This window comes from Shewanella sp. BJSY2023SW001 (assembly GCF_047314685.1).
Classification (GTDB): Bacteria; Pseudomonadota; Gammaproteobacteria; order Enterobacterales; family Shewanellaceae; genus Shewanella; species Shewanella indica.
In genome coordinates, this window is the sequence record NZ_JBKORF010000068.1 from 1 (window position 1) to 56,187 (window position 56,187).

Annotated in this window: 55 protein-coding genes; 30 read left to right on the top strand and 25 right to left on the bottom strand. The window is 55.0% G+C overall.

The genetic code is table 11. The features are described from left to right. Nucleotides 1-413: 413 nt before the first annotated feature. A complete protein-coding gene (locus tag ACMHXH_RS15630; RefSeq protein WP_412514063.1) occupies nt 414-1,046 on the bottom strand; it encodes a DUF2913 family protein in 633 nt (210 codons plus the stop codon). 295 nt (nt 1,047-1,341) lie between these two features. Here ACMHXH_RS15630 and ACMHXH_RS15635 point away from each other — a divergent pair, with 295 nt between their 5' ends. Beyond that, entirely contained in the window at nt 1,342-1,899 is a 558-nt protein-coding gene (locus ACMHXH_RS15635; protein WP_025889577.1) for a DJ-1/PfpI family protein, read from the top strand. A 170-nt stretch (nt 1,900-2,069) separates the two neighbouring features. On the opposite strand, the gene ACMHXH_RS15640 is transcribed toward ACMHXH_RS15635, so the two are convergent. The 12 genes from ACMHXH_RS15640 to leuS form a co-directional block, all read right to left on the bottom strand. Continuing rightward, nucleotides 2,070-3,371, bottom strand: coding sequence for a DEAD/DEAH box helicase (locus ACMHXH_RS15640; protein ID WP_413738260.1), 1,302 nt, complete (start codon nt 3,369-3,371; stop codon nt 2,070-2,072). Nucleotides 3,372-3,643: 272 nt separating this feature from the next. Then, a complete protein-coding gene (locus tag ACMHXH_RS15645; RefSeq protein WP_101095963.1) occupies nt 3,644-4,825 on the bottom strand; it encodes a serine hydrolase in 1,182 nt (393 codons plus the stop codon). Between the two features lie 128 nt (nt 4,826-4,953). Next, nucleotides 4,954-5,745 carry a septal ring lytic transglycosylase RlpA family protein gene (locus ACMHXH_RS15650; RefSeq protein ID WP_039034328.1) on the bottom strand — a complete coding sequence of 264 codons (792 nt, stop codon included), beginning with the start codon at nt 5,743-5,745 and terminating at the stop codon, nt 4,954-4,956. Further along, nucleotides 5,732-6,727: a lytic murein transglycosylase B gene (gene mltB / locus ACMHXH_RS15655; protein ID WP_413738262.1), complete on the bottom strand. Its 996-nt coding sequence runs from the start codon at nt 6,725-6,727 to the stop codon at nt 5,732-5,734. Before mltB ends, ACMHXH_RS15650 begins: the two co-directional genes overlap by 14 nt. An 11-nt stretch (nt 6,728-6,738) precedes the next feature. Beyond that, on the bottom strand, nt 6,739-7,842 hold the full coding sequence (rodA, locus tag ACMHXH_RS15660) for a rod shape-determining protein RodA (RefSeq protein ID WP_039034326.1): 1,104 nt from the start codon (nt 7,840-7,842) through the stop codon (nt 6,739-6,741). Then, the gene (mrdA, locus tag ACMHXH_RS15665; RefSeq protein WP_039034325.1) at nt 7,826-9,670 is read right to left on the bottom strand and encodes a penicillin-binding protein 2; all 1,845 of its coding nucleotides are present in this window, start codon (nt 9,668-9,670) and stop codon (nt 7,826-7,828) included. The genes rodA and mrdA overlap by 17 nt, the downstream gene beginning before the upstream one ends. A gap of 87 nt (nt 9,671-9,757) precedes the next feature. Continuing rightward, the gene (gene rlmH, locus ACMHXH_RS15670) at nt 9,758-10,228 is read right to left on the bottom strand and encodes a 23S rRNA (pseudouridine(1915)-N(3))-methyltransferase RlmH (protein ID WP_039034324.1); all 471 of its coding nucleotides are present in this window, start codon (nt 10,226-10,228) and stop codon (nt 9,758-9,760) included. Next, the gene (rsfS, locus tag ACMHXH_RS15675; RefSeq protein WP_025011675.1) at nt 10,228-10,557 is read right to left on the bottom strand and encodes a ribosome silencing factor; all 330 of its coding nucleotides are present in this window, start codon (nt 10,555-10,557) and stop codon (nt 10,228-10,230) included. The genes rlmH and rsfS overlap by 1 nt, the downstream gene beginning before the upstream one ends. A gap of 91 nt (nt 10,558-10,648) precedes the next feature. Further along, nucleotides 10,649-11,305, bottom strand: a complete 657-nt coding sequence (gene nadD / locus ACMHXH_RS15680) for a nicotinate-nucleotide adenylyltransferase (protein ID WP_335912586.1) — start codon at nt 11,303-11,305, stop codon at nt 10,649-10,651. A 9-nt stretch (nt 11,306-11,314) separates the two neighbouring features. Continuing rightward, entirely contained in the window at nt 11,315-12,346 is a 1,032-nt protein-coding gene (gene holA, locus ACMHXH_RS15685; RefSeq protein WP_233962703.1) for a DNA polymerase III subunit delta, read from the bottom strand. Continuing rightward, a complete protein-coding gene (gene lptE / locus ACMHXH_RS15690) occupies nt 12,346-12,855 on the bottom strand; it encodes an LPS assembly lipoprotein LptE (RefSeq protein WP_025011678.1) in 510 nt (169 codons plus the stop codon). The genes holA and lptE overlap by 1 nt, the downstream gene beginning before the upstream one ends. Before the next feature lie 17 nt (nt 12,856-12,872). Continuing rightward, the gene (gene leuS / locus ACMHXH_RS15695) at nt 12,873-15,452 is read right to left on the bottom strand and encodes a leucine--tRNA ligase (RefSeq protein WP_071477042.1); all 2,580 of its coding nucleotides are present in this window, start codon (nt 15,450-15,452) and stop codon (nt 12,873-12,875) included. 122 nt (nt 15,453-15,574) lie between these two features. Between leuS and ACMHXH_RS15700 the strand changes: the two genes are divergently transcribed. After that, nucleotides 15,575-16,075, top strand: a complete 501-nt coding sequence (locus tag ACMHXH_RS15700) for a zinc ribbon-containing protein (RefSeq protein WP_071477041.1) — start codon at nt 15,575-15,577, stop codon at nt 16,073-16,075. A 141-nt stretch (nt 16,076-16,216) separates the two neighbouring features. Here ACMHXH_RS15700 and ACMHXH_RS15705 read toward each other — a convergent pair whose 3' ends face one another. Further along, the gene (locus tag ACMHXH_RS15705) at nt 16,217-16,687 is read right to left on the bottom strand and encodes an FKBP-type peptidyl-prolyl cis-trans isomerase (protein ID WP_039034318.1); all 471 of its coding nucleotides are present in this window, start codon (nt 16,685-16,687) and stop codon (nt 16,217-16,219) included. Nucleotides 16,688-17,156: 469 nt separating this feature from the next. On the opposite strand from ACMHXH_RS15705, the gene ACMHXH_RS15710 reads away from it, so the two are divergent. Beyond that, nucleotides 17,157-18,467: a short-chain fatty acid transporter gene (locus tag ACMHXH_RS15710; RefSeq protein WP_413738264.1), complete on the top strand. Its 1,311-nt coding sequence runs from the start codon at nt 17,157-17,159 to the stop codon at nt 18,465-18,467. Here ACMHXH_RS15710 and ACMHXH_RS15715 read toward each other — a convergent pair. After that, nucleotides 18,454-19,002: an HPP family protein gene (locus ACMHXH_RS15715; protein WP_081737197.1), complete on the bottom strand. Its 549-nt coding sequence runs from the start codon at nt 19,000-19,002 to the stop codon at nt 18,454-18,456. The two genes, ACMHXH_RS15710 and ACMHXH_RS15715, sit on opposite strands and share 14 nt — an antisense overlap. Before the next feature lie 117 nt (nt 19,003-19,119). Between ACMHXH_RS15715 and ACMHXH_RS15720 the strand changes: the two genes are divergently transcribed. After that, on the top strand, nt 19,120-19,680 hold the full coding sequence (locus tag ACMHXH_RS15720) for a TetR/AcrR family transcriptional regulator (RefSeq protein WP_039034316.1): 561 nt from the start codon (nt 19,120-19,122) through the stop codon (nt 19,678-19,680). A gap of 58 nt (nt 19,681-19,738) precedes the next feature. Here the strand turns inward: ACMHXH_RS15720 and ACMHXH_RS15725 are convergent, their stop codons facing one another. The 3 genes from ACMHXH_RS15725 to ACMHXH_RS15735 all read right to left on the bottom strand — a co-directional run bounded on the left by ACMHXH_RS15725 (nt 19,739) and on the right by ACMHXH_RS15735 (nt 22,130). Beyond that, nucleotides 19,739-20,368 (bottom strand): cold shock and DUF1294 domain-containing protein, encoded by a 630-nt coding sequence (locus ACMHXH_RS15725; RefSeq protein ID WP_335912584.1) that lies wholly within the window; start codon nt 20,366-20,368, stop codon nt 19,739-19,741. Further along, nucleotides 20,365-21,531 (bottom strand): DUF418 domain-containing protein, encoded by a 1,167-nt coding sequence (locus ACMHXH_RS15730; RefSeq protein WP_234501374.1) that lies wholly within the window; start codon nt 21,529-21,531, stop codon nt 20,365-20,367. The genes ACMHXH_RS15725 and ACMHXH_RS15730 overlap by 4 nt, the downstream gene beginning before the upstream one ends. A 98-nt stretch (nt 21,532-21,629) precedes the next feature. Next, on the bottom strand, nt 21,630-22,130 hold the full coding sequence (locus ACMHXH_RS15735; protein WP_413738267.1) for a hotdog fold domain-containing protein: 501 nt from the start codon (nt 22,128-22,130) through the stop codon (nt 21,630-21,632). Nucleotides 22,131-22,565: 435 nt separating this feature from the next. Between ACMHXH_RS15735 and ACMHXH_RS15740 the strand changes: the two genes are divergently transcribed. The 13 genes from ACMHXH_RS15740 to ACMHXH_RS15800 all read left to right on the top strand — a co-directional run bounded on the left by ACMHXH_RS15740 (nt 22,566) and on the right by ACMHXH_RS15800 (nt 34,510). Next, a complete protein-coding gene (locus ACMHXH_RS15740; protein ID WP_039034313.1) occupies nt 22,566-23,486 on the top strand; it encodes a DUF368 domain-containing protein in 921 nt (306 codons plus the stop codon). 297 nt (nt 23,487-23,783) lie between these two features. Further along, nucleotides 23,784-24,740, top strand: coding sequence for a YbgA family protein (locus ACMHXH_RS15745; protein ID WP_186265387.1), 957 nt, complete (start codon nt 23,784-23,786; stop codon nt 24,738-24,740). Further along, on the top strand, nt 24,730-25,701 hold the full coding sequence (locus tag ACMHXH_RS15750; RefSeq protein ID WP_071477036.1) for a MerR family transcriptional regulator: 972 nt from the start codon (nt 24,730-24,732) through the stop codon (nt 25,699-25,701). Before ACMHXH_RS15745 ends, ACMHXH_RS15750 begins: the two co-directional genes overlap by 11 nt. Before the next feature lies 1 nt (nt 25,702). Then, nucleotides 25,703-27,202, top strand: coding sequence for a deoxyribodipyrimidine photo-lyase (phrB, locus tag ACMHXH_RS15755; protein ID WP_335912583.1), 1,500 nt, complete (start codon nt 25,703-25,705; stop codon nt 27,200-27,202). Nucleotides 27,203-27,229: 27 nt separating this feature from the next. Then, nucleotides 27,230-27,724 carry a nuclear transport factor 2 family protein gene (locus tag ACMHXH_RS15760; protein WP_335908261.1) on the top strand — a complete coding sequence of 165 codons (495 nt, stop codon included), beginning with the start codon at nt 27,230-27,232 and terminating at the stop codon, nt 27,722-27,724. Continuing rightward, nucleotides 27,721-28,470 carry an SDR family NAD(P)-dependent oxidoreductase gene (locus tag ACMHXH_RS15765; RefSeq protein WP_335912582.1) on the top strand — a complete coding sequence of 250 codons (750 nt, stop codon included), beginning with the start codon at nt 27,721-27,723 and terminating at the stop codon, nt 28,468-28,470. The genes ACMHXH_RS15760 and ACMHXH_RS15765 overlap by 4 nt, the downstream gene beginning before the upstream one ends. Beyond that, nucleotides 28,467-29,738 (top strand): NAD(P)/FAD-dependent oxidoreductase, encoded by a 1,272-nt coding sequence (locus tag ACMHXH_RS15770; protein ID WP_039034310.1) that lies wholly within the window; start codon nt 28,467-28,469, stop codon nt 29,736-29,738. The genes ACMHXH_RS15765 and ACMHXH_RS15770 overlap by 4 nt, the downstream gene beginning before the upstream one ends. Next, nucleotides 29,735-30,526 (top strand): DUF1365 domain-containing protein, encoded by a 792-nt coding sequence (locus ACMHXH_RS15775; RefSeq protein ID WP_039034309.1) that lies wholly within the window; start codon nt 29,735-29,737, stop codon nt 30,524-30,526. Before ACMHXH_RS15770 ends, ACMHXH_RS15775 begins: the two co-directional genes overlap by 4 nt. 160 nt (nt 30,527-30,686) lie before the next feature. Further along, complete coding sequence (locus ACMHXH_RS15780) at nt 30,687-31,946, top strand: SAM-dependent methyltransferase (RefSeq protein ID WP_101056848.1); 1,260 nt, start codon at nt 30,687-30,689, stop codon at nt 31,944-31,946. Between the two features lie 3 nt (nt 31,947-31,949). Beyond that, entirely contained in the window at nt 31,950-32,573 is a 624-nt protein-coding gene (locus ACMHXH_RS15785) for a DUF2878 domain-containing protein (RefSeq protein WP_335912581.1), read from the top strand. A gap of 12 nt (nt 32,574-32,585) precedes the next feature. Then, nucleotides 32,586-33,278: a hypothetical protein gene (locus tag ACMHXH_RS15790; protein ID WP_335912580.1), complete on the top strand. Its 693-nt coding sequence runs from the start codon at nt 32,586-32,588 to the stop codon at nt 33,276-33,278. After that, nucleotides 33,272-33,865 carry a DUF3833 domain-containing protein gene (locus tag ACMHXH_RS15795; protein ID WP_335912591.1) on the top strand — a complete coding sequence of 198 codons (594 nt, stop codon included), beginning with the start codon at nt 33,272-33,274 and terminating at the stop codon, nt 33,863-33,865. Before ACMHXH_RS15790 ends, ACMHXH_RS15795 begins: the two co-directional genes overlap by 7 nt. 414 nt (nt 33,866-34,279) lie before the next feature. Next, nucleotides 34,280-34,510, top strand: coding sequence for a hypothetical protein (locus ACMHXH_RS15800; RefSeq protein WP_335912579.1), 231 nt, complete (start codon nt 34,280-34,282; stop codon nt 34,508-34,510). Here ACMHXH_RS15800 and ACMHXH_RS15805 read toward each other — a convergent pair whose 3' ends face one another. Beyond that, the gene (locus ACMHXH_RS15805) at nt 34,511-34,852 is read right to left on the bottom strand and encodes a DUF3634 family protein (RefSeq protein ID WP_039034306.1); all 342 of its coding nucleotides are present in this window, start codon (nt 34,850-34,852) and stop codon (nt 34,511-34,513) included. Between the two features lie 138 nt (nt 34,853-34,990). On the opposite strand from ACMHXH_RS15805, the gene ACMHXH_RS15810 reads away from it, so the two are divergent. After that, nucleotides 34,991-35,242: a hypothetical protein gene (locus tag ACMHXH_RS15810; RefSeq protein WP_313954998.1), complete on the top strand. Its 252-nt coding sequence runs from the start codon at nt 34,991-34,993 to the stop codon at nt 35,240-35,242. Between the two features lie 129 nt (nt 35,243-35,371). On the opposite strand, the gene ACMHXH_RS15815 is transcribed toward ACMHXH_RS15810, so the two are convergent. The 4 genes from ACMHXH_RS15815 to ACMHXH_RS15830 form a co-directional block, all read right to left on the bottom strand. Beyond that, complete coding sequence (locus tag ACMHXH_RS15815) at nt 35,372-36,094, bottom strand: TorF family putative porin (RefSeq protein WP_373296848.1); 723 nt, start codon at nt 36,092-36,094, stop codon at nt 35,372-35,374. Nucleotides 36,095-36,213: 119 nt separating this feature from the next. Next, nucleotides 36,214-36,576 carry a cupin domain-containing protein gene (locus tag ACMHXH_RS15820; protein WP_335912578.1) on the bottom strand — a complete coding sequence of 121 codons (363 nt, stop codon included), beginning with the start codon at nt 36,574-36,576 and terminating at the stop codon, nt 36,214-36,216. Between the two features lie 18 nt (nt 36,577-36,594). Then, complete coding sequence (locus ACMHXH_RS15825; RefSeq protein ID WP_335912577.1) at nt 36,595-38,079, bottom strand: CoA-acylating methylmalonate-semialdehyde dehydrogenase; 1,485 nt, start codon at nt 38,077-38,079, stop codon at nt 36,595-36,597. Nucleotides 38,080-38,095: 16 nt separating this feature from the next. Further along, nucleotides 38,096-39,433: an aspartate aminotransferase family protein gene (locus ACMHXH_RS15830; protein ID WP_143078447.1), complete on the bottom strand. Its 1,338-nt coding sequence runs from the start codon at nt 39,431-39,433 to the stop codon at nt 38,096-38,098. 255 nt (nt 39,434-39,688) lie between these two features. Between ACMHXH_RS15830 and ACMHXH_RS15835 the strand changes: the two genes are divergently transcribed. Continuing rightward, on the top strand, nt 39,689-41,185 hold the full coding sequence (locus ACMHXH_RS15835; protein ID WP_335912576.1) for an aldehyde dehydrogenase: 1,497 nt from the start codon (nt 39,689-39,691) through the stop codon (nt 41,183-41,185). 54 nt (nt 41,186-41,239) lie between these two features. Here the strand turns inward: ACMHXH_RS15835 and ACMHXH_RS15840 are convergent, their stop codons facing one another. Both ACMHXH_RS15840 and ACMHXH_RS15845 read right to left on the bottom strand, forming a co-directional pair. Beyond that, nucleotides 41,240-41,452, bottom strand: a complete 213-nt coding sequence (locus ACMHXH_RS15840; protein ID WP_319618916.1) for a hypothetical protein — start codon at nt 41,450-41,452, stop codon at nt 41,240-41,242. A gap of 96 nt (nt 41,453-41,548) precedes the next feature. Further along, a complete protein-coding gene (locus tag ACMHXH_RS15845; protein ID WP_335912590.1) occupies nt 41,549-42,856 on the bottom strand; it encodes an FAD-binding oxidoreductase in 1,308 nt (435 codons plus the stop codon). A 209-nt stretch (nt 42,857-43,065) separates the two neighbouring features. On the opposite strand from ACMHXH_RS15845, the gene ACMHXH_RS15850 reads away from it, so the two are divergent. The 11 genes from ACMHXH_RS15850 to gabT all read left to right on the top strand — a co-directional run bounded on the left by ACMHXH_RS15850 (nt 43,066) and on the right by gabT (nt 55,957). Then, a complete protein-coding gene (locus ACMHXH_RS15850; RefSeq protein ID WP_039034340.1) occupies nt 43,066-43,614 on the top strand; it encodes a cupin domain-containing protein in 549 nt (182 codons plus the stop codon). Nucleotides 43,615-43,983: 369 nt separating this feature from the next. Continuing rightward, a complete protein-coding gene (locus ACMHXH_RS15855) occupies nt 43,984-44,748 on the top strand; it encodes a gamma-glutamyl-gamma-aminobutyrate hydrolase family protein (RefSeq protein WP_039034301.1) in 765 nt (254 codons plus the stop codon). A gap of 1 nt (nt 44,749) precedes the next feature. Then, on the top strand, nt 44,750-46,099 hold the full coding sequence (locus ACMHXH_RS15860; protein ID WP_028780689.1) for a glutamine synthetase family protein: 1,350 nt from the start codon (nt 44,750-44,752) through the stop codon (nt 46,097-46,099). Between the two features lie 10 nt (nt 46,100-46,109). Beyond that, nucleotides 46,110-47,483 (top strand): aspartate aminotransferase family protein, encoded by a 1,374-nt coding sequence (locus ACMHXH_RS15865; protein ID WP_335912574.1) that lies wholly within the window; start codon nt 46,110-46,112, stop codon nt 47,481-47,483. Nucleotides 47,484-47,638: 155 nt separating this feature from the next. Continuing rightward, entirely contained in the window at nt 47,639-48,736 is a 1,098-nt protein-coding gene (locus tag ACMHXH_RS15870) for a polyamine ABC transporter substrate-binding protein (RefSeq protein WP_071477024.1), read from the top strand. Nucleotides 48,737-48,854: 118 nt separating this feature from the next. Beyond that, a complete protein-coding gene (gene potA / locus ACMHXH_RS15875) occupies nt 48,855-49,991 on the top strand; it encodes a polyamine ABC transporter ATP-binding protein (RefSeq protein WP_025009894.1) in 1,137 nt (378 codons plus the stop codon). Then, the gene (locus ACMHXH_RS15880; protein WP_037436682.1) at nt 49,988-50,887 is read left to right on the top strand and encodes an ABC transporter permease subunit; all 900 of its coding nucleotides are present in this window, start codon (nt 49,988-49,990) and stop codon (nt 50,885-50,887) included. Before potA ends, ACMHXH_RS15880 begins: the two co-directional genes overlap by 4 nt. Next, the gene (locus ACMHXH_RS15885; RefSeq protein WP_025009896.1) at nt 50,884-51,699 is read left to right on the top strand and encodes an ABC transporter permease subunit; all 816 of its coding nucleotides are present in this window, start codon (nt 50,884-50,886) and stop codon (nt 51,697-51,699) included. Before ACMHXH_RS15880 ends, ACMHXH_RS15885 begins: the two co-directional genes overlap by 4 nt. 163 nt (nt 51,700-51,862) lie before the next feature. Then, complete coding sequence (locus ACMHXH_RS15890) at nt 51,863-53,149, top strand: NAD(P)/FAD-dependent oxidoreductase (protein ID WP_039034297.1); 1,287 nt, start codon at nt 51,863-51,865, stop codon at nt 53,147-53,149. Between the two features lie 46 nt (nt 53,150-53,195). Beyond that, a complete protein-coding gene (gene gabD / locus ACMHXH_RS15895) occupies nt 53,196-54,638 on the top strand; it encodes an NADP-dependent succinate-semialdehyde dehydrogenase (RefSeq protein ID WP_039034296.1) in 1,443 nt (480 codons plus the stop codon). A 47-nt stretch (nt 54,639-54,685) separates the two neighbouring features. After that, on the top strand, nt 54,686-55,957 hold the full coding sequence (gene gabT, locus ACMHXH_RS15900; RefSeq protein ID WP_039034295.1) for a 4-aminobutyrate--2-oxoglutarate transaminase: 1,272 nt from the start codon (nt 54,686-54,688) through the stop codon (nt 55,955-55,957). Nucleotides 55,958-56,187 lie beyond the last annotated feature (230 nt).

Below are 56,187 nucleotides of genomic sequence, written 5' to 3' on the forward strand. Positions count from 1 at the left end.
TTGGCTACACTCAGGACTCGCCAAATGCATCCATGCATAACGGCCAGCTCGCCTTCCTTGGCTCGCGCTCATAAGCTTGTTGCTTCGCAACATTCGCCATGCTCGACCTTCGAGCCTCGACGTCCCTGTCTCGGCTACGCCAATTTGCAACAACACCAGCGGCGGCTCCGAAGGGGGAATGGGTGCAAGTTTTCCCACACAGAGTCGTATTCAGCTACAGACATACGCCTATTTTCCAGGCATAGGCGGAACTGTGACCTTCCGATCCAGGGAAGTACTCGCAGCGAGTCATAGGGGCACCTGTGCATAAGCCTGCGGCAGGCAATGGGCTGGAAGCCCAATCAATGTTATTTGGCTCTTGTGGTGAGAGTGTTCACCAGTGCCATTCCCAAGGTCATTTCCGATGCTGAAAGTTAAGCTTTGAGCAATGCCAATGCGGGCTGTTGGTTATCAGGATAGAGTCGATAAGCTTTATGGTGCTTGATGCAACTGGCTTTCTTATCCCCCTGGCTGAGCAGAAGCGCATGTTTGACTGCAAACTGGGCAATCAACTGCTCGTCGGCGCGGATGTAAAGGGTGATGGGTTTAATCAAGTTGCCATCGAGCAGATGCTGTTGATACTGCTCTGTGGAGATCACCAAGCTGTTTTGCCCCTGGCTGTCTAATTTGAGTTTACCGCTTACTTCACAGTCGAGGATGACGAGCCAGCCTTCGGCCTGGAGCTCGGCAATCAGGTTCTGGAGCGATTGCCCCACTGCGGCATTATTGATGGCTGGCAGATACTGCGCCTGGATACGTTGAAGCACCTCGGGTAACTTGGCACCGGCACCCAGGCTTCGGCCCTCTCTTATCCAGCGAGTGAGATCTTCTGCCACTAACTTTGAGAAACGTTTCTCTTTTAGTGACTGCACCATCCAGTTGCAGAGGAAATGACTTTCCGTTGCCGGGGTCTTGATGCTGCCGGCAGCATGGTTACGTTCCGCCAAAGCAGCGAGGCCGGCTTGGGTTAATGCCAGCAAGGCCTGATTGTAGCTTTGTTCTGTCATTGTATTTCCGCGTATAAGAGATATGGATGGGGCGCTGAGTATACCCTATGCTGCAGTTATCAATATCAGGTAGACAAAGAAAAACCACCACAATGGTTATCAGTAAGACAGTTATCCGATCTGTCTTCGCCGCTATCTTACTGTAAATTTTTCAATCTCAAGGATATCTCTTGTCTGCCGGGCAACTGGGTTGTTTAATGAACAAGGTGAGGTAGTAGTCGGATGTTACCTCTGCCTCTATGGGCTTGGTTAAGATGAGTCTGATGGTGAGTCGATGGAATAACAGGAGAAGACAATGGCTAACGTATTGATCCTTGCCGGTGATTATGTGGAAGACTATGAAATCATGGTGCCGTTTCAGGCGCTGCAGATGGTGGGCCATAAGGTGACTGCCGTGTGCCCTGACAAAGAGGCCGGTGATACTGTCAGGACGGCTATTCATGATTTTGAAGGCGATCAAACCTACAGTGAAAAACCTGGGCACAATTTCGTTCTCAACGGTGACTTTGAACAGATAAGTGCCGATGACTTTGATGCGCTGCTGATCCCCGGCGGCCGAGCACCCGAGTATCTGCGTCTCTATGATGAAGTGCTTGAGCTGGTTCGAGCCTTTGCCAAGGCGGATAAGCCGATTGCCGCCGTCTGTCATGGGGCGCAGCTGCTGACCGCCGCTGGAGTGGTGCAGGGCAAGAAGGTGTCGGCTTATCCCGCCTGTGCCCCAGAAGTGCGCCAAGCCGGTGGTGAATATGCCGATATCGAGGTGACAGAAGCGATTACTGACGGCAAGTTGGTTACAGCGCCGGCTTGGCCTGCTCATCCTCAGTGGTTGGCGCAGTTCCACGCCTTGCTTTGAATTCGGTAAACAAAAGCGCTTATCCCTTAGGGGAGCAAGCTTTGCCGCCGAGAATGCAAGTGTTTCCAGCCGGTAGAAAGTCCAGCTAAAACCCAATTAGCCAAAAGCCGCGCAGTGCGCGGCTTTTTAGTGGTTCAACATAGGAGCAAAAGCCCGTCAAGCGGGGCGGCTCACTTGAGCTTCTTTGGCTTGATGCCGCTGGAGCCGACTTTAACCTTAACTCTGCGGCCGGACATGCTCTTTTCCGCTGCGACCTGCTCCGAGGCGCTGCTGGCACCCGGCTTTTTCTTGGCGAAGCTGCGGCGCTTTTGCAGTTGCTTGAGCAGGAGATCGCGATTACTCACTTCATAGCCTGGCATCATGATGCGCTTGAGTTTTTGGCCGATCAGTTTTTCAATGTCGGCCAGGGTGCGCTCTTCTTCGCGGCTGACAAAAGAGATGGCGACACCCGTCTTGCCGGCGCGGCCGGTGCGACCGATACGGTGCACATAGTCCTCTGCTAGGAAGGGCAGATCGTAATTGACCACATACTCGAGATCCGGAATATCCAGGCCGCGGGCGGCCACTTCGGTGGATACCAATACCCGTACCTTGCCTTCCTTGAATTCTCTGAGCGCCCGGCGGCGGCTGCCCTGGGCTTTTTCACTGTGCACCACGGCACTGGCGATACCGTCGAGATTCAGCTCCTTGACCAGATGATCCGCATCTTCACGGGTGGCGGTAAACACCAGCACCTGCTGCCAGTTCTTGCGCCCGATAAGTTCAGACAGGAGTTCACGCTTGCGGCGCTGCTCTACCGGGTAGACTACCTGGCTGACGGTCACCGCTGTGGTGTTTTGGCGGTCGGCGGTGATGACCTTGGGCTTGTTCATTATCTCATCGGCTAGGCGCCTTACCGCGCCAGAGAAGGTGGCCGAGAACATCAGATTTTGCCGCTGCTTGGCGGCGCTCTGAAGTATTTTGTTGATATCGTTGATAAAGCCCATATCCAGCATACGGTCGGCTTCATCCAGCACCAGCACTTCCAGCGAGCCCAGACTCAGGTTACCGGCCAGTAGTTGTTCCAGTAAACGCCCCGGAGTGGCTACCACTATGTCGGCGCCTTGTTTGAGCTTGTTGACCTGAGATGCTGACCTGACGCCGCCAAACAGGGTGGCCACCGACAACTGCAGGTATTTGCCGTATTGGCGGGCATTGTCGGCAACCTGGGACACCAGCTCACGGGTTGGTGCCAGGATCAGGGCCCGGATATTGCCGGGTTTGAGTTCGAGCGGGTTATCCTGCAGGCGCTGCAAAATAGGCAGCACAAAGGCGGCTGTCTTGCCTGTGCCCGTCTGGGCGCTGGCCAGTACGTCCTGACCGCGGCGAACCGCAGGGATGGCCTGTCTCTGAATCGGTGTCATGCTCTCATAACCGCACTCTTTGAGCGCACGGAGTATTTCGGGGGCAAAACTATAAGATTCAAACTTCATCTCGATATTCCTGTATTCAACCGCTTGGCGTGTGTCTTAGCTATTTCGGGTGTCGGCGGCCCAAATGCCGGAAGCTCAGGCCTGAGTATACGCCAAGTGCCGGGATAACCCGGGCGGGCGCGGAGTATAGCAAAAAAATTCACCAAGGCCCGATCATTTCTGCTTTATTCTTGCGCTGCAAGGATAAATGACCTCAGGCACTGCTGATATCACTGTTTTGGGCAGAAACAAGAATGCCGCCCGCAGGCGGCATTCTCTCACAATTTATCGGCTTAGCTGAACCAGCCGGCAAACATCTGCTTGAAGTAGTCCATCAGCTTGCTGAACCAGCTGCCTTCGTTGACTTCTTCCAATGTCACCAGTGGGAACTGGGCAATGTCTTTACCATCAAGCTGGAAGTATACCCGGCCGACGACTTCACCCTTGGCCAGCGGTGCGGTGAGCTCTTTGGTAAGTTCGAAGTTGGCTTGCAGGTTTTTAGCCTGGCCCCGGTTGATGGTCACAGGAGTGTCAGTGGTTACACCCAAGTCCACTGTGTCACGGTCGCCATACCAGATCTTCTGGGTGACAAAGCTGTCACCGGCCTTGTAAGGAGTGATGGTTTCAAAGAAACGGAAGCCATAGTTGAGCAGTTTCTTGCTCTCGGCCTTACGGGCGGCTTCACTCTTGGTGCCCATGACCACGGCAATCAGGCGCATGCCGTCTTTGGTGGCCGAGGATACCAGGTTATAGCCGGCACCCGAGGTGTGGCCTGTCTTGATACCGTCGACATCGAGGCTGTTATCCCACAAGAGGCCGTTACGGTTGTACTGCTTGATACCGTTGTAGGTAAAAGATTTTTCTTTGTAGATATCGTATTCGTCGGGAACATCACGAATGAGGGCCGCGCCCAGCAGCGCCATATCATAGGCGGTGGACTTGTGGTTGTCTGAATCCAGGCCGTGGGAGTTTTCAAAGTAGCTGTCACGCATGCCCAGCTGTTTGGCCCAGGAGTTCATCAGATCGACGAAGGCGCCTTCGGTTCCGGCAATGTGCTCGGCCATGGCGACACAGGCATCGTTACCGGATTGGATAATGATACCCCGATTCAGATCCGAAACTTTAACCGTCTTGCCGACTTCGATAAACATCTTGGATGAGTCGGGGAAGTTCTTCGACCAAGCGTTCTTGCTGATGGTCACGTCGTCATCGGCAGAGACGTTACCTGCCTTGATCTCCTGACCTATGACATAGCTGGTCATCATCTTGGTCAGGCTGGCTGGGTTAAGGCTTTCGTAGGCGTTATTTTCCGCCAGTAAGCGTCCTGAGTTGTAATCCATCAAGACATAAGCCTTGGCGGCAACGTCCGGTGCATCTGGGACGACTATCGGGGCATTGTTGGCCTGTGCGGCGGAAACCGAGGCACAGGCGAACAACAGAAAGGCTTTCGCGGGACTTTTTACAAAATTCATCATTACCTGAATACGTCTTCTGGTTGGAGTCGGAAAATATGCTGAAATTGGCAGCGAGTATAACATTAGTCGACCGGAAATTTCAGTTAAGGTTCCTTAATTAGTTAAAAATGTGGTGGAATTTTGAACGCTTATGTTTTTGGTTCAGTCACCATATAGCTGCTCGGAAAGCCGTCCTGCTTCAGCTTTTCCAGCAATTTGGCGGCAATACCTTCATGGCTGACCGGCCCGAGTTGCAGCCTGTATACCGACTTGGCATCTGTGATTCGGCTCTTGACCTGGTATTTGTTTTCAAGCTCTGAAGCCAACTCAAGCAGACGTTCGCGCGAGCCGGATGCCATCACCTGTACATAGTGCAGGTTGTTGCTGCGAAGTTCGGCCATGGTCTGGCTCTCTTCACTGTCTTCAAACAGGACTTCCAGTCTGACCTTGGCGGTGCCCGTTTTCAGCATGTCCAGCCGGTAAGCCGCGGCGTAGGACAGATCTATCACTCGGTCGGGATGGAAGGGACCACGGTCATTGACCCTGACCACTACGCTCTTGTTGTTGGCCAAATTGGTGACCCTGACATAGCTGGGCAGTGGCAATGTCTTGTGCGCCGCGGACATGGAGTACATGTCATAGGTTTCACCGTTGGAGGTCAGATGGCCGTGAAACTTGGCACCATACCAGGATGCCAGCCCCTCAACCTTGTACCCCTTGCCGGACGGCATCACTTGGTAGGATTTACCTCTGACCTGGTAATCCTTATTGCCCTGTTTGCTGTAGGGCTCGAATCTGGGATGGGCATCTTCCACCTTGGAGACATCCGGTGCATCGGCCGGAGGCCTATCATCTTTCATGGTGTAACGGCCCGAGTTGCCGGCACAGGCGGCCAGCAGAATCGAGGCGGTCAGTGGCAGCAATAGTTTAAGTCTTGTCATGGTGGGCTTTGAGTTGTTCACTGAATTGATAAACCGCCATGGCGTACAGCGGGCTACGATTGTAACGGGTGATCACATAGAAGTTGTTCAGCCCCAGCCAATAGTCTTTGGCATCGGCCTGTTCCAGCTCGATAAGCAGCGCTTTTTGGCTGGCATCCAGATCCCGGTTTTCCTTCAGTGCCACCTCGGGAGAGAGGATATCGGCCACTTGGTAATTGAGCTTTTCTCCCTTCCAGACCTTGGCCTTGGGCGTGGCCGTTGTGCTCAGCTCCAGCGCCACCGGTTCACCGGCTTTCCAGCCGTGACGGTGAAAATAGTTGGCTACTGAACCTATGGCATCGTCGACACTGCCCAGCAGATCCCGCTTGCCGTCACCGTCAAAGTCGACGGCGTAGGCCAGATAGCTTGAAGGAATAAACTGGCCATAACCCATAGCGCCGGCGTAGGAGCCCAGGAGCGTTTCCTTATCGAGTTGCTCCTCTTTAAGCAGCGTCATCAGTTTGGCAAACTCGCCGCGAAAGAAAGTCGTCCGTGGCGGGTAGTAGAACCCCAAGGTATAGAGGGCATCGATCACCGGGTACTTGCCCATATAACCGCCGTAGAAGGTTTCAATACCGATAATGGCGACTATGATTTGCGGATCAACGTCATAGGTCTTGGCGGCGCGCGCTATGGTTTGCTCATGTTGCTGCCAGAAATTCAGCCCGGCTTCGAGGCGCTTTTCGGTCAGAAAAATGGGGTAGTACTGATGCCAGGGTTTGGCCTCCCAAGGGCTGGAAATGGCGTCCAATACCGCCTGGTTTTTTTGGGCCGAGGCGAGGAAGCTTTCGACTTCTTCCTGGCTAAAGCCTTGGCTCTGTTGCTGTTTGATAAAATCCTGTTTGAGCTGCTCGGAAGCGGGCACCTCGGCGGTGGCACAGGCGCTGAGGTTGAGACTCAGCAGCAGGCCCAGAGGGGCGAGCAGCTTTTTGAATGTCGGCATCTAAGGCGTTCCTATCTGTCGATGAAGCGTCTATGGGTGTGAATACTCATTAGAATGCCAAAACCGGCCATCAATGTCAGCATAGAGGTGCCGCCATAACTTATCAGCGGCAGCGGGACTCCTACTACGGGCAAAATACCGGACACCATACCGATATTCACAAACACATAAACGAAGAAGGTGAGGGTCAGCGAGCCAGCCAGCAAGCGGGCAAAGCTGGTTTGGGCTCTGGAGGCGATCACCAGGCCGCGGCCGATCACATAGAGATAAAGCGCCAACAGTAGCAGACTGCCGATGAGGCCAAACTCCTCGCCGATCACGGCGAAGATAAAGTCGGTGTGGCGCTCGGGCAAAAATTCCAGCTGCGACTGAGTACCATCAAGCCAGCCTTTGCCCCAGAGTCCGCCCGAGCCTATGGCAATTTTGGACTGAATGATGTGGTAGCCGGTACCGAGTGGATCGGCCTCGGGATCCAGCAGGGTCATCACTCGATTGCGCTGGTAGTCGTGCATCAAAAAGAACCATAGAATCGGCAGCAGCGCCAGCACGGCGGCAATAAAACCACCGACAATGGCCCAGCTCATACCGGAGAGAAACAGCACAAAGATCCCCGAGGCGGCCACCAGAATTGAGGTACCGAGATCCGGTTGTTTGGCGATAAGCAGAGTGGGGATCAGCAAAATCACCCCGGCACCGGCTAGATAACGCTTCTTCGGCGGCAAGGGAAACTTGGAGATAAACCAGGCCATGGTGATCGGGAACGCCAGTTTCATCAGCTCAGACGGCTGAAACTCCATAAAGCCCAGATTGAGCCAGCGTTGGGCGCCCTTGTTGATCTCACCGAAGAAATGCACCCCCAGCAGCAGCGCGACCCCGGCAAGATAGATGGGCAGAGCCCAGCGGCGAAATACCTCGGGGTTAATCTGGGCAAGGATCAACATTAGTCCAAGGGACAATCCCATACGGAATAGCTGCCGCTCCATCATGGCCAGGTCTTCGCCGCTGGCAGAATAGATGACGAACAGGCCAAAGCCCATCAGGCCCAGGATGCCTAGCAGCAGTGGCAGATCGATATGCATCTTCTGCCAGATATTGGGTTTACGGCTGTGGCTCATGTTTCAACTCCCAGGTATCCCGTAGCAGATATTCGTCCAGCATGGCCCGGGCAACCGGCCCGGCGTTGGCGCCACCCCAACCGGCGTTTTCCAGTACCACCGCCAGCACAATTTTTGGATCTTCGTAGGGGGCATAGGCGATGATCAGCGCGTTATCGCGCAGATGCTCGTCAATGGTGTCCGCATCATACTTCTCATCTTCGGCAACGCTGAAGACCTGGGCGGTACCTGTCTTCATCGCCGCAGTATAACTGGCATCGGTGAAGCGACTCTTCTGCGCGGTGCGGCGCATGGCTTCGTTGATGATCTCCCAGTTGTTTTTGTTTTTCAGCACTATCGGTGGCCTTTCATCCACCGGCGTCTCGATGCGGGCTGTGTTGTCCTTGATGGCCTTGAGCAGGTGCGGGGTAAAACGCTTGCCGCGGTTGGCCAAAATGGCTGTGGCATTGGCCAGCTGCAAAGGCGTGGTGGTCCAGTAACCCTGACCAATCCCGACCGAGATGGTGTCGCCTATGTACCAGGGTTGGTTGTACTTGAGGCGTTTCCAATCCCTCGATGGTATTACCCCGGCAGATTCTTCGAAGATATCCACCCCGGTATTCTGACCGAAACCGAATTGATCCATAAAGCCGGAGATCTTGTCGATGCCCACCTTGTAGGCCATGTCGTAGTAGAAGGTATCGCAGGAGTGAACTATGGAGTCATATACATCAACCCAGCCGTGGCCCCAGCGTTTCCAGTCGCGATATTTTCGGTCGACCCCTGGGATCTGCCAGAAGCCGGGATCCCAGATGCGGGTCTTCTCGCTAATGGTTTGATCTTCCAGCCCCAGGAGCGCCAGATGCGGCTTGACCGTGGAGGCCGGGGCATATTGCCCTTGGGTTGCGCGGTTAATCAGGGGACGCGAGCGGCTGTTGAGCAGCTCGCTGTAGGCTTTTGAACTGATCCCGTGCACAAATTGGTTCGGGTCATAGCTGGGGCTGGAGACCATGGCCAGAATACCGCCGTCTCTTGGATCTATCGCCACGATTGAGCCGCGGCGGCCATCCAGCAGTTCGGTGGCCTTTTGCTGCAGCTGCAGATCCAGTGTCAGGTAGATATCCTGTCCGGGCTCGGGCTGGGTCACCTTGAGGGTGCGGACACTGCGCCCCAGGTTGTTGACCTCTTCCTCCAAATGCCCGGGCAGGCCGTGGAGCAGGCTCTCATAGAACTTTTCTATACCCTGTTTGCCTATGTCCTTGGTGGCGGCATAGTTTTTCCAACTGCCGGAGCGTTCCAGCGCGTCTCTGTCTCTGGAGTTGATTTTGCCGACATAGCCGAGCACATGGGTCAGCAGGCTGCTGTAGGGGTAGTGGCGTTTGAGACCGGCATCGACATAGAAACCATCGAACCTGTGTTGGTTAACACTGAACAGGGCCACCTCATCTTCCGTCAGCCTGGTCTTGAGCGGCAAGGGCTTGAAGCGGCGGTGATATTTCAGTGACTCGGTGAAGCTGTCGCGCTCATCCTGACTGAGGTCGATAACGGTTGAGAGTTCATCCAGCGTCTGCTGCATGTTCTTCACCTTCTCCGGGATCACTTCCAGGGTGTAGAAGGGCAGGTTCTCTGCCAGCAGCTTGCCGTTGCGGTCATAGATCAGGCCGCGGCTGGGTGCCAGCGGTACCACTCGGATACGGTTATCATTGGAGCGGGTTTCGTAGTCTTTGAAAGACACCACCTGCAGATAGTAAAGATTGCCGAGCAACAGGCTGAGCAAAGCGACCACGCAGACAAAGGTAAACAGCGCCCGGCGTTTGAACAGTGCCGCCTCGGCGGCGTGATCATGCATGGTTATTCGCTTTCTACGCGGCAATGGATTCTCTCCGGCTCAAACAGTTAATGCAAAGTCAGCTAAAGCAAGTGGCTCTTGGGTGCCTTATTCCCTGTGGTAGGGATGATTGTTGTTGATGCTCCAGGCCCGGTACAGACTCTCGGCCACCACGACTCTCACCAAAGGGTGGGGCAGGGTCAGGGCCGACAGACACCAGCTTTGGCTGGCGGCTTGTTTACAGGCAGGAGCCAGGCCTTCCGGGCCGCCTATCAGCAGGCTGACATCCCGGCCATCGAGCTGCCACTTTTCCATGGCAGAGGCGAGCTCCGGAGTCGTCCAGTTCCTGCCCGGCAGATCCAGAGTGACGATATGGTTGCCCTTGGGGATCGCGGCCAACATGGCTTCGCCCTCTTTTTGCAGAATACGGGCGATATCGGCATTCTTGCCCCGCTTGCCGGCGGGGATTTCAACCAGCTCCAGCGCCATGTCCCTGGGGAAGCGGCGCTGGTACTCGGCGAAACCCTTGCTGACCCAGTCCGGCATTTTGGTGCCTACGGCAACGAGTTGCAGTTTCATCAGGCGTTGGCGTCAGACCAGAGTTTTTCCAACTGGTAATGTTCGCGGGTTTGCTCCTGCATCACATGCAGAATCACATCACCCAGATCCACCAGAACCCAGTCGCTGCTGTCGCGGCCTTCTACGCCCTGAGGTTGCATACCGGCTTGTTTGGCTTCGGCAACTACATTTTCAGCAATGGCGCGAACATGGGTCTTGGATGTGCCTGAGCAGATAACCATAAAGTCGGTCACGTTGGACTTTTTGCTGACATCCAGCACGACTATGTCCCGGGCCTTGAGATCATCGACCTTGTCGACAACAAATTGTTTCAGTTCTGTGCCTTGCACGCTGAAGATCCTCTCATGTTTTTGATCAAGCGCAGTAGTATATCAGCGCTGGCGGGCAAGTCCCATAGGATTTATCGCCCATCCACCGCAGTTAACCGCCAAGATAGAGGCGGTTTGTAACTATATATTCGAGCACGGCTTTGGGCATGGCGGCGCGGCAGGCATTAATGTTACCGGCGGCGATGGCGCTGCGAATGGCCGTGGAGGAGAAGGGCTGCGGCTTGACCGAGAGGCTGATGATTTTGCCGCTTTGATGTTGGCCCTTGTCTCTCGCTGCCAAGGCCTGGGTGACTGAGCAGCTTCTTTGGGCCAGTTCGGTTTGGATTTCGGCGTCCTTTGGCAGGTGCCAGTCCGGGCGCTGGCAAACCACCAGGTTACACAGGGAAAACAGCCGCTGCCATTGATGCCAGCTCGGCAGCGACAGCAAGGAATCTGTACCCATGATGAATTGAAATTCGGCGCCTGGGAAAGCCTGCTGCAGCGCTTCCAGCGTTGCGACGCTATAGGAGGGGGCATTGCGTTTGAGCTCGATATCGCAAATGTCCATATCGGGGAACTCGTCGCAGGCCAGTTTAAGCATGGCCAGGCGCTGCTCGCTGCTGGCGGTGGCCTTGGCCTTGTGCGGCGGAATATGGTTCGGCAGCAACCAGAGTTTATCCAGCTCTAGCCGGGCTTTGACTTCGGCCGCGGGTTTGAGGTGACCATAGTGAACAGGGTCGAAAGTACCGCCCATCAGTCCGATACGCATCTAGTCTCCTCAGTCGAACTCAATATGGTCAAGGTGGCGCGCCGCTTTGGGATCGAACAGCAAACACAGATGGGACAGGCCGGTCCAGTTTTCCTGGCCTTGCTGTTTCAGTGCCAGCTCCAGTTTGGAGGCGATAGCCAGCATGGACTCTATGGCTTCCAGGCTCAGCCGGGTGAGGGCGCCCTGATAGAGCGGCTTGCGCTTGTCCCAAATTCTATGCTTGCCGAACAGGCTATTGAGGCTCTCGCCCTGACTGCGGGCCGATTGCAGCGTCAGCAGCAAGGTCAGCTCTTTTTGCAGCGCCCAATGGATAATGGGCATGGCGGTTTCTTCGGCCTTGAGCTGGGCGAGGATATGCTGGGCCTTATCCTGTTGGTTGGCCAGCAGGGCATCGGTCAATTGGAACACGCTGAAGCGGGATTGATCTTCGAAGTAGCGGCTCAACTCTTCGCTGTCCACAGGACGGGCACCGGCCAGTAGTTGCAGCAGTTGCATCGCCTGATCGGCCGCCAGCAGATTGCCTTCGTAGAGGGCATACAGCATGGCTCTGGCATCGTTTTTGAGATTGAGCCGATAGTATTGAATACGGCCGTCGAGCCAGCGCTGAAACTGAGCCCCTTCGGGGGTGGCGCAAGGAACATAAAGACCTTGACTGTCCAGGGCCTTGAACCACTTGCTGTTTTGCTGATCGCGGCCAAGCTTGGGGCCGTCGATGATAAGCAAGATATCCGGGTTTTGTTCGGCGATAAGGCTTTGCAGCATGGCGCCGCCATCGGCGCCCGGCTTGGCCTGTGGCAGGTTGAGCTCTATGATCCTGCGACTGGCAAACAGGCTCATGGCGTGCCATTCGTTGGCGAGATCCTGCCAGTTGAAGTTGGCTTCCTGAGTCAGTTGCAACCTTTCTTCAAAGCCTTGGCTACGGGCGGCAGCCAGGATTTGCCGCTTACTGCTGTCCAGCAGATAGGGATCGTCGCCCAGCAGCAGGTAGCAGGATTTCAGTGGCGACAACTGCCGGTGTAACTGATCCGGATAGACCCGCATCAGTTCACCTCGATGGCGGCCAGAGTCTGGATGATGTTATCGGCGGCCTGAATGCGCATCTCTTTGACCAGTAACTCCATCTCCCGGCTCTTGGCCAAGGCGGTGCGGGGGTCGTCGAGATAATCGCGGCGGATTTCCACATCGAAAGGCTGTGCTTCCTTACCCGGTAGAGACACGGCAAAACGCACATGGTAGATGAGTTCATATTCGGCGACGTTGCCTGTGGGGTAGAGCGACAAGGTTGAGCGCTCCAGAGTGTCGCTCAGCAGCACCAGCCGGGGAATGCCCTTGGCGGGTTCCTCTATGCCGACATTGTTGAGACGCAGACGTTCACGCACCAGGCGGCTCAGCTCGCTGTATTTGTCGCTGCTCTCCAGGCTCAGCTTGCTTAGCTCGGGCGGAATGGAATAACTTCCCTGGAGTTGAAAGCCGCAACCGGCACTGGTCATAACGACCAGTGCCAGCAGGGCGAACATCAACTGCTTCACGCTTAAAGATAGTTTCAGCATGGATGTCCTGTTTTTTCTCAGTTGGCGACTATGTTCAGCAGTTTGCCGGGAACATAGATCACCTTGCGGATGGTCTTGCCTTCGGTGTGCTTCATCACCTGCTCATCGGCCAGACCCAGGGCTTCGACCTCTTCCTTGGCAGCATCGGCTGCCACAGTGATCTTGGCTCTGAGCTTACCGTTGACCTGCACCACGATAAGCTTGCTGTCTTCGACCAGTGCAGATTCGTCGGTTTCAGGCCAGCTGGCTGACTCGATATCGCCTTCCATGCCCAGCTCCTGCCACAGGTTGAAACTCAGGTGCGGGGTGATGGGGTACAAGAGACGCACAATGGCCGACAGGGCTTCGGCCATCAGGGCTCTGTCCTGCTCGGTTTCCTGTGGAGCCTTTTGCAGTGCATTCATCAGTTCCATCACAGCAGCAATGGCGGTGTTGAACATCTGACGGCGGCCGATATCGTCGGTCACCTTGGCGATGGTTTTGTGCAGTTCGCGGCGCAGCGTTTTCTGCTCGCCGGTCAGTGCCGCGATATCCAGCGCTGGAGCTTCGCCCTTGGATATATGGTCGTGGGCCAGTTTCCACAGACGCTTGATAAAGCGGTGGGCACCTTCTACGCCTGACTCCTGCCATTCCAATGTCAGCTCCGGTGGTGCGGCAAACATCATGAACAGTCGCACAGTATCTGCGCCGTACTTCTCCACCATCACTTGCGGATCGATACCATTGTTTTTCGACTTGGACATCTTGCTCATGCCGGTGTAAGTCAGTTCATGGCCTTCGCTGTCCACCGCCTTGAGGATCCGACCCTTGTCGTCTTTCTCAACCACAGTCACTTCCAGTGGCGATACCCAAACGCGGGCGCCTTTCTCGTTGCTGTAGTAGAAAGCATCGGCCAGTACCATGCCTTGGGTCAACAGGCGCTTGGCAGGCTCATTGGAGTTAACCAAACCGGCATCGCGCAGCAGTTTGTGGAAGAAGCGGAAGTACAACAGGTGCATACAGGCGTGTTCGATACCGCCTATGTATTGATCTACCGGCAGCCAGTAGTCGGCCTTGGCTGGATCCAGCATCTGATCTGCCTTGGGCGAGCAGTAGCGGGCATAGTACCAGCTGGACTCCATAAAGGTGTCGAAGGTGTCGGTTTCGCGCAGGGCATTTTGGCCGTTGATTGTGGTTTTGGCCCACTCTTTGTCGGCCTTGATTGGGCTTTGGACCCCATCCATGACCACATCTTCCGGCAGAATGACCGGCAGTTGTTCTTCCGGCGTCGGCATCACAGTGCCGTCTTCCAGAGTCACCATAGGGATAGGTGCGCCCCAGTAACGCTGGCGGCTGACGCCCCAGTCGCGCAGACGGAAATTAACCTGGCGCTTGCCTTTGCCTTCGGCACTCAGCTTGTCGGCGATGGCGTTGAAGGCGGCTTCAAAGTCCAGACCATCGAACTCACCTGAGTTGAACAGTATGCCTTTTTCAGTGTAAGCGGCTTCAGAGATATCCAGCTCGCCATCGGCAGGCTTAATCACGCCCTTGATCGCCAGGCCATACTTGGTGGCGAATTCATAGTCACGCTGGTCGTGGCCGGGAACCGACATTACGGCGCCGGTACCATAGTTCATCAGGACAAAGTTGGCGGCCCAAACCGGGACTTCTTCGCCTGTCAGCGGGTGGATCGCCTTGAGGCCGGTATCAACACCTTTTTTCTCCATAGTGGCCAGCTCGGCCTCGGAGGCGGTGCTCTGCTTGCACTCTTCAACAAAGGCTGCCAGCGCCGGGTTGTTGGCGGCGGCTTTCTCGGCCAGCGGGTGACCGGCGGCAATGGCCACATAGGTCACGCCCATCACTGTATCCGGACGTGTGGTATAGATGTCGAAGCTATCGTCAGAACCAGCCACCTTGAAGGTCATCTCGACCCCTTCGGAGCGACCAATCCAGTTACGCTGCATGGTCTTGACCTGCTCAGGCCAACCTTCGAGGGTATCGATATCATTCAACAGCTCTTCGGCGTACTGAGTGATCTTGATGAACCACTGAGGGATCTCTTTCTGCTCCACTACAGTGTCGCAGCGCCAGCAGCAACCATCGATAACCTGCTCGTTGGCCAGCACTGTCTGGTCATTGGGGCACCAGTTGACCGAAGAGGTCTTCTTGTACACCAAGCCTTTTTCATACAGTTTGGTGAAGAACCACTGTTCCCAGCGATAGTATTCCGGGGTACAGGTGGCAATTTCACGGCTCCAGTCGTAGCCAAAACCCAGCATTTTCAGCTGGTTCTTCATGTAATCTATGTTTTCATAGGTCCAAGGCGCCGGCGCAGTGGCGTTCTTGATCGCGGCATTTTCTGCCGGTAGACCGAAGGCATCCCAGCCGATGGGCTGAAGCACATTTTTACCCTGCAGACGCTGGAAACGGGAAACTACGTCACCTATGGTGTAGTTACGCACGTGTCCCATATGCAGCCGACCTGAAGGATAGGGGAACATAGAGAGGCAGTAGAACTTCTCTTTACTCGGATCTTCGGTGACTTCAAAAGTTTTCTTTTCTGCCCAGTGCGTTTGCACTTTGGCTTCGATTTCTGAGGGATTATATTGCTCTTGCATCAGGTTTTTCGGCAATGCCGCCCATTATTTTGACATGCGCGCTATACTGCGCCGTTTAGATCTGCATAGAATAAACCAGAAGTGAGTCATTAAGAAAGGTTCGTCTTAAAGGAGTATTGGCCATGAGTGAGAGAAGTACGGAGTTACTGGCGCTGTATCAGGCCTTGATTGACAGAGTCAAACAACAGTATGACCAAGATAACTCATTGACAGTGAAGAGCTTATTTAATTCTATCAAGGAAGGGAAAGAGTATTTGGCTATCAAGCAGCAGGCCGGTGAGGCCGAGCTGTCTCTGGTCGAGGAATTCCTCAAGCGGGATATCGCCAGCTATATTCAGAGCCAAACGGAAGATGACATCAGTTACAGCCCTACTATGCTGACGCTGGAAAATACCCTCTGGCACTGGTTGGGTGAAATCAGCGACCGCAGCCAGGTGGAGTGGCACGAACTGGCCCATGAATTCAAACACCATGGCTATTATCAGAGCGGCGATATCGTCAGTCAGGGTAAAATGGTCTGCAGTAACTGCGGCCATGAGATGGACTTTGAGTTTCCAGGCGTTATTCCCGACTGCCCCGAGTGTGACCACTCGGAATTTACCCGTGAAGCGTTGGCGCCCTGAGTTGCCAGCATCCAGATTCTGAATGGACGAGGCCCGGAGTTGCAAACTCGTAGAAAGGGAGCGTGTTGTGAGAGCTGGGTTTGAGTGAGAAAAGTGCCAATTAACAAGCCCGGCTTTGGCCGGGCTTGTTGTTGGGGATTGTCAGTTGATCTTGAGCAACTCCACATCAAAAATCAGTACTGAACCCGGCGGGATCGAGCCGGCAGAGCGATTGCCGTAGCCCAGACTGCTGGGAATAAAGAAGCGCATCTTGTCGCCTTCTGTCATCAACTGAACCCCTTCGGTCCAGCCCTTGATCACCTGATTGAGTGGAAAGGCGATGGGCTCACCGCGATCGACCGAGCTGTCAAACACAGTGCCGTCAATCAGGGTGCCATGGTAGTGCACTGTCACCTTATCCTTGGGACCCGGATGAACCTGGCCTTGCCCCTTGTGCAGTAACTGATACTGCAGCCCCGAGTCTGTGGTGACCACCCCCTCTTTATGCTTGTTGGCCTCAAGAAATACCTCGCCCTTGGCAACATTCTCTTTTGCCAGTTTCTGGCCATTCATAGTGGTGAAAAAGTAAAAAATAACTGCGGCGATAACCACCACGGCAAGCAACATTCTCATTTGGGGATCCTCTGTCCTGAAGGTGGCGCTATCTTAGCAGTTGGACTGCGGCATTTACAGCTAAGGGAAGGTGCGAACAAGTCCCATGTGTACTCTGCGTCGGCTTACGGGCTTGGATGCAAGGCGTGGTTCGCAGCAAATGGCCCTAGTCCTTTGCAAGAAGCACAACACAGCAGGCAGGCCTGTAAGCTACGCCCTTCGGGGCTTTCACAGCAACCGGCTCTCTGCGTTATCCGCCTTTGGCAGGCCCCGGCATGCCTTCAGTCAGATGCCTTGAACGCCAATTGCTGTGCAAGCCACTCTCTACAAAAGAGAAGGCCACGAGGACTTATTCGCACCTTCCTTAGGGTTATAGTGTACTTTTGTCGGGCTTTATCCCTCGGGCAGACTTGTGTAGGCTATTGATAAAAAAGTGAAAGCTAAATCAGCTCTCCGCAGAATAATCATAATAAGACTCAAGGAAACCCCTATGCTCAATCGCGCCTCCCGGCCACTGGTCAAGCTGGTGGATAAGTATCTGCCCGATCCCTATATCTTTGTGCTCCTGCTTACTTTATTGGTGTTTGCCGCCGCCATGCTCGGCCAGCAAAAGACACCGGTAGAAGTGCTGGGTTATTGGGGCAGCGGTTTTTGGAACCTGCTCAGTTTCTCGATGCAGATGTTGCTGGTGCTGGTGGCCGGTTTTATGTTGGCCAGCTCGCCGCCGGTGAAGAAGTTGCTGGATGCCATAGCGTCCCTGGCCCGCAGCGCGCCGCAGGCTATCATACTGGTGACCTTGGTTTCCTTGGCGGCCAGTTGGCTTAACTGGGGGTTCGGTTTGGTGGTTGGTGCCTTGTTTGCCAAGGCGTTGGCGCGCCGGGTCAAGGTGGATTACCGTTTGCTGGTGGCCAGCGCCTATTCGGGCTTTGTGGTCTGGCATGGCGGCTTGGCGGGCTCAGTGCCCTTGACAGTGGCCACACCAGGACACTTTGCCGAGGCGCAGATAGGCATTATTCCTACCTCGGAAACTATTTTTGCCGGCTTTAATCTGCTGCTACTTGCCTTGCTGTTTATCATAATGCCGCTGGTCAATCGCTTTATGCTGCCGGATGACAAAGAGTCAGTGATAGTCGATCCTGCGCTGCTCGAGGATGCTGCGCCGACTCAGAGTGAGAACAAACGCCCGGCCGACTATCTGGAGAACAGCCGGATACTCGGGATCCTGGTGGGCCTGTGTGGTCTCGGGTATCTGGGGTATTGGTTCTTTGTTCAGGGGGGCAGTCTTAACCTCAACATAGTCAACTTCCTGTTTCTGTTCCTGGCGATAACCCTGCACCAGACGCCGCGCAGTCTGCTGGTCAGTCTCAATGAGGCGATAAAGGGCGGCGCCGGAATAGTGATCCAGTTTCCCTTCTACGCCGGCATCATGGCGGTGATGGTACAGTCCGGGTTGGCGCAGAGTATCTCTTCGGGTTTTGTTGCCATTGCCAGCGCCGAGTCACTGCCATTCTGGAGCTTTATCAGCGCCGGGGTGGTGAATATCTTCGTGCCATCCGGTGGCGGCCAGTGGGCGGTACAGGCACCTATCATGTTGCCGGCCGCCGAGGCACTTGGCGCCGATGTCGCCAGGGTCGCCATGGCGGTGGCCTGGGGGGATGCCTGGACCAGCTTGATCCAGCCTTTCTGGGCGCTGCCTGTGCTGGCTATTGCCGGGCTCAAGGCCCGGGATATCATGGGTTTTTGTCTGATGCAGTTGCTGATCACCGGCGTGGTGATAAGTGTTGCCCTCAGTTGGTTTTAGGCCAGCTATGCTTGCTGATCCCCTTGATATACAGGCTCTTGTGATAGGCCCAACCGAAAGCGAGGATCAGCAGCAACCCCGAAACCACAGGGGTTAGCAAAAACTGCCAGTCGGCCCCGGCCAGCATCACCAGCAAGGGGTTGGCGCCGGCCGGTGGATGTGTGGTGTTGGTCAGCATCATCAGGCCGACACCCAGGCCGGTTCCCAGCCCCAGTGTCAGCGGCGACACTCCCAAGGTGTGCAATAACAAGAGGCCCAGAGCGCAGGTGAGCAGATGGCCGAAGAAGATGTTTTTCGGCTGCGCCAGCGGGCTTTGGGGCAGGGCGTAGAGCAACACCATAGTGGCGCCGAATGGTGCCATCAGCAGCAGACTCCAGCTCAGGTTCTGCGTCAGCATCTCCTGTAATCCCGCCAGTAATCCAATACAGCTTCCGGCGCCCAGTGTGGCCCAGGCGGCAGCCTGCCAACGGTTTGTCGCCGCTTGGGCTGTGTTTTTTGCAGCAGGTGTTGCGGTCAGGGGCGGTGTGTTGTCCATATCTGTTTTCCTTTGGTTGTCAGCATTTTTGCCTGGTAGAACAATCGGTCTACTTTTTATGGTAGACAGACCGTTCTACTTTTGTCAAACTCAGATTGAATCGTTAAGGAGCGTGAGATGGACAAGGTTTCCCAACTGCTTGCCGGCGCCTTTGAACTCTTTTATCGAGAGAGTGTGCATGGGGTGGGTATCAATCAAATTCTGGCCGAGGCCGGCATAGCCAAGAAGACCCTTTATCATCATTTCGAGGGTAAGGAGGCCCTGGTGCTGGCCGTGGTGCGTTATCGCGATCAGCTGTTTTTTGATTGGTTGAATCAAAGGCTGGAGGCTGCGCAAACGCCGACGGAGCTGGTTCATGAGCTGTTTAACGCCCTGGATGATTGGTTCAACAGCCGGGTTGAATCCCTGAGCCAGTTTCGCGGCTGTTTCTTTATCAATACCGCCGCCGAGTATCCCTCACCCGAGCATCCGGTAAATCGTCTCTGCCGTGAGCATAAGGCCAGGGTTCAAAATGAGCTTGAGCAGAAGTTGTCGCCTTGGCTTGGCAACGAGCGCGCTCGTGAGTTGGCCGGGCAGTTGTGTTTGATTAAAGAGGGGGCGATAGTCTCGGCCCAGCTCGTCAGTCGGCAGTATGCTGCCGAGCGCGGCCGCAAGCTGGCACTGAGCTTACTTGATTAAGCCTAGATGATTGAGCCTGCTTGATAGGTGAGCTTGCCCTTGAGTTTAGAGCCAACCGTTAAAAGGCTATCTCGGGCAGCTGTGCCAGCCATCCCAGCTTAAGAGCGGCGCCAAGCACCAACAGGTTGAGGCCGACACAGCACCAGAACAGGAGTCTGAAACTTGTTTTACTGGTCTTGTGGCGGAACTGATGGCGTGCCAGTAAAGCGCCGGGCCAACCACCGAGCAAGCCGGTCAGTTGCAGGGTCGACTCCTTGGTGCGCCAGCGGCCAGTTTCAGCGGCCTTTTTATCGCGGGCATAGAGCCAATAACAGAGAAGGCTCAGCAGCAGATACCAGACGGGCACCAAGAGCGGCAGCTTATCCAGTGCCACTAAAGCCAGTAACAGCAGGGCAAACAGGGCGGTGAGCTTACCGATGAAAGACTTGTGACTGCTGCGCTTATTCTGCTGACGCTGTTTTTGTTTGAGTCTGCCCCTGTCCTCGGGAAAGAAGGCCTGTTTTGCCTGGCGCCGACCCTTGTCATCCAGGGTGATGTCAAAGGTCAGCACGTCGCCCACTTGTGGCCTGCGACCGCTCAGGCTCAGTGACTTAATGTGCAGAAACACCCGTTCACTGCCGTCATTGGGGCTGATAAACCCAAAGCCTTTATCGTCCTGCCAATGGCTGACTTTTCCTTTGTGCTTCATGTGTTTGACTCGTGAGTATTCATGGCGTTATTGATTGGCTTCTTGCCAAAGGCCAGACGACGCCAGAGCCATTCCAGCGGCCCTTGGTTGAAGAACCTAAGATAGCAGCCGGCCAGTATTATCTGTACCAAGGCATAACCCAGGGCTATGGCCAGGTAGTCTATGCGCTCAAGTGTCAGCAGCAATTCGGGCGCCTGATGGCGAAACAGCCAGATCCCAAAACAGGACTGCAGAATATACAGGCTCAAGGGGATCCGGCCAACCGCCTGCAGGCGCATTTGCAGCCATGGCAGGCGTCGGCCGAACTTAACTAACAGATGCGCATAGACGATAGCCATGGGAATGGCGCTCAGCATGACCAGAATATCGGAAAGCATCACCAGTTTGGGGCGGGATTGCAGGCTGAGAATCGTGTCCGCCAGCGACAGCAGCATGCTCAGTGCCAGCAATTTCCCCAATTTGCCCTGGGGTAAACCTTGGTCAAACAGCCCGCGACGATACAGGCTGATCCCCAGCAGCATCACACCGCTGACAAACCACAGCAGAGTAAATGGCAGGGAAATCAGCATCAGCAAGGTCATAAACAGGTGCATCAGCAACTGCTCGCCATAGCTGCCGGTCCAGGCGCTGTATTGTTCATTGAAAAGGGCGTTGCCGCGGATCCAGGCTTCATCACCCGGCAGAAAGATCATCAGGCCATAGGCCAGGATGCCGATGGCGATAAAGAGCAGTGCCCGCCTTTGCTGGGCTTCAATCTCCAGGTTACGATAATGCCAGGCGAGGAGGCCGCAAATGCTATAGGTGAGCAGGATATCCCCCGGCCAGATAAACAGGCTGTGCAGCGCCCCAAAGAGCATCAGCCAGAGTAAGCGCGAGCGGATTAAGGGGAAGGGCTCCAATCCTCTGGCGAGGAAATTCTGTTGTTGAATATAGAGGCCGACACCGAAGAGCATGGAAAACAGGCTGAGGAAGCGCCCTTCCAGTAGAAAATTACTCAGGGTTTCGGTAATGGCATCGGTTAAATGAAACTCGGGAAAGGGCGCATAACCATATAAGGTGACGCCCATAAAACTCACATTGAGAAAGAATATCCCTAATACCGCCAGCCCTCTGACGGCATCGATATTGGGGTTGTGACTGATTTTGACCGGCTGTCCCTGCATCTTTTCCCTGCCTATTTTTGTATACCATCTATGGCTTTTATTAACAGAGCTAAGTTAGCAATCAAACCCGAATGAGGGAAGTGCTCGCTTGTTTCAAATTATGATCCCTTCTCGGTCGCGTTTTTAGCCGGCTTGGCCGAGATCCAGAGCCTGATATTGCCCTTGACCACCAGGATATCATTGCTGTCATAGGCGAGCACCTCGACATCAAGATCCCCCGGCTGCCAGGCGTTGGCATCAACCTTGGCCACACAGCGGATATCGCTGCCGGCCTTGGCGGTGTAATCCAGCGTCATGCCCTTGGGGATCCAGCGCAGATGAGGTGGTATTGAAGCCTCGGCCATGACCCCCATCGCCATCGCCATTTCCAGGCCGTTGCAGATGGCAATGACATGTACTGTTCCTATGTGATTCTCCACTGCGCGGCGTTTACGCAACAGGCATTCACAGTAGTTGGGCTCCAACTGAGTAATTATCGGCTTGATACTGCCAAAGTAGGGTGCCATCCGGCTGACCAGCAAGGAGAATATCTTATTGCCAAAGGGCAGGCGCCGGCATTTGTGATACAAGTTCAGGGTCGAATTGGCGGTTTTACTCATAGTGATTCCTTGTGGGTATTCCTTTTTGATGTTTTTTGTTGGTATAGGGTAATGTTTTTGTTATTGCTCTGGTCGGATGAGTGTGTATGCTGACGAGCGCTTTGGCAAGAGCCAAGAGGCAAGAGCTAAAAGGAAAGAGGCAAGAGTTAAAAGGAAAGAGGCAAGAGTTAAAAGGAAAGAGGCACGAGCTAAAAGGAAAGAACCAAGAGCATTGGCTGAGATGATCGAGGGGCTCGCCAATCTGAGCTGGGGCTGAACAGATAGAATAAAAACGCGTGGCAGCAACTGGTGCCTGTGCTTAAATAGCGGTTTCTTCGGGAAGGTGCGAATGGGTGAACCTTTTGCAAGTGCAAGAATCACTTCCTTGGACAATCCAACTTCAATCAGGATTGGTATAATCCGCGAGAATTATCAAAACAGTAGTAAGGAAACCTAGTGAAATTTCTGTTGACCTACCTCAAGGGGCTGGCCATGGGGGCCGCCGATGTGGTGCCCGGCGTTTCCGGGGGAACCATAGCCTTTATTACCGGCATCTATGACACCCTGCTGGAAAGTATTCGCCGTATCAATCCCAGTCTTTGGGGCATTATACGCCGTGACGGCATCAAGGCGGCGTTTGCGCATATCAATGGCGCCTTTTTGTTGAGTCTGTTGGCGGGGATCCTCAGCAGTATTCTGAGCCTGGCCAAGCTTATTTCTTACCTGCTGGCACATCATCCTATTCCTGTATGGTCATTCTTTTTCGGGCTGATCCTTATCTCTGTGGTGCATATGCTGCGCCAGGTCAAGGGCGGTTTTTCACTGCCGCGACTATTGATATTCGCGTTGGGAGTGGCCTTTGCCTGGGGCATTACCGTGCTGAGCCCGGTCGAGTTGGAGGCCAGCTACTTTAATATTTTTGTTGGCGGTGCCATTGCCATTTGCGCCATGATACTGCCAGGGATATCCGGCAGCTTTATCCTCTTGTTGTTGGGGCTTTATCCAGCCGTGCTGGCGGCGGCCAAGAATATCCAGTTGGACATTCTCGGCTGTTTTGCTGTCGGCGCCGTGATAGGTATCCTGAGTTTCAGCCATCTGCTGTCGGCGTTGCTGCGGCGCTTTCACGATGCCACCCTTATCTTCCTTACCGGGCTTATGCTGGGAACGCTGGGCAAGATCTGGCCCTGGAAACAGACGCTGAGCTGGCGCACCAATTCCCATGGTGAGCAGGTACCCCTGGTGCAGCAAAACCTGTCACCCTTTGGCTTTGAGCAACTGACACAGCAGCCGCATCAGTTGGGGTTGGCGCTCTTGTGTGCCGCCGCTGGAATTGGTCTGGTACTCCTGGTTGAGCGTCTGGGGGCTGGTAAGCAATAATTTCAGGCGTTAGTGCCCTGCAGTGAAAGATATCAATGACAGAAAACGGGAGCTCAAGGCTCCCGTTTTTTATCTTCCTTCGAATCTCTCTTAAATGCTTTTGCGTTACAGGTTTCATCCAAGATGGGTGCTACTTCGCCAGCAGACAGCTCAGGTTTTCTGAGCTCGACTCCTTTTAAGGTCTTGTATGACTTGCCCGGCAAGTCGATCCCTTTACTAAAAAATATTGTACAAAAACTTGATCCTTGTACAGGTGTGTGCCTTAATCTACTACAAGGTTATACAAGGATTCTCAATATGTACAAGTTTGAGCCGCAGCGAATTCAACTGGGTATCAGTGCCTGCCTGTTGGGGCAGCAGGTGCGTTTTGACGGTGGTCATAAGAATTCTGTCTATTGCCAGCAGGAGCTTAGGCAACATTTCGACTTTGTGCCAGTCTGTCCTGAGATGGCAATAGGCATGGGCGCGCCACGCAAGAGCATACGTCAGGTGCGCCGCGGTGATGAGATTAGGATCCAGAGCCGTGATGCCAGCCTGGATGTAACCGAGAGCCTGCAAAGTTTCAGTGAGCAAAAAGTCGCTGAATTGGGGTTTTTAAGTGGCTATCTGCTTTGTGCCAAATCACCTACCTGCGGCATGGAACGGGTCACTGTCTACAAGGAAGGCGGCGATCAGGGGAATCGCAGTGGCATAGGTGTGTTCGCCAAGGCCCTGATGCAACGCTGGCCACAACTGCCGGTTGAAGAAGAGGGGCGCTTGAACGATTTGGTGATCAGGGAAAACTTTTTCACCCGGGTGTATGCCTTTCACGACTGGCAGTGTCTGCTGCACTCCGGCTTAAGCCTGCATAAATTGACCCAATTTCACGCCAGATACAAATACCTATTACTGGCGCACAGTCCGGCTCAATATCGCCAACTTGGCCCCTTGCTGGCTGAAGGTGGTGAAGACTTGCAGGAAACTGCCCGGCGTTACTTTGAAGGCTTTATGGAGGCGCTGAAAAATAAGGCTAGTCGCCGCAATCACACCAGCGCACTGCAGCATATTCAGGGCTATTTCAAACAAAAACTGACCAAGGCACAGAAGGCTGAGCTTAGTCAGGCGATAGATGAATATCGTCAGGGGCTGCAACCTCTGTTGGTGCCGCTGACATTGATTAAACATTACTTGAGGGAGCATCCGCAGCCGTATATTGCGGCCCAGGTTTATCTCAACCCTCATCCACAGGAGTTAAAACTGCGTTATGCCTACTGATAACATTGCCAACCTTTCCATCGGCGAAGTCGCCAGACTGACCGGGGTGAATCCTGTCACCTTGCGTGCCTGGCAGCGACGGTTTGGACTGGTTATCCCGCAGCGCACCCCCAAGGGCCATAGACTCTACACTCAGGAGCAGGTGCAACAGATCCGTGAAATCCTCTCCTGGCTTGAGCAGGGCGTGGCCATCAGCAAGGTCAAGCCACTGCTCAGTGGCCAGACAGAAAAACAGCTGCAGCAAGAAAATGAAGACGACGACTGGCTGAAGTTCAGCAGCAGTCTCACCGAGGCGGCACTTTCTCTCAGCAGTGCCCGCTTTGGCCGCTTGCTGGATGAATTCAGTGCCCTCTATCCCATCGCCTTGTGTTGTCGGCGCCTGCGCCATTGGTTGCAAGTATTGGACACCCAGCTCGATGAACGCCTCGACGGCGCATTTGTCCGCAGTTGGCTCGAAAGCCGTCTGGCTCACTATGTCGGCGCCCGCAGCGAGCAGTTGCTGCGCCAGAAACCCCGTTGGCAACTTCTTTATCTGCCGCTTGGCAAGCAGCCGGCATGGAGTGAGATCTTGCTGCAACTGGAGCTTATCACCCGGGGTGTCAGCCTTTTGCCGCTCAATATAGAGGAGCCTTTGGAAGGTCAGGGGTTGCAACTCTTGGCACACAGGCTGCCGCTGCAGGGACTCTTGTTGCTGCCGCCTTCCCAGTTGCCGGGCAGCAGTGTCAAAGCCCTGTTCCAGTTGGCGAGCGCTTTGGAATATCCATTGATCTTGAGCGGGGATTATGTGGCGGCTCACGCCAATGCCTTTGAGCACTATGCCAAGGAACTGGCTGTGACTGAAAAAGGCGCCAACAAGAACCGGGAGCCCGTCAAGAATCCTGTGCTTTGCAGCAGCAATGCCGCCATATTGGCACTGCTGGGTCAGGCCGAGTCCGCCTCAAAACAACCGGAGGACAAGTAACATGTCCCAGTCCTTGCCCAATCATGCGCCTTCCCGTGAAAAGGCCTGTGTTGCCATCTGGTTTCGCAGCGATCTGCGCACTTCAGATAACCAGGCCCTGTGGCTGGCGTGCGAAGCGGCAAGGGCCCAAGGTCTGCCGCTGCGGGGGTTTTATATTGCGACTCCGGCCCAGTGGCAGCAGCACTCTGTTGGTCCCATGCAGCTGGATTTCATCGAGCGCAGCGTCAATCAACTGCAACGGGCGTTGGCATCTTTGGGGATAGCTTTTGATTTGCTGCACTGTGACGATTTCTCTTTGGTGAATGTCACTGTCGAGGAGTATTGCCAACGCCAGGGCGTTAAGCAGATTTTTGCCGGGCGCGAGGTGGAGATTAACGAGCAGCGCCGGGATCAGGCGCTGGCACAGCTCACCAGGACTATAGGGGTGGGCCTGCAGTTTACCGATGAGCACTGTCTGCTGCCGCCCGGCAGCGTCCGTACCCAAGGCGGCGAAATGTATCGGGTATTTACCCCCTTCTTTCGCCGCTGGCGTGAGCTGCTGGGAAGTGAGGCGATGATGCCGCTGCCGGTACCTGCGCCTCTGGCCCCGGCTTTACCTGAACCCGCAGAGCTGAGTTTTAAGGTCAGCAATCAAGGCAGTAAACAAGACAGCCACCACTGGCCAGTGGGTGAAGGGGCGGCCAGGCAGCGCCTCGATAGCTTTATTGCCAACCAGCTTGCCGATTACGGCCAGGAGCGGGATTTCCCGGCGCTCGATGGCACCAGTTGCCTGTCGCCCTATCTGGCGTTTGGAATTCTCAGCCCGCGGCAATGTGTGGCGGCGCTGCTCAATCGCTTCCCCGAGGCTATGGCAGAGGACAATAGTCCAGGTCGCAGCTGGCTGGCTGAGCTGGCCTGGCGCGAGTTTTACCGCCATCTGCTGCACGCCTGGCCCCAGCTGTGTATGGGGCGCAATTTCAACTCGCTCGGTGATGACATAGTCTGGCGTAACGACCCGCAAGAGTTTGCCGCCTGGTGCGAGGGCCGTACCGGTTATCCGCTGGTGGATGCCGCCATGCGTCAGCTAAACCAGACCGGCTGGATGCACAATCGGCTGCGAATGGTGACCGCCAGCTTCCTCACCAAACACCTGTTGGTGGACTGGCGCTGGGGCGAGCAGTATTTTCGCCGCGCCCTGATAGATGGCGACCTGGCAGCCAATAACGGCGGCTGGCAGTGGTCTGCCGGCACCGGCTGTGATGCCCAGCCCTATTTCAGGATCTTCAACCCCATGAGCCAGAGCGAAAAGTTCGACCCTGACGCCAGTTTTATCCGCCGTTATCTGCCCGAACTGGCGCACTGGCCGCTTAAACAGATACACCATCCGGGCACAGCCGCATCGTCTCGCTTCACCGAGCCGAGTCTGTTCGCCACTGCGGCTTATCCGCCACCTATAGTCGAGCACAGCGCGGCGCGGCAAAGGGCGTTGACCGCCCTGGCCGTGCTGAAAAAGTCTGCCTGAACTCAGTTCATTAGCCGAGGGATTATCATGACCAGCCACTCAGTCGCCGCGGACATAGCACCCGCTTCACTGCCGACATCGCCGCAGTCTCAGGAGATTATTCAGGCATTTATTGCCTTGTATCAATCCTTGGGCCCTGAGCAACTGCCCATATTGCGCCAAAGGCTGCAGGCCGTCTACGCGCCTGAGATCTGTTTTTGCGATCCCATGCACCAACTGGAGGGGCTTGAGCAACTGGAACAGTATTTTGCCGGTTTGTATCGCAACCTGACCGAAATCGCCTTTGAGATCACTGATGTCTTGCCCGCCGGTGATCAGGCCGCCATCAGTTGGCAGATGAAGTATTGTCACCCCAAGTTGAACCGGGGGCAGAGTATCAGCGTCGATGGTATCAGCCTCATCAAGTTTGGCGACAAAATCCATTACCACAGGGATTATCTGGATCTGGGGCAGATGCTCTATGAACAGTTGCCGCTGCTGGGCTCAGTGGTGCGCATGGTCAAGGGTAGGGCAAGCCGATGAAGACGGTATTGATCACGGGTGCCAGCTCAGGCATAGGTGCCGAGCTTGCCAGACAATATGCCGCCGCCGGTTGGCGGGTCTTGGCCTGTGGCCGCAATGAACAAGCTCTGGCCGCCCTCGAAGGCTGCGAGCCTTTGAGGTTCGATGTCACCGACAGAGACTCGGTGCTGAAGCAGGGCAGCAAGCTCAAATTGGAGTTGGGCCAAGCCGACTGTGTGGATCTGCTGCTGCTCAATGCCGGTACCTGTGAGTACATAGGCGAGGCTATGGCCTTTGACAGCGCCCTGTTTGAGCGGGTTATCCGCACCAATCTGTTGGCTGTGGGCTATTGCCTGGAAGCCTTTATGCCTTTGCTTGAGCGTGGCAGCCAACTGGCGCTGATGAGTTCAAGCGTTGTGATGCTGCCTTTCCCGAGGGCGGAGGCCTATGGCGCCTCCAAGGCCGGGATCAGTTACCTGGCGCAGAGCTTGCGGCTCGATCTGGCCCACAAGGGAATAGATGTCAGCGAAATTCGCCCGGGCTTTGTTAAAACGCCGCTCACCGACAAAAATGACTTCGCCATGCCGATGCGGATTTCCGCCGATAAAGCCGCCAACACCATCATCCAAGCCCTGGCCGCCAGACGGCGCCTGATTGCCTTTCCCGGGCGTTTTATCTGGCTGCTGACTCTGCTGAGCTGGCTGCCCCGCAGTTGGCTGGCCGCCGCCCTTGGTAAACCCTCTGCAAAAAACGGGAGCCCAGTATGACAGTTTCAACCGGCAATAAGCCGCGCATCGCCATAGTCGGTTCGGGGATCTCCTCGCTCACTTGTGGTTATCTGTTGTCACAGCAGTATGAGGTGACGTTGTTTGAAGCCGCCGATTATCTGGGTGGGCATACGGCCACTGTGGATGTTGAGCTTGACGGCAAACCCTACGCCATAGACACAGGGTTTATTGTGTTCAACGATCGCACTTATCCCAGGTTTCAGGCCTTGATGGCCCGGGTCGGTATCAAGGCGCTGGCGACCGAGATGAGCTTCTCGGTGCAAAACCTTGTCAGCGGTCTTGAATACAATGGCCATAGCCTGGCGACCCTGTTTGCGCAAAAGCGCAATCTGCTGAGTCCGACTTTTTGGGGGTTCCTGAGGGAGATTTTGGCCTTCAACAGCCGCTGCAAAGCCTTGTACCAAAGTGGTCGTTACCCGGCGGTGACGCTGGGGGAATTTCTCGACCAGCAGGGGTTTTCCGACTTCTTCTGTCAGCACTATATCCTGCCGATGGGCGCTGCTATCTGGTCGTCCAGCATTCAGGATATGCGCGCCTTCTCGCTGCCATTCTTTATCCGTTTCTTTGAACATCATGGACTGTTGGCCGTCAGCAATCGGCCGCAGTGGTATGTGCTCGAAGGCGGCTCCCGCAGTTATATTCCGGCGCTCAGCGCGCCCTTTGCCGAGCGGGTGCATCTCAACTCGCCGGTAGCACAAATCCGCCGCCAAGCGGGGGGCGTGCAGCTCAGAGTCAAGGATAGCTGGCATGAGTTTGATCAGGTGATCCTCGGCTGTCACAGCGATCAGGCGCTGGCCATGCTCAGTGACGCCAGTGAGCTGGAGCGGGAGATACTCTCCAGGCTTAAATACCAGGATAACCAGGTGACCTTGCACACTGATACCTCGCTGTTACCGAAGCATCGCGCCGCCTGGGCCAGTTGGAATTATCGTCTCGATGGTGATGCCAGCCGTCCCGCCTGCGTGACCTACAACATGAATATTTTGCAGCGCCTGCCAAAGTCTGCACCGGATTTTTTGGTGACCCTGAACCAGGATGAGGCGATAGCCGAGGACAAGGTGCTCAAACGTTTTGTCTATGCTCACCCGGTATTCAATGAACAGAGCCAGGCGGCGCAGCAACGCCGCAGCGAGATCTGCGGCCAAGACAGTATCCATTTTGTCGGCGCCTACTGGTACAACGGCTTTCATGAAGACGGGGTACGCAGCGCCCTGGATGTTTGTGAAAGGTTCGGGGTGAGCCTATGAAACCTGAAACGGGTCTCTACCTCGGCAGCGTCAGTCACTTGAGGCTAACGCCGGTAAGGCACAGCTTTCGCTATCCCTTTGCCTTGATGCTGCTGGACTTGGATGACTTGCCAAGGCTCTCATCCCTCAGCGGCTTGTTTGGTGAATCCCCTTGGTCAGTGCTGCGTTTTCGGCAGCAGGATTACCTCAAGGCGGCTTCAATATCGAATACTGCCTCATCGCTTAAACAGCGGGTACTGGATAAGGTGATTGCGCTCGGCGGCGAGGCCGGCTGCGACAGCGTGCTGTTCGCCGGGCAGCTGCGCCACTTTGGGCTCTATTTCAGCCCAGTCAATTTTTTCTACTGCTTTCAAGGTGATGAATATAAATACCTGTTGGCAGAGGTGAGCAATACCCCCTGGAATGAGCGTCACTGTTATCTGGTGTCGGCCGAGGCGCCGGCGCTTGGCGACAAGTGCTTCCATGTATCGCCTTTTATGTCGCTGGATTATCGCTATCGCTGGCATATTCCGGCGCCGGCAGAGCGGCTCGACTTGCGGATCAGCAATCTGCCCGGCAAGGGAGATGAGGCAGAGGCTGCCCCCGAGTCGCAAAAGGTCAGCTTCGATGCGGTATTAAGCCTCAAACGCCGCCCCTTCAATGGTCGTGAACTTAGACGTTATCTGTGGGGCTTTCCCTTGATGAGCCTGAAAATTCTTTGGCTCATCTATTGGCAAGCGCTGCGTTTGTGGCTTAAGCGGGTGCCCTTTGTGCCTTACGAGCGCAGGCCTCAGGGCGGCACGGACTGAGGCTAAGGAAGGTGCGAACAAGTCCCATGTGTACTCTGCGTCGGCTTACGGGCTTGGATGCAAGGCGTGGTTCGCAGCAAATGGCCCTAGTCCTTTGCAAGACGCTTCCCTAAAGGTTTGGAAATTTCCCCGAGTGTGACAGCAAACATTGGAGAATGAGATGGAAAACACAGTAGCCAAGAACAGACAGCAGCTGGCCGCCAGTGGCAAGAGCCTATGGGCCAGAGTCATGCAACAGGCCTTGAATGCCTTGGAGGGCGGTTGTCTTAAACTGCAACTGGGCAGTGAGCAGTGGACCTTCGGCCCGCTCGACACAGACCTGGTCGCCATAATTCGTATTCACGATGAGCGCTTTTTTCGCCAGGTGATTCTGGGCGGCTCTATCGGCGCCGGTGAAGCCTATATTCAGGGGCACTGGTCCAGTCCGGATGTTACCGCAGTGGTGCGGCTGTTTGCCCGTAATCTGCCGCTGCTGGATAAGATAGAGCAGCGGTTCTCCTGGTTTTCCAACACAGTTAGCCGGGTGAAACATCTGCTGCGCCGAAACTCAAAGGCCGGTTCAAAGCGCAATATTCTGGCGCACTATGATCTGGGCAACCCCTTGTATCAGGCATTTCTCGACCCTGAGCTGCTCTATTCAAGCGCCGTCTATCCCCATGAACAGGCGCAGTTGGATGAGGCGCAGCAGTATAAGCTGCAACTGATTTGCGAGCGGCTGGATCTGCAGCCCGGGATGAGTCTTTTGGAAATAGGTACCGGTTGGGGCGCCCTGGCTATCTATGCCGCCAAACACTATGACGTCAAGGTAACCACTACCACGATTTCCGATGCCCAGTACCAATATGCCAGTGAAAGGGTTGCCGCCGAAGGACTGAGTGAGCGCATTACCCTGTTGCGGCAGGATTATCGCCAGCTCAGCGGCCAGTATGACCGTTTGGTCTCGATAGAGATGATAGAGGCAGTGGGCCACGATTATCTGCCGGGCTTTTTTGCCGGCCTGGATGCCCTGCTCAAGCCGAGTGGCAAGCTGTTATTGCAGGCGATCACCATTAAAGATCAGCGCTATGACAGCTACCGCAAAGGGGTGGATTTTATTCAGCGCTATATTTTCCCCGGCGGTTGCCTGCCATCTGTCACCGAGATGACACGCCACTTGCAGCGGCAAACCTCCATGACCCTCTGGTCGTTGGATGATATTGGTCTCGACTATGCCCGCACCCTGAATGACTGGCATGCCAATTTCGATGACGCCAGAGAGCGGGTGCGTGAACTCGGTTATGGTGAAGATTTTGTGCGTATGTGGAAGTTTTACCTGAGTTACTGCGAAGGTGGTTTTCTTGAGCGCACCATAAGCACAGTGCAACTGACTGCAGTCAAGGACGGCTATCGTCCGCTGAGCTCAAGGCAAATTGCAGGTTAGGCCATGAAACTGTCATCGCCTTGGTTTTTTCTGCTGCTCAACGCCATCGTTTTCCAGTTGGGCTGGTGGTCTTTGATCCTGTTTGCCAATCAGGCGCTGGTGTTTGCTCTCTTGCTGCTTTGTGCCCAGTTGCTGCTTGTCAATCCGGGCTACCGCTCCGCCCTCATGGCCGAGAATGCCCTGGATCAGCACTGCCAACTGGCAGCGCAAAGCGTAAAGCGTACCGGATACAGTATGAAAGCATTCAACGCCGTACTGATACCTGCTGTCATTGGCATAGTTTTGGACGCCATGCTGCACCTTGGCGGAGTATTTGAGTTTGACAGCCCCTCGCGACTTTTACCCTTGTGGCTCTGCTGTCTTTGGGGGCATTTTGCCGCGACCTTGGGGGTGAGTCTGGCCTGGCTCAGGGACTTGCCTAAATGGCAGCAGGCACTCTTTGGTGCTGTGGGGGGCGCAGGCAGTTACCTGGCGGCATTCAGGTTGGAGGCCGTGGCTTGGCCCCTGGGGCAATCGGCTACTTTTAGCTTGTTGATAATCATCTGGTCGCTGCTGCTGCCACTGTTAAGTTATTGCAACCTTAAGCTTGAATGGGGTAAAAATCCCCCAACTACAGGATTTCTCTGACGGAGACCGGCAATGAAACGATTCATCAAGGGTGTAAACAAGGGAGCAAAGCAAGCTGGTAAGTTGCATAAAGCAGGCTTTGCCGGGCTGATGATACTGCTTGGCCTGCCCTCTCAGGCCTGGGCCGACAATTTACAGATTCAAGCACAGACTCAAGCACAGCAGGCTCAAGCGCTGAGTCAAGAGCAGACTCCTGAGCCCAAAGCTGCCCAGGTCGAGCCATCCAAGGCGGAGCTTGCCAGCTTTCGGGAAGTGGGCCGCGGTGAAATGGACTGGTGGTTTATAACCCTTTATCGGGCCAGGTTGCTGACGCCGGATGGTAGTTACCAGCCCAATAGCTTCCCGCAGCAGCTGGAAATTCAGTATTACCGGGATATACCCGCTTCGCGACTCCTGGAGGCCACCAAACACCAGTGGTTGCACCTGGGATACGACAGAGAGCAGATATCTGCCTGGTTGGCGCTGCTTGAAGATATCTGGCCGGATGTGGAGCAAGGGGATAGATTGAGCTTTGTGGCAAGCGGGCCGCAGCGAGGGCATTTTCTGTTCAACGACAAGCCGTTAGCCGCGATTGTTATAGATGAGAGCGCTTCGAGCGAGCATAAGCGTTTTGCTGATGCCTTTTTGGCGATTTGGTTGTCAGAGCGCAGCAGTCGGCCGCAACTGAGAGCCCAGTTGATAGGAGGGCAGGCATGCAAATGTTAATCAGCAGGTTTATCAGTTTCACTAAGGTTTGGATGTTACTTCTGATGCTTGGACTGAGCGGTTGCGGCAGTGTCGATATTCATGACTATAGCGCCAGCGAACCTAAGTTGGATCTGCAGCAGTTCTTTAACGGGGAGTTGCAGGCTTCCGGTATGGTGCAAGATTACAGCGGCCAGGTGGTGCGCCGTTTCAATGTGCGGATGACGGGCAGTTGGCAGGGGAATCAAGGTGTGTTGCAGGAATGGTTTGAGTATGACGATGGTGAGCTTGCCGAGCGAACCTGGCAGATTACCAAGCTTGCCGATGGCCGCTACCAGGGCAGAGCCGCGGATATTCTGGGGGTGGCAGAAGGGCAAGCAGAGGGTTTTGCCCTGCGTTGGCGCTACGACATGCTGCTAAAGCTTGATAGCGGCGAGTATCAGGTGCATTTCGACGACTGGATGTATCAAACGGCGCCGGACACCATAATCAACCGCAGCGAGATCCGCAAATGGGGCCTGACAGTGGGGGAGGTGACTCTGGTGATCCGTAAGCTGAACGAATTTGATGCTAACAAGGAAGCACTCCCGCCGCACAAAAATAATTGAATATTCCTTATTTATTCGTTGGTTGAAGAAGAATAATTGCCGCAGGACGTTTTACCGCTTGTGTCTAAAAACATTTGCGGCGTCTATTGGACGGCCAAAATTACTGTGGTTTTGTGGCGATTTCCCTAATTGTTTCATTGCTTCATCGTATTTGCTCCAATGATCACAACAGCTTATGTCTCTATTGAAGAAATGATGCTCATTTAAGAACGCGTCACAGGCTGCGCAATAGAACAGTGAGCAGTCCTGCTCAGATTGATCTCCATGTATATAGTGCCTTTGGTTCATTTGCATGTTTTCTCCTGAATAAACGCTATCAATTATGGTACGCCATGACTAACGCTGAGTCTCAGCCTAAGTTAAGCTTAGCTCTGTTTTAATAACAACCGTCTCTCAACACAGGTTTCAATATTGATGAACAACAAGTCTTTGCTACTGCCTTGGGTTTCGATGGGCTTACTGGCACTGGTATCGCTCGGCGGCTGCTCGAATGGTATCGATTTCAGTTTTGAAGCGCCCGAGGAGGAGCGGGTGAATCCCAATCTCCCCGCCGAAGATCCCATGGCACAGGATAACCAGAGGATCATAGATGATGCGCGCCGGGAAGGGAAAATCGACTCTCAAGTGTTCCCCGGGCAGCGTTGATCAACCCAGTTGTTTGCTGTTGTCGCTCTGCTTGCGGTCATAGTATTCGAAGGGAAACAGGTTGCGCAGGCGCTGAATGTTGGCATCTCCGGCGTTGGCGCTGATATGCAGCCGCACTTCGCCGCTGCGCTCGGCGCGCACTGTGCAGGTGAGTTTCTCTTTCTTGACCAGGGCGCGGCATTCACGTTCAAACTTCTCCGGGATTTTGCCCTTGTGCGAGGTCATACGACCGTCCTTGAAATGCATTTCAAATATTGTCATTCCTTTCTTGTTACTGAAAACCAGTTTGTAGATAAGCACTAACGCCAGGGCGATAAAGAGTATTTTTAACATAGTGGCCATAGTGAGACTCCTTGTTTCAGCAAGAGTAAATACTGCTATCCAGATGTGATCTTATATCTTCAGTTATACCTGCAAGCAGCGGCGTTTGACAGTGCACCCAGGGTGGATTTTTGTGATAAGGCTAGAAGGACTGGCAAATTGGCAAACCTTGGTTATTATTTGTTCAGTAACACCTGTTTACCACAAACCAAGATCAAGGATGAAGCCATGTACCTTTCCAATGCCGAGCGCTGGGCGCAAATCTGTGACAGACAAGTGGAACTGATGGGAAAGCTCAGTGAGCAGTTTCCCGAGCGGCGAGAGCAACTGCAACATCTCACCCATAGCTGGCAAGACGTCAAACAGCAGGTGCGCCGGGGCGATCCCCCCCACGTACCGCCACTGCGTTGAGAACTGAATCAATTTATAAAAAAGAGCCGCTCAGGGAGCGGCTCTGTTACTTTTGGCTGGTGGGAGGAAGATGTGGCTTGCCCGTGCAGGTCTGTCCTATGGCTTGCCTGGGCAGCGCAATTTTGCTGCTTAGAAAGCGTAACTGACACTCGCCAGCACAGTGCCGTCATTCTGGAAGGTGCCACTGCTTATCTCGGCATCCGAATCTATATCTGTGTCCAACCAGGCCAGAGACAAACCAAAACCGGCAATCTCAGTCGAGACACCTATGGAGTAATCCAGATATTTGCCCATATCGTCATCGGGCGCATCGCCGAAGTTGTAACCCAGGTGCAGATCCAGGCTCCAGTTTTCGGCAAACTCATAACTATAGTTCAGCTCTGCATAGTGGTAGTCCAGATCTGAGCCCGAATAGTCATTGGTGTACCAGTAGGCAGCCCTAAAATCGCTGAACTCGAGGCCGAAAGAGATTTCGTTGTAGTCCTGGGAGACATTGTCGCCCGGGTACATATAGCGCAGCAGGGTAATGTCATAGGCCAGGTTGTCGTTGATTTCACCGGCGTAACCCAGGTAGACATCCAGTTCGAAATCGGCACCCACCTGATCCTCTTTGGGAGTACCATCTTCATCGAATTCCACATTACTGGCCCAGGCCCCGACGAAGAAACCCGAGTCGTGACTCCAGTCCAGACTAGCTTGCACGGCAAAGTCACCGGCAGTTTGTGACACGCCTCTAAAGCGGTAGTCATTGGTCACGGCTATCTCGCCGCTGATTTCGGCCATGGCAGAGGTTGAGGTTATGGCGCCGCCAAGCAGTAGTGCCCATAGCAGAGGGTTGGTTCTTCTTATCACTGGGTTCACAAGCATTTCTCCCTTCTTTGGTTTGCCGGCCCCGTCCGGAAATATTCCGGCGCGACCTGGTTTATGCCAAACAACAGCAGCTATGCTGAGACCTCATGGCGGTTTTGTTTTTATCTGTTGGATTCAAACACCACATAGAGCTTGCGGCAGGGAATCGTTACCTGCCAACTGCCGCGAAACCCGGCCGGGATAACAAACCTGTCGCCGGGGCCAACTTCGAGATGATTTCCCTGTTCATCGCTGATGACACTGTTACCCTCGAGGATTTCGCAATACTCGTGCTCAGTGTAGTTAACTTTCCAAGTGCCTGTTTCGCTTTGCCAAATTCCGGTATGAAACTGCTCACAGGGGCTGGAGTAATGGTTCTCCAGTCGTTGCAGAGGCGCGCCCTGCAGACGCTTTTCCTCAGCGATGGAGTATTCACTTATCTCGGGAGTATTGCGCGCCAGTACTCTGATATTGTTGATGTGCATCAGGCTCTCCCTCTCTCCCTATTTCATGGTCGGCATGATGAAATCGGCACTCAGCTGTTTGGGCCAGCGGGCGGTAACGGCTTTGCGCCGGGTGTAGAAGCGAACTCCATCCGGGCCGTGCATATGCAGTGGGCCAAACAGCGAGCGTTTCCAACCGCCGAAACTGTGAAATGCCATAGGCACAGGGATAGGCACATTGACCCCTACCATGCCGACTTGCACCGAGTGGCAAAAGTCGCGCGCCAGCTCGCCGCTCTGGGTAAAGATGGCGGTGCCGTTGCCGAACTCATGTTGATTGATAAGAGCCAGCGCCGAGTCATAATCGGCCACCCTGACTATGCAAAGCACAGGGCCGAAGATCTCTTCCCGGTAAATCTGCATCTCAGGGGTGACGGCATCGAACAGGGTCGCACCGAGAAAGAAGCCTTCGCTGTCTGCCAAGGTATTGCGGCCATCGACCAGACAAACTGCGCCCTGCTGTATACCGCTGTCTATATAGCTGCAGACCTTGTCCAGATGCGCGCGGGAGATGAGCGGCCCCATTTCCATACCCGGCTCCAGGCCGTTACCTACCTTGAGCGCGGCTATCTTGGGTTGCAGTTTTTCTATCAGGGCATCGGCCACATCAGCAACCGCCAGTACCACGGAAATTGCCATACAGCGCTCGCCGGCAGAACCATAGGCCGCACCCATCAGGGCGTTGCTGGCCAGTTCCAGATCGGCATCCGGCATCAGCAGCATGTGGTTCTTGGCGCCGCCGAGTGCCTGTACCCGCTTGCCGTGAGCCGATGCCTTACTGTAGATGTACTCGGCCACAGGCGTAGAACCGACAAAGGAGATGGCCTGAACATCCTGATGGCAGAGCAGGGTATCGACTGCCAGCTTGTCGCCGTTGATAACATTGAAGACCCCATCCGGCAGCCCGGCCTGGGTCAGCAGCTCGGCAATTCTGAGTACCGGCGCCGGATTCTTTTCCGATGGCTTCATCACAAAGGTATTGCCGCAGGCGATGGCAATCGGGAACATCCACATGGGAACCATCACAGGGAAATTGAACGGCGAAATGCCGGCAACCACCCCGAGCGGTTGATTGATGCTCCAGGCATCGACGCCAGTGCCAACCTGTTCAGTGTGTTCCCCCTTGAGAAGATGGGGAATGCCGCAGGCAAACTCCACCACTTCCAGTCCTCGAACCAACTCGCCCCTGGCATCCTCAAGCACTTTGCCGTGTTGCAGGCAGATAAGCTCGGCCAGCTCATCCATGTGGGCTTCTACCAGGGCTTTGAAGCGAAACAGCACCCGCGCCCGGTTAAGGGGCGATACCTTTGACCAAGCGTCAAAAGCCTGTTTGGCCGAGTCTATTGCCCGCTCTGTATCTGCCTTGGAGGCGAGGGCGACTCTGGCTTGCTCTTTGCCGTTGGCCGGGTTGAAAATCGGCAGTGAAGCCTGTGCCCGGCTGCCATCTGTTTCATGTCCATCTATATAGTGGCTGTAAATACGCATAACTATCCTGTGTGCTTCAGTCGACGGTTTGGATGGCGTCGGCCAGGGTGGAAATCAGTTGATCTATTTGGGACTCTTCCACTATCAGTGGCGGGGAGAGGGCTATGATGTCGGCGGTGGCCCTTACCAGCGCACCTTGCCAGAAACAGCGCTCGAAAATCTGATAGCCGCGTTTGCCAACACCTTGCGGGCTGGGGGCCAGCTGAATGCCACCCACCAGGCCGGTATTGCGAATATCGATGACATTGGGTAGCCCCTTGAGACTGTGCAGCGCCTGTTCAAAATAGGGCGCCAGCGCTGTAGTGCGCTCAAACAGCTTTTCGTCACGGTAGATATCCAGGGTGGCCAGTGCCGCCGCGGCCGCAACAGGATGCCCCGAATAGGTATAGCCGTGAAAGAACTCGATCATCGCCTCGGGGCCCTGCATACAGGCATCGTGAATAGCTTGCTGCACAAACACCGCGCCCATGGGGATGGCGCCATTGTTGAGTGCCTTGGCCGTGGTCATTATGTCCGGAGTCACATCCCAGTGGTTGCTGGCAAAAGCGCCGCCCACCCGGCCAAAACCTGTGATCACCTCATCGAATATCAGCAAGATGCCGTATTTTTGAGTGATCTCCCGAAGGCGCTTGAGATAGCCCTTGGGGGGCAATATTACCCCGGCCGAACCTGACATGGGCTCGACGATAACGGCGGCGATATTCTCGGCGCCATGCAGGGCAATCAGCCCCTCGAGCGCCTCGGCCTTGTCGGCGCCATGCTCGGGCAAGCCGCGGCTGAAGGCGTTGGCTTTCATATCCAGAGTGTGGGGCAGGTGATCGACGCCGCCGAGGAGCTGCGGGCTGAAACCTTTACGGTTATTGCCAATTCCGCCCACCGAAATACCGCCAAACCCCACACCGTGGTAGCCCAGCTCACGGCCGATAAAACGGCTGCGGCTCGGCTCGCCATTGGCTCTGTGGTAACACAGCGCCAGCTTGAGTGCGGTGTCGACCGACTCTGAGCCCGAGTTGGTAAAGAAGATACGGTTCATGCCGGGCGGGGCGATTTCACTGAGGCGCTCGGCCAACTCGAATGCCAACGGATGACCCATCTGAAAGCTGGGGGCATAGTCCATTTCGCGGATCTGACGGCTGACCGCCTCGCTGATCTCCGCCCGGCCATGGCCGGCATTACAGCACCAAAGACCTGCGGTGCCGTCCAGCACCTGACGGCCATCGACATCCCGGTAATACATGCCTTCGGCCGAAGCCAGTAGCCTGGGAGTCTGCTTGAATTGACGGTTGGCACTGAAAGGCATCCAGTAATGCTCGAGATTGCCCTGTGTTTTCGCCTGTTGTTTTAGCTCTGCCATAAGCATTAACCTTAGTGTTGCGGGCTTGTTAATGGTGATTGATATTTCGCTATGCTATGTCAGAAATAATGAACATGGAAGGCCTGTGTGCAATTATTTATGCCAAAAAATCTATTTTTGTAAAATATATTGAATTTATGCCGTGCTCGAGGCTAATCTGGAGCGACCCGAATAACTGGCGATGGCTGCACGAGTTGGCCGCGATAGGCCTACTGAGGTAGTGGAATGCCCGCTTGCAAGCAGATGAGAGGATTTATGAGTACACCGCAAACCCGTCAGCAATGGCAGCAGTTGGCCGCGCAATTGCAGATCTGTGGCCAGGCCTTTATCCATGGAGAGTATTGTGCAGCCGTATCCGGCGAGACCTTCGATTGCATCAGCCCTGTGGATGGCAACAAGCTTGCCGCCGTAGCCAGTTGCGATCTGGCCGATGCCGAGGCGGCGGTGGCCAGTGCCAGAGCCAGTTTTGAATCCGGAGTCTGGTCTCGAATGGCGCCGGTAGAACGCAAAAAGGTGATGATACGCTTTGCTGATTTGCTGGAGGCGCATAGTGATGAACTGGCCTTGCTGGAAACCCTGGATATGGGCAAGCCAATCCGTTTTTCCAAGTCGGTGGATGTGACCAATGCCGCCAGGGCCTTGCGTTGGTCCGGCGAAGCGGTTGACAAGATTTACGACGAGATAGCGCCCACCGCTGACAATGAAATCGGCATGATCACCCGTGAGCCTGTCGGGGTGGTGGCCGCGATTGTGCCGTGGAACTTCCCCCTGTTGATGGCCTGCTGGAAACTGGGGCCGGCGCTGGCCAGCGGTAACTCTGTTATCCTTAAACCCTCGGAAAAATCCCCTCTGACGGCGATTCGTATGGCTGCCATTGCCTTGGAAGCCGGGATCCCGTCCGGAGTGCTCAATGTATTGCCCGGTTTTGGTCATACCGTTGGCAAGGCGCTGGCGCTGCATATGGATGTCGATACCCTGGTGTTTACCGGCTCCACCAAGATAGCCAAGCAACTGATGGTCTACGCCGGTCAGTCCAATATGAAACGTGTGTGGTTGGAGGCCGGTGGCAAGAGCCCGCACATAGTCTTTAACGATTGCCCGGATCTCAAGGCGGCGGCGCAGGCGGCAGCTTCGGCCATCGCCTTCAACCAGGGCGAAGTTTGCACCGCAGGTTCGCGCCTGCTGGTGGAATCCGGGGTCAAGGAGCAACTGATAGCGCTCATTATCGACGAGCTCAAATCCTGGCAGCCGGGGCATCCGCTGGATCCGGATACCGTCAGTGGCGCGGTGGTGGATCAGCAGCAACTGCAGACTATTCTCGGTTATATCGAGGCGGGTAAGCAGCAAGGTGCTGTGCTGGCCTGTGGCGGCGAGCAACTCATGGCTGAAACCGGTGGCGTTTATGTGGCGCCGACTCTGTTTCGTGAAGTGAATAACCAGATGAGTATCGCTCGCGAGGAGATCTTCGGTCCTGTACTGAGTGTGATTGAATTTGAGGGAATGGAGCAGGCGATAGCCATAGGCAACGATAGCATCTATGGCCTGGCGGCCGGTGTGTGGACTTCTGATCTCAGCAAGGCCCATAGAACCGCCAAGGCGCTGAGAAGCGGTATGGTGTGGATCAATCATTATGACGGCGGCGATATGACGGCGCCCTTCGGTGGTTATAAGCAGTCGGGTAACGGCCGCGATAAGTCACTACATGCTTTTGATAAATACACAGAAATTAAGGCGACCTGGATAGCCATTTAATCGGTTTGCTGTAATAGACAATCCCCCTGCATTGCGGGGGGAAAGAGGCTAAGTTCAGGGCTTGAGGTGTTCACGCACAGGTTCAAACAGCGCATCAAGTAGCAATTGAGTGCGGTTATCTTCGACTCGCAGCTCCAGCCAGCCGTCACTGCCGAGAATTTCAAGCTGCCTGCACACGAGTATCGGCGGTGAGGCTTGCAGTTCCCCCTTGAGGCGAAAAATCCCCAGCGGCGTATGAACACGGCTGATATCGAAGCGAGTATTCACGACGGCCACAACGCCTTTGCTGCACTTGTTTTCAAAATGGCTCCCTATTCAACATACACTTGTCTTCAAAACAGGTCTTTTCAAAACAGGCCTTGTTCAGAATAGATCCTTGAATCTATGGTACAGCATGCCTGCCGCCAGAATGGGTGAGCGCAGCGCCGGGCCACCCGGGAAGGTCATATGCTCTATTGAGGCAAAGATATCGAAGCGCTCAGCCTGCTGACTGATAGCTTCTGCCAGCAGACGCCCCGCCATATGGGTGGCGTTGACGCCATGCCCGGCATAGGCCTGGGCGAAATAGATGTTGGGGCTATCCGGCAACCTGCCTATCTGCGGCATACGATTGGCGCCTATCCCTATCATGCCGCCCCACTGATAATCTATTTTCACGCCCTTGAGTGCCGGGAAGACTCTTTCCATATTGGGCCTGAGCGCGGCGCAAATGTCCTTGGGATCTCTGCCTGAGTAGTTGCACAGCCCGCCAAATAGCAGACGGTTGTCGGCCGACAGATGAAAATAGTCCAGTGCTATGCTCATATCGGCGAAGGCCATATTCTGCGGAATAATGTCAGCGCAGAGTGCTTGCGACAGGGGCTCGGTCGCCAGCAGATAACTGCCGGCCGGTAGCACCTTGCCGCCGATATGAGGTTCGAGTTTGGCACCTATATAGGCATTGCCGGCCAAAATCAGATAGCGGCAACGGACTTCGCCGCCCTCAGTCCTGACCCGTATCTGCTCGCCCTTGATGATTTCGGTGGCGGCGCTGTCTTCATAGATGTTAACCCCCAGGCTTAGGGCTGCACGGGCCTCGCCGAGGGCCAGATTCAAAGGGTGCAGATGGCCGCTGCCCATGTCGCTGAGCGCGCCGAGATAACGCTCAGAGCCTATGACTTCCGGCAACTGCTCCTTGGACAACAGCTTGAGCTTATGTGGGTAGTTAAGTTGCTCAAGCTCGGTAAGCTCCTGCTCAAGCTCCTGCATATGTCTTGGTTTCAGCGCCAGATCACAGTAGCCCCAGCGCAGATCGCAATCGATTTGGTATTGCGCGATCCGTTGCCGGACAATATCGACGGCTTCAAAACCCATCTGCTTGATAGCCAGCACACCTTCTTTACCTATACTCGGCTCAAACTGTTCAATATTATGGCCAATACCGCGGATCAACTCCCCGCCATTACGCCCTGAGGCGCCCCAGCCCACTTTTTTGGCTTCCAGTATGGTGACCCCAAAGCCTCGTTCAGCCAGTTCTATGGCACTGTTGAGGCCGCTGAAGCCAGCGCCTATTACGCAGACATCTGTCTCCAATGACTCTTCCAGCCTGGGATGCTGAAACAATTCTTTGGCGGTCGCATGGTAAAAAGAGGCGGGATAGTTGTCACTGTGAATGGGGGACTGGATTGGCATCATGGCTCCGTTCTTGTTATAAGTTTGGACTCGGCTGGTTACACCTGACGGTCGTCGCACTCTTGCCTTCAAAGTGTTCGTTTTATTTAACATGCTTTTGTCATATAATACAAAACAATTTCACCGGGACCCTGGTTGCCCTAGTGCAGAAGCCGCTGCCGACCGTGTCCTGTAACCGCCTGATAAGAGATTTTTGGGGGATTTGCGATTTGGATATAGGTGCCAGCCTCAAGGCTGTTAGAAAAATGAAAGGCCTGTCCCAGCGTGAGCTGGCTAAACGCGCCGGGGTGACCAACAGCACCATCTCTATGATAGAGAAAAACAGTGTCAGCCCTTCAGTCAGTTCACTCAAGAAAGTGCTTTCGGGGATCCCCATGTCGCTGGTGGAGTTTTTCTCCATAGGTGAAAACGGCTCTACCGAGCAAAAAGTGGTGTATCGCTCCAATGAGCTTTTGGACATAGGCACTGGGCCGCTGGAGTTCAAGCTCATAGGTCGGGATTACCCCAACCGTGCCATGTCTGTGATGTCGGAGACTTATCCCCCGGGAGCCGATACGGGTGAAGAGATGCTGCGCCACGAAGGGGAAGAAGCGGCGCTGGTGATCACCGGTCGCTTTGAACTGACGGTCGGTGAAGAGGTGTTTATTCTGGAGGCCGGTGACAGCTACTATTTCAATAGCGAACAACCACACAGGTTCCGCAACCCTTTCGATGAACCCTGTCATCTGGTCAGTGCCACCACTCCTGCCAACTTTTGATCTTCCATTTCCTCAGCTGATTGCGATTTGCTGCCCGTAAATTCACTTCGGGCAGCATATTTGCCTGAAAGTGTAAATAATATCGACCGTTAAAACCCGTGTGCACCGAATTGGTGCCCGCTGAACCAGTGTGATGCAAAGCCAACTTTTTGCTTTGTTCATGCTTGTTTACACCTGTGTTAAGCGCAACTAATTTCTGGTTATTTACATAAAAACAACAGCTTAAGTTGTTTTTGGTTGGGGCGATACTTAACAGGGTATTAACCTCTTGCCTGTGCGAAAAAATCCGTGTAGTGTGTGAAAAAATGAACATTCGCTTTGGTGGATGTTCAAAACTGAGACCTGGATTTGAGTGTTTTGGGGTGAGATATGGCACAGGCAGCAATGGCGTTGGTGGGTGTAACCGCATGCAATGAGCAGTTGGGGCTGCATCCTTTCAATATTGTTGGCGAGAAATACCTCCTGGGCGTGGTCGAAGGTGCCGGAGCCTGGCCCCTGGTGATCCCGGCATTGGGGGCCGATACCCCGATAACACAACTGCTCGAACGTCTGGACGGCATATTGTTTACCGGCTCCCCCTCCAATGTTGAACCTCATCATTACCAAGGCCCGGCCAGCGAGCCGGGCACCCACCATGATCCCAAGCGGGATGACACTACCTTGCCTTTAATTCGCGCCGCCATAGAGGCCGGAGTGCCGGTGCTCGGGATCTGCCGTGGCTTTCAGGAAATGAATGTGGTTTACGGCGGCAGTTTGCACCAGAAGCTCTATGAAGTGGGTGGTTTTATTGAACACAGAGAAGACAAGAGCGCGCCGCTGGAGGTGCAGTATGGCTTGTCCCACGAGGTCAGCATAGAACCTGGAGGGATGCTTTTCGACGCTTGGGGCCGTAGCCATGCGATGGTTAATTCCGTCCATACTCAGGGCGTGGAGCGCCTGGGTCAGGGGTTGCGGCCTGAAGCACATGCTCCAGATGGTCTGATTGAAGCCTTCTCTGTCACCGACGCCAAGGCATTCGCCTTGGGAGTGCAGTGGCATCCGGAATGGCAGGTCAGAAATAACCCCTTCTACAGCGCAATTTTTAAGGCCTTTGGGGAGGCTTGCAGTCTTAGGGCGCAACAGCGGAATAAATAATATGAATAAGCTTGAAGCCTTCTTAAAAGAACAAAAAATAACCGAAGTTGAATGTGTTATCTGCGATATGACAGGTATCGCCCGCGGCAAAATTGCCCCGGTAGACAAGTTTATCGATGAAAAGGGCATGCGGCTGCCCGAGAGTGTGCTGCTGCAAACCGTAACCGGCGATTATGTCGATGATGAGGCCTACTATGGCCTGCTCAACAGCGCCGATATCGACTTTGTCTGCGTGCCAGATGAAAACGCGGTCTTTATGTTGCCCTGGACTTTGGAGGCCACGGCTCAGGTGATCCACGATACCTATGACAAGATGGGCAATCCGCTGGAGCTGTCGCCGCGCAACGTATTGAAAAAAGTGCTCAAGCTCTATGAAGACAAGGGCTGGGAGCCGGTGATAGCCCCCGAGATGGAGTTTTATCTCACCAGTCGCAGTGACGATCCCGATCTGCCACTCAAGCCCCCGGTTGGTCGTTCCGGCCGCGCCGAATCCGGACGTCAGTCCTTCTCCATCGATGCCGCCAATGAGTATGACCCCCTGTTTGAGGATATGTACGACTGGTGTGAGGCGCAGGAGCTGGATATCGACACCCTGATCCACGAGGAAGGCACGGCGCAGATGGAGATCAACTTCAGCCACGGTAATCCACTGGCGCTGGCGGATCAGGTGTTTGTGTTCAAACGCACCCTGAGAGAGGCCGCCCTCAAGCACGGCGTCTGCGCCACCTTTATGGCCAAGCCTGTGACCAATGAGCCAGGCAGCGCCATGCACCTGCATCAGAGCGTTATCGACAAGGAAACCGGCAAGAATATCTTCACCCGCGAAGATGGCACCATGAGCCAGAACTTCCTCAGTTATATCGGCGGGCTGCAGCGCTTTATGCCGGAATTTCTGCCGTTGATGGCGCCCAACGTCAATTCATTCCGCCGCTTCCTGCCGGGCACCTCGGCGCCGGTCAATCTGGAGTGGGGCGAGGAGAATCGCACCTGTGGCCTGAGGATCCCCGAGTCTTCACCGCAAAATCGCCGCATTGAAAACCGTATCCCGGGGGCCGATGCCAACGCCTATCTGGCCATTGCCGCCAGCTTGTTGTGCGGCTATTTGGGAATCGTTGAAGATGTGAAACCTTCGACGCCGGTGCAGGGCCGGGCCAACGAAGACCGCTCGGGGATCTCTTTGCCGCAGACGCTGGAAGAGGCGATGGCCATGATGGAAGAGAGCCAATATTGCCGTAAATATCTGGGGGAAGACTTCACCACAGGTTTTGTTGCGGTCAAGCGCGCCGAGCTTGAGAATTTTCGCCGGGTGGTGAGTTCCTGGGAGCGGGAATTCCTGCTGCTGACTGTCTAAGGAGGGAGAGATGAAATCACAACAGACCCAAGGCTGGCAGGCCAAGGACCATGCCCATCACTTGCATCCCTTTACCGATCCCAAGGCGTTGAAACAGGCCGGCGGGCGGGTGATTACCCGCGCCGATGGCGTCTATATCTGGGATTCACAGGGCAATCAAATTCTCGATGGCATGGCCGGACTCTGGTGCGTCAACATGGGCTATGGCTTGCGTTCCATCGCCGATGTGGCGGCGCATCAGTTGCTGGAACTGCCTTACTACAACAGCTTCTTTCAGTGCAGCCACCCGCCGGCGATTGAACTGGCCGCCGAGATAGCCGCGCTGGCACCACCTCATATGAACAAGGTGTTTTTCACCGGCTCTGGCTCAGAGGCCAATGACACCAACTTGCGCCTGGTGCGTCATTACTGGGACATCCAGGGCAAGCCGGAGAAGAAAACCATTATCTCGCGCCACAATGCCTATCACGGTTCCACAGTTGCCGGTGCCAGTCTTGGTGGCATGAGCGGTATGCATGCCCAGGGCGATCTGCCCATTCCAGGCATAGTCCACATCGCCCAACCTTACTGGTATGGCGAAGGCCAGGGACTGTCTGCCGAAGAGTTTGGCATTCGCTGTGCCCGCGAGCTTGAAAGCAAGATCCTCGAGCTGGGTGAAGACAAGGTAGCGGCCTTTATTGCCGAGCCTATTCAGGGCGCCGGCGGCGTGATAGTCCCGCCGGACAGCTATTGGCCGGAGATCAAAAAGATCCTCGCCAAGTACGAGATATTGTTCATCCTCGATGAAGTGATCACCGGCTTTGGCCGCACCGGCTGTTACTTTGCCGCCGAGTATTACGATCTTGCACCGGATCTTATCACCATAGCCAAGGGGATGACTTCGGGCTACGCCCCCATGGGCGGGGTGATAGTGTCGGATAAAGTCGCCGATGCGCTGGATAAGGGCGGTGAATTTGCCCACGGCTACACTTATTCGGGCCATCCACTCAGTGCCGCGGTGGCACTGGAAAACTTACGCCTGATGAAGCAGCAAAACATAGTTGTTAAAGTGGCCGAGGAAACCGCGCCTTATCTGCAGCAGCGGCTGCGGCAAGTCTTGGCCCAGCATCCGCTGGTGGGCGAGGTGCGCGGCGTTGGCATGGTGGCCGCGCTGGAACTGGTCGCCGATAAGGCAAGTCATCAGCGCTTTGCTGCCGAGCTTGGGGTAGGCACTCTGTGCCGGGAGCATTCCATCGCCAGTGGCTTGGTGATGCGGGCGGTGGGAGACACTATGATCATCGCGCCACCCCTGGTGATAACCCAGGATCAAATCGATGAGCTGGTAACAAAGGCGAAACAAGCGCTCGATATGACCTACGCGGATGTACAAAAATCGAACGACTAAGATTGCCTGCCATTGGCTGTAAGGGCATGATATACCTTGCTGCCAAGGCGCCGATGCGGGTTTTAGGGAGTAGCATTGGTGACACTAATAACAATGACAATAAGTTAACAATTGAAGGCGGGTTACAACCGCTGCTACCCGTAAAAGGAGAGAGCATGAAGCTATTGACCAAAGTAACGTCTGTGGCACTGTTGGGAGGCCTTGCGGCCGCTGCCACGGCCCAGGCCGAAGAAGTCGTCCGGGTGTATAACTGGAGTGACTATATCGCCGAAGATACCCTGGCTAACTTCCAGAAGGAAACCGGGATCCGGGTGATCTATGACGTATTTGACAGCAACGAAGTGGTTGAAGCCAAACTGCTTTCCGGCCGCTCCGGTTATGACATTGTCGTGCCTTCGAACAACTTTCTTGCCAAGCAGATCAAGGCCGGGGCCTTTAAGCCTCTGGATAAAAGCAAGCTGAGCAACTATCAGAATCTGGATCCCCAGTTGATGAAACAGCTGGAGAAGGCCGATCCGGGCAACCAGTATGCCGTGCCTTACCTCTGGGGCACCAACGGTATAGGCTATAACGTCGCCAAGGTAAAAGAGCTGCTGGGAGAGGATGCGCCCACAGATTCGCTCGAACTGATGTTCAACCCCAAGTATGCCCAGAAGCTGTCATCCTGCGGGATGTCCATGCTGGACTCGGCCGATGACATGGTGCCGCAGGCGCTGATCTATCTGGGATTGGATCCCAACAGTACCAAGGCGGCCGACTTTGACAAGGCCGGTGAAGTGCTGGCCAAGATACGGCCTTATATCACCTATTTCCACTCATCGCGCTATATCTCGGATCTGGCCAATGGTGATATCTGTGTCGCCTTCGGTTTCTCCGGCGATATCCTCCAGGCGGCTACCCGCGCCGATGAGGCCGGTAACGGCAACAAGATCGCCTATGCCATTCCCAAGGAAGGCGCTAACCTCTGGTTCGATATGTTGGCTATTCCTGCCGACGCCGGCAATGTCGACAATGCGCTGACCTTTATCAACTACCTGCTCAGGCCGGAAGTGATAGCCCCCATCTCCAACTATGTTTCCTACGCCAACCCCAATGTACCGGCACAGAAACTGGTGGATGAGTCTATCCGCAACGATCCCGGCATCTATCCACCACAGGCAACTCTGGACAACCTATATGTGGGGGAAATTCGTCCACTCAAGGCCCAGCGGGCCCTGACCCGGGTTTGGACCAAGGTTAAATCCGGCCAATAACAATAACTCAGGGGCCAGCTGCCCCTTCATTGTCTGATTGCGTAGTACAGGCAAACTTTACTCGTTCCACCAGCGGCGGCCGCTGAGCCGCCCATTTGGTATTTTGCGGAGAAGTATTATGGCAATCACCTCGGGCATTCCTGTCAAACCCAACAATAAAACTCAGGATGAAGTGCTGCTCAAAATCGAGCGGGTCAGCAAGCTCTTTGACGATGTTCGTGCCGTGGATGATGTGTCGCTGACCATCAACAAGGGCGAGATCTTTGCCTTGCTCGGCGGCTCAGGCTCAGGCAAGTCGACTCTTTTGAGAATGTTGGCCGGTTTTGAAAAGCCTACCGAAGGACGCATTTTTCTCGATGGTCAGGACATTACCCATCTGCCGCCCTATGAACGCCCCATCAATATGATGTTCCAATCCTACGCCCTGTTTCCCCATATGACGGTGGCGCAGAATATCGCCTTCGGTCTCAAGCAGGACAAGTTACCCAAGGCTGAAATCGAGCAGCGGGTGCAGGAGATGCTCAAGCTGGTGCATATGGAAAAATATGCCCGCCGCAAGCCGCATCAACTCTCCGGCGGTCAGCGCCAGCGGGTGGCGTTGGCCCGTTCTTTGGCCAAGCGGCCGAAACTCCTGTTGCTTGACGAGCCTATGGGAGCGCTGGATAAAAAACTGCGGACCCAGATGCAGCTGGAGGTGGTGGAAATTCTCGAGCGGGTAGGGGTGACCTGCGTCATGGTTACCCATGATCAGGAAGAAGCCATGACCATGGCCGAGCGGATTGCCATCATGAGCGATGGCTGGATAGCCCAGACCGGCTCGCCTATGGATATCTATGAAAGCCCCAACAGCCGGATGATTGCCGAGTTTATCGGCACAGTGAATCTGTTTGAGGGGGAGATCACCGCCGATGAGGTGGACCATGTGATCATTCAATCAGAGAGCCTGAACCAGGCGTTTTACGTGGGTTATGGGGTGTCTACCAGTGTCGAGGACAAGCATGTCTGGTTGGCGGTCAGGCCGGAAAAAACCCTGATAAGCCGCGAGCAGCCCGAAGAGCAATACAACTGGGCCAAGGGCATAGTCCACGATATCGCCTATCTCGGTGGTTTCTCCGTGTATTACATTCGCCTTGGCAATGGTCAGATAGTCCAGTGCAGCATGACCAACCGTGAACGCCGCGCCGATCATCCCACCTGGGATGATGAAGTCTATATCAGCTGGGAGGACACCAGTGGCGTGGTGTTAAGATCATGAAGAAGCTCAAGTTAGGATTCAAAGGCCGCCACCTGACCATAGGCTTTCCCTATCTGTGGTTGCTGCTGTTTTTCGCGCTGCCGTTCGCCATAGTACTGAAGATAAGCTTTTCCACCGCGGCGATTGCCATTCCGCCCTATGAGCCAAGTTTTCAGTATGCCGACGAAGTGTTGCAGGTATTTATCAACCTGAGCAACTATCTGTTGCTGCTCAGCGACTCCATGTACTACTCGGCCTATCTCAACTCGCTCAAGATGGCGCTGGTTTCCACCCTGGGTTGTCTGCTGCTGGGGTATCCAATGGCCTATGCCATTGCCCGGGCGCCAGCCAGGTTGCAGACAGTGCTGCTATTGTTGGTGATGTTGCCGTCCTGGACCTCATTTCTTATTCGGGTCTACGCCTGGATGGGGATTTTGAGTAACACAGGGCTTATCAATAACCTGCTGCTGGGGCTTGGGATTGTCGATGAGCCGCTGCAGATGCTCAATACCAATCTGGCGGTGTATATCGGCATCATCTATGCGTATCTGCCCTTTATGATATTGCCGCTGTACGCCACCTTGGTGAAGCTGGATGTCAGCCTGCTGGAAGCCGCGGCGGATCTCGGCTCCCGCAGTCTCAATACCTTCTGGAAAGTGACGCTGCCCCTGTCCAAGAGCGGAGTCATTGCCGGCTCCATGCTGGTGTTTATTCCGGCCGTGGGGGAGTTTGTGATCCCCGAGCTGCTCGGCGGGCCGGACTCGCTGATGATAGGTAAGGTGCTGTGGCAGGAGTTCTTCAACAACCGTGACTGGCCGGTGGCTTCGTCGCTGGCGATAGTGATGCTGGTGCTGCTGATTGTGCCCATCACCCTGTTCCATCGCTATCAGAGCCGCAGTCTGGAGAAAGAGATATGAAGAAGCTGAGTTTCTCGACCCTGATGTTATGGATTGGGCTGGTGTTTCTGTATGCCCCCATGTTTATTCTGATTTTCTACTCTTTCAACGCCTCCAAACTGGTAACTGTCTGGGGCGGCTTTTCCGCCAAGTGGTATGCCGAGCTGTTTGCCGATCAGCAGATACTGGATGCGGTCTGGACCAGTTTGCAAATCGCCTTCTACAGCTCGACCATGGCGGTGATCATAGGCACTATGGCGGCCTTTGTGATGACACGTTTTCGTCGCTCCTGGGCCAAGCTGACGCTGTCGAACATGATTACGGCGCCCTTGGTTATGCCCGAGGTGATCACGGGTCTGTCGCTGATGCTGCTGTTTGTGCATATGTCGGATCTGCTCGGCTGGCCGGCTGAGCGGGGCAGGATGACAGTTTGGATTGCCCATTCCACCTTCTGCGCCGCCTATGTGGCCGTGGTGGTGTCATCGCGCCTCAGGGAGCTGGATCTCTCTATTGAAGAGGCGGCAATGGATCTGGGGGCGACACCGCTGAAGACCTTCTTTCTGATAACTGTGCCCATGATAGCCCCGGCGCTGATGGCGGGTTGGCTGTTGTCGTTCAGCCTGTCGCTGGACGATCTGGTGATTGCCAGCTTCGCCTCGGGACCTGGCGCCACTACATTGCCTATGGTGGTGTTCTCCTCGGTGCGGCTCGGGGTGTCCCCCAAGATCAACGCCCTGGCGACACTGATCATTCTGGTGGTATCCCTGATCGCTTTCCTGTCCTGGTATCTGGCGCGCCGCGCCGAACGCCGCAGCAGACAAACAGAGGAATAACAATTCGGCGGTTGGCTGTGACAGCCACCGCCGCTATCTCATTTGTGTGTTTTAAATTTTGAACGATTTGTGTTTTATAATGCGTTTTCTACTGGTTTTAGTCGATTTACTGTGTAGGATGATGCAAGTGTTAAAAATAACAAACATAAAGGCTGGAATAACCATGACTGCCACTGCCCACACCTCCTCTTATTATGCCGATTCGGCCAATGACACTCGTGAACGCAACAGCTTAAGCGAGGTGCTGGAAACCGATGTCTGTGTGATTGGGGCCGGTTATACCGGGCTCAGCTCGGCGCTGCACCTGTTGGAGGCCGGTTTCAAGGTGGTGGTATTGGAAGCGGCCAGAGTGGGCTGGGGCGCCTCTGGCCGCAACGGTGGCCAGATAGTCAACAGCTACAGCCGCGATCTCGACGTGATAGAAAGCACTGTCGGTAAGGCGCAGGCCAAGCTCTTTGGCGAAATGGCCTTCGAGGGCGGCCGCATCATCCGCGAACGCATCGAAAAATACCAGATAGATTGTGACCTCAAAAACGGCGGGGTATTTGCCGCCATCAATAGCAAACAGATGGGGCATCTGCAGCAGCAAAAAGCCCTCTGGGAGCGATATGGTCACACAGACCAGCTACAGTTGTTGGATGATGCCGGCATTCGTCAGGTGGTCAATACAGACCGTTATATCGGTGGCTTGCTGGACAAGAGTGGCGGCCATATCCATCCGCTGAACCTGGCGCTGGGTGAGGCGAGGGCGGTGGAATCTCTCGGTGGAAAAATTTTTGAGGACTCGGCCGTAGTACGTATCGACGAAGGGGAGTACCCTATAGTACATACCGCCAATGGCCAGGTTAAGGCCAGGTTTGTGGTGGTGGCTGGAAATGCCTATCTTGGCAAACTGCTGCCCCAACTTGCTGCCAAATCCATGCCTTGCGGTACCCAGGTAATCACGACAGAACCCTTGGGTGATGAGTTGGCCCACAGTCTGTTGCCGCAGGACTACTGCGTCGAGGACTGTAACTATCTGCTGGATTATTTCCGCCTGTCGGCCGACAAACGCCTGATCTATGGTGGCGGTGTAGTCTACGGCGCCCGAGATCCGGAGAATATCAAAGCGATTATCCTGCCCAAGCTGCTCAAGACCTTCCCCCAATTGAAAGGGGTCCGTATCGACTATACCTGGACAGGCAACTTTCTGCTGACACTCTCCCGTTTGCCTCAGGTCGGCAGGATTGGCAGCAACATCTATTACTCCCAGGGCTGTAGTGGTCATGGGGTGACTTATACCCACCTGGCGGGCAAGTTGATTGCCGAGGTGCTGACCGGACAGGCGGAGCGTTTCGATGCCTTTGCCAGCCTGCCCCATTATCCATTTCCCGGCGGACATGCCCTGCGAGTCCCCTTTTCTGCGCTCGGCGCCTGGTATTACAGCCTGAGGGACAAACTGGGTATTTGATGCCTATCCGTACAAGGGCGCTTGGCGCCCATTTAAAGGAGTCGCAATGAAACTTAACCAGAGTGCGCTGCTGCGTGAACAAGCCTATATTGAAGGCCAGTGGCTGGACGCAGACTCAGGCAAGAAGGTCAATATTTTCAACCCGGCCACCGGCGAGCGTATCGGCAGTGTGCCCGAGATGGGCGCATTTGAAACCCGCAGAGCCATAGATGCCGCTGAGCGGGCTCTACCGGCCTGGCGGGCGTTGACCGCCAAAGAGCGCAGCAGCATTCTCAAACGTTGGTTCGAGCTTATCAATCAACACGCCGATGACTTGGCGCTGCTGATGACCACAGAGCAGGGTAAGCCTCTGGCAGAAGCCCGTGGTGAGGTCGCTTACGCCGCCTCCTTTATCGAGTGGTTTGCCGAAGAGGGTAAGCGGGTTTACGGCGATACGATCCCCGGCCATCAACAGGACAAGCGCCTGCTGGTGATCAAGCAACCCGTGGGCGTGACTGCGGCCATTACGCCCTGGAACTTCCCGGCGGCGATGATAACCCGTAAGGCGGGACCGGCACTGGCGGCCGGTTGCACCATGATAGTCAAACCGGCGCCGCAGACCCCTTTTACCGCTCTGGCGCTGGCCTACCTGGCGATTGAAGCCGGTATTCCTCCCGGTGTCTTCAGCGTGATCACCGGTGATGCCAAGGCGATAGGCAATACCCTTTGCGAAAGCGCCGTGGTGCGTAAGTTATCTTTCACCGGCTCGACCGGCGTGGGCATTCATCTAATGCAGCAATGCGCCGCCACCCTGAAGAAACTGTCTTTGGAACTCGGCGGCAACGCGCCTTTTATCGTGTTTGACGATGCCGATCTGGATGCTGCGGTAGAAGGGGCGATGATCTCCAAGTACCGCAATGCCGGCCAGACCTGCGTCTGCGCCAACCGCATCTATGTGCAGTCGTCCGTTTACGATGCCTTTAGCGAAAAGCTGGCCGCCAAAGTGGCCGAGCTCAAGGTGGGGGTCGGCACCGAATCCGGCATTACCACAGGGCCGCTTATCGACAAGAATGCGGTGAAAAAGGTACAGGAGCATCTTGAGGATGCCGTCTCCAAAGGCGCCAGGGTCAAGACAGGCGGCCGGGCGCTGGGCGGTAACTTCTTCGAACCCACTATTTTGACCGAGGTGAATGGCAGCATGCGGGTCGCCAAAGAGGAAACCTTTGGCCCGCTGGCGCCGCTGTTCCGCTTCGACAGTGTCGATGAAGTGATCGCCATGGCCAACGATACCGAGTTTGGCTTGGCAGCCTATTTCTACGCCAGGGATATCTCCAGAGTCTGGAAAGTCGCCGAGGCGCTGGAATACGGCATGGTGGGGATCAATACCGGGCTTATCTCCAACGAAGTGGCGCCTTTTGGCGGCATTAAGGCCTCTGGGCTGGGACGGGAAGGCTCTAAATACGGCATAGAGGAATATCTGGAGATCAAGTATCTCTGCCTCTCGGTCTGATTAACCCATGTCCCGGCGATGCCGGGACAACAACAGAGGATAGCAGGATGATAAGCAATGACTCTCTGATGGTGCGGCGCCAGGCCGCAGTGGCACCGGGTGTGGGACAGATACACCCTGTGTTTGTGGAACGGGCGGAAAATGCCCGGGTATGGGACGTCGAGGGCCGCGAATATCTGGACTTTGCCGGTGGCATAGCCGTGCTCAATACCGGGCACCTGCATCCCAGAGTCAAGCAGGCGGTTGCCCGCCAGTTGGAAGACTTCTCCCATACCTGTTTTATGGTGCTGGGCTATGAGAGTTATGTGGCCGTCTGCGAAAAACTCAACGCCCTGGTTCCCGGGGATTTCGCCAAGAAGTCGGCGCTGTTTACCAGTGGCTCGGAGGCGGTGGAAAATGCCCTCAAGGTCGCCAGAGCTTATACCAAACGCAGCGGTGTCATCGCCTTTACCTCAGGCTATCATGGCCGCACCATGGCAACGCTGGCGCTCACAGGTAAAGTGGCGCCCTACAGTAAGGGCATGGGGCTGATGCAGGCCAACGTGTTTCGCGCCCAGTATCCCTGCGCGCTGCATGGTGTGAGTGACGACGATGCGATGAAGTCCATCGAGCAGATTTTCAAGAATGATGCCGAGCCGGCGGATATTGCCGCTATTATTCTTGAGCCGGTGCAGGGCGAGGGCGGCTTCTATGCCGCATCCCCCGAGTTTATGGCGCGGCTGCGCAAGCTGTGTGACAAGGAAGGGATAGTGCTGATTGCCGATGAGGTGCAGACGGGCGCCGGCCGTACCGGCACCTTCTTTGCCATGGAGCAGATGGGCGTTGCCGCCGATATCACGACTTTTGCCAAGTCCATTGCCGGTGGTTTCCCGCTCTCCGGTATTACCGGTCGGGCCGAGATGATGGATGCCATAGGTCCCGGCGGTTTGGGAGGCACCTATGGCGGCAATCCGCTTGCCTGCGCTGCCGCCCTGGCGGTGATAGAAACCTTCGAGAAGGAACAGCTGCTGGCGCGGGCCAAGCAGGTGGGTGCTGTCATTAAAGAGGCGCTTGGCAAGCTGCAACAGGAGCACGACTTTATTGCCGATGTTCGCGGCCTCGGCGCCATGGTGGCCATGGAGTTGGTTGAAGACGGTGTGCCCAAGCCCGAGTACTGCGCCCGAGTCCTTACCTTGGCGCGGGAGCGCGGTCTTATCCTGCTTTCCTGTGGCACTTATGGCAATGTGCTGCGTCTCTTGGTGCCTTTGACCGTCAGTGACAGGGATCTGCAGCAGGGGCTGGAGATTATTGCCGAGTGTTTCCGGCAACTGCGTAGTTGAGCCGGTAAGGATGATAGGGAAGCACAGCGCTTCCCTTTTTTATGTCAGTAGTAAAAAAGAGGCTTATTCATTTGAGTTGCTTGAGGCTGGGCCTGTCCAAGCGGCTATTTTGTCGCTGTTAACTTTTTATCTGCACGCGCATTGTGCCTGACGCTGGCGCAGTTGCGACATAGCCGAAACGAACCGTTGGGTAAACTCAAGATCCGACGAAAGCCCCGGCCTTGGCTGGG

Coding starts and splice junctions, on each gene's coding strand:
- ACMHXH_RS15630 (WP_412514063.1), bottom strand. CDS start 1,046: ATGACAGAACAAAGCTACAATCAGGCCTTGCTGGCATTAACCCAAGCC.
- ACMHXH_RS15635 (WP_025889577.1), top strand. CDS start 1,342: ATGGCTAACGTATTGATCCTTGCCGGTGATTATGTGGAAGACTATGAA.
- ACMHXH_RS15640 (WP_413738260.1), bottom strand. CDS start 3,371: ATGAAGTTTGAATCTTATAGTTTTGCCCCCGAAATACTCCGTGCGCTC.
- ACMHXH_RS15645 (WP_101095963.1), bottom strand. CDS start 4,825: ATGATGAATTTTGTAAAAAGTCCCGCGAAAGCCTTTCTGTTGTTCGCC.
- ACMHXH_RS15650 (WP_039034328.1), bottom strand. CDS start 5,745: ATGACAAGACTTAAACTATTGCTGCCACTGACCGCCTCGATTCTGCTG.
- mltB (WP_413738262.1), bottom strand. CDS start 6,727: ATGCCGACATTCAAAAAGCTGCTCGCCCCTCTGGGCCTGCTGCTGAGT.
- rodA (WP_039034326.1), bottom strand. CDS start 7,842: ATGAGCCACAGCCGTAAACCCAATATCTGGCAGAAGATGCATATCGAT.
- mrdA (WP_039034325.1), bottom strand. CDS start 9,670: ATGCATGATCACGCCGCCGAGGCGGCACTGTTCAAACGCCGGGCGCTG.
- rlmH (WP_039034324.1), bottom strand. CDS start 10,228: ATGAAACTGCAACTCGTTGCCGTAGGCACCAAAATGCCGGACTGGGTC.
- nadD (WP_335912586.1), bottom strand. CDS start 11,305: ATGCGTATCGGACTGATGGGCGGTACTTTCGACCCTGTTCACTATGGT.
- holA (WP_233962703.1), bottom strand. CDS start 12,346: ATGCGGGTCTATCCGGATCAGTTACACCGGCAGTTGTCGCCACTGAAA.
- lptE (WP_025011678.1), bottom strand. CDS start 12,855: ATGCTGAAACTATCTTTAAGCGTGAAGCAGTTGATGTTCGCCCTGCTG.
- leuS (WP_071477042.1), bottom strand. CDS start 15,452: ATGCAAGAGCAATATAATCCCTCAGAAATCGAAGCCAAAGTGCAAACG.
- ACMHXH_RS15700 (WP_071477041.1), top strand. CDS start 15,575: ATGAGTGAGAGAAGTACGGAGTTACTGGCGCTGTATCAGGCCTTGATT.
- ACMHXH_RS15705 (WP_039034318.1), bottom strand. CDS start 16,687: ATGAGAATGTTGCTTGCCGTGGTGGTTATCGCCGCAGTTATTTTTTAC.
- ACMHXH_RS15710 (WP_413738264.1), top strand. CDS start 17,157: ATGCTCAATCGCGCCTCCCGGCCACTGGTCAAGCTGGTGGATAAGTAT.
- ACMHXH_RS15715 (WP_081737197.1), bottom strand. CDS start 19,002: ATGGACAACACACCGCCCCTGACCGCAACACCTGCTGCAAAAAACACA.
- ACMHXH_RS15720 (WP_039034316.1), top strand. CDS start 19,120: ATGGACAAGGTTTCCCAACTGCTTGCCGGCGCCTTTGAACTCTTTTAT.
- ACMHXH_RS15725 (WP_335912584.1), bottom strand. CDS start 20,368: ATGAAGCACAAAGGAAAAGTCAGCCATTGGCAGGACGATAAAGGCTTT.
- ACMHXH_RS15730 (WP_234501374.1), bottom strand. CDS start 21,531: ATGCAGGGACAGCCGGTCAAAATCAGTCACAACCCCAATATCGATGCC.
- ACMHXH_RS15735 (WP_413738267.1), bottom strand. CDS start 22,130: ATGAGTAAAACCGCCAATTCGACCCTGAACTTGTATCACAAATGCCGG.
- ACMHXH_RS15745 (WP_186265387.1), top strand. CDS start 23,784: ATGTACAAGTTTGAGCCGCAGCGAATTCAACTGGGTATCAGTGCCTGC.
- ACMHXH_RS15750 (WP_071477036.1), top strand. CDS start 24,730: ATGCCTACTGATAACATTGCCAACCTTTCCATCGGCGAAGTCGCCAGA.
- phrB (WP_335912583.1), top strand. CDS start 25,703: ATGTCCCAGTCCTTGCCCAATCATGCGCCTTCCCGTGAAAAGGCCTGT.
- ACMHXH_RS15760 (WP_335908261.1), top strand. CDS start 27,230: ATGACCAGCCACTCAGTCGCCGCGGACATAGCACCCGCTTCACTGCCG.
- ACMHXH_RS15765 (WP_335912582.1), top strand. CDS start 27,721: ATGAAGACGGTATTGATCACGGGTGCCAGCTCAGGCATAGGTGCCGAG.
- ACMHXH_RS15770 (WP_039034310.1), top strand. CDS start 28,467: ATGACAGTTTCAACCGGCAATAAGCCGCGCATCGCCATAGTCGGTTCG.
- ACMHXH_RS15775 (WP_039034309.1), top strand. CDS start 29,735: ATGAAACCTGAAACGGGTCTCTACCTCGGCAGCGTCAGTCACTTGAGG.
- ACMHXH_RS15780 (WP_101056848.1), top strand. CDS start 30,687: ATGGAAAACACAGTAGCCAAGAACAGACAGCAGCTGGCCGCCAGTGGC.
- ACMHXH_RS15785 (WP_335912581.1), top strand. CDS start 31,950: ATGAAACTGTCATCGCCTTGGTTTTTTCTGCTGCTCAACGCCATCGTT.
- ACMHXH_RS15790 (WP_335912580.1), top strand. CDS start 32,586: ATGAAACGATTCATCAAGGGTGTAAACAAGGGAGCAAAGCAAGCTGGT.
- ACMHXH_RS15795 (WP_335912591.1), top strand. CDS start 33,272: ATGTTAATCAGCAGGTTTATCAGTTTCACTAAGGTTTGGATGTTACTT.
- ACMHXH_RS15800 (WP_335912579.1), top strand. CDS start 34,280: ATGAACAACAAGTCTTTGCTACTGCCTTGGGTTTCGATGGGCTTACTG.
- ACMHXH_RS15805 (WP_039034306.1), bottom strand. CDS start 34,852: ATGGCCACTATGTTAAAAATACTCTTTATCGCCCTGGCGTTAGTGCTT.
- ACMHXH_RS15820 (WP_335912578.1), bottom strand. CDS start 36,576: ATGCACATCAACAATATCAGAGTACTGGCGCGCAATACTCCCGAGATA.
- ACMHXH_RS15825 (WP_335912577.1), bottom strand. CDS start 38,079: ATGCGTATTTACAGCCACTATATAGATGGACATGAAACAGATGGCAGC.
- ACMHXH_RS15830 (WP_143078447.1), bottom strand. CDS start 39,433: ATGGCAGAGCTAAAACAACAGGCGAAAACACAGGGCAATCTCGAGCAT.
- ACMHXH_RS15835 (WP_335912576.1), top strand. CDS start 39,689: ATGAGTACACCGCAAACCCGTCAGCAATGGCAGCAGTTGGCCGCGCAA.
- ACMHXH_RS15845 (WP_335912590.1), bottom strand. CDS start 42,856: ATGCCAATCCAGTCCCCCATTCACAGTGACAACTATCCCGCCTCTTTT.
- ACMHXH_RS15855 (WP_039034301.1), top strand. CDS start 43,984: ATGGCACAGGCAGCAATGGCGTTGGTGGGTGTAACCGCATGCAATGAG.
- ACMHXH_RS15860 (WP_028780689.1), top strand. CDS start 44,750: ATGAATAAGCTTGAAGCCTTCTTAAAAGAACAAAAAATAACCGAAGTT.
- ACMHXH_RS15865 (WP_335912574.1), top strand. CDS start 46,110: ATGAAATCACAACAGACCCAAGGCTGGCAGGCCAAGGACCATGCCCAT.
- ACMHXH_RS15870 (WP_071477024.1), top strand. CDS start 47,639: ATGAAGCTATTGACCAAAGTAACGTCTGTGGCACTGTTGGGAGGCCTT.
- potA (WP_025009894.1), top strand. CDS start 48,855: ATGGCAATCACCTCGGGCATTCCTGTCAAACCCAACAATAAAACTCAG.
- ACMHXH_RS15880 (WP_037436682.1), top strand. CDS start 49,988: ATGAAGAAGCTCAAGTTAGGATTCAAAGGCCGCCACCTGACCATAGGC.
- ACMHXH_RS15885 (WP_025009896.1), top strand. CDS start 50,884: ATGAAGAAGCTGAGTTTCTCGACCCTGATGTTATGGATTGGGCTGGTG.
- ACMHXH_RS15890 (WP_039034297.1), top strand. CDS start 51,863: ATGACTGCCACTGCCCACACCTCCTCTTATTATGCCGATTCGGCCAAT.
- gabD (WP_039034296.1), top strand. CDS start 53,196: ATGAAACTTAACCAGAGTGCGCTGCTGCGTGAACAAGCCTATATTGAA.
- gabT (WP_039034295.1), top strand. CDS start 54,686: ATGATAAGCAATGACTCTCTGATGGTGCGGCGCCAGGCCGCAGTGGCA.